This window comes from Burkholderia thailandensis E264 (assembly GCF_000012365.1).
Lineage (GTDB): Bacteria > Pseudomonadota > Gammaproteobacteria > Burkholderiales > Burkholderiaceae > Burkholderia > Burkholderia thailandensis.
In genome coordinates, this window is record NC_007650.1 from 2,063,595 (window position 1) to 2,120,349 (window position 56,755).

The 56,755-nt window shown below is 67.5% G+C and carries 52 protein-coding genes (2 of these 52 only partly in view); 26 read left to right on the top strand and 26 right to left on the bottom strand.

Going from position 1 to position 56,755, the window contains the following annotated elements; genetic code table 11:
• Window positions 1-315: the beginning of a phytanoyl-CoA dioxygenase family protein gene (locus BTH_RS08715; RefSeq protein ID WP_223297120.1), read on the bottom strand. 480 nt of this gene lie to the left of the window's left edge; 315 of the gene's 795 nt are visible here — the first part of the coding sequence; it begins with the start codon at window positions 313-315; its stop codon lies off the left edge, out of view.
• Between the two features lie 15 nt (window positions 316-330).
• Window positions 331-963 (bottom strand): 2OG-Fe(II) oxygenase, encoded by a 633-nt coding sequence (locus BTH_RS35050; protein WP_223297121.1) that lies wholly within the window; start codon window positions 961-963, stop codon window positions 331-333.
• Between the two features lie 146 nt (window positions 964-1,109).
• Between BTH_RS35050 and BTH_RS08720 the strand changes: the two genes are divergently transcribed.
• The 8 genes from BTH_RS08720 to BTH_RS08755 all read left to right on the top strand — a co-directional run bounded on the left by BTH_RS08720 (window position 1,110) and on the right by BTH_RS08755 (window position 10,750).
• Window positions 1,110-2,660 (top strand): radical SAM/SPASM domain-containing protein, encoded by a 1,551-nt coding sequence (locus BTH_RS08720; RefSeq protein WP_009897698.1) that lies wholly within the window; start codon window positions 1,110-1,112, stop codon window positions 2,658-2,660.
• Window positions 2,661-2,714: 54 nt separating this feature from the next.
• Complete coding sequence (locus BTH_RS08725; RefSeq protein ID WP_009897700.1) at window positions 2,715-3,032, top strand: hypothetical protein; 318 nt, start codon at window positions 2,715-2,717, stop codon at window positions 3,030-3,032.
• The gene (locus BTH_RS08730) at window positions 3,029-4,969 is read left to right on the top strand and encodes a RiPP maturation radical SAM C-methyltransferase (protein WP_011401366.1); all 1,941 of its coding nucleotides are present in this window, start codon (window positions 3,029-3,031) and stop codon (window positions 4,967-4,969) included. Before BTH_RS08725 ends, BTH_RS08730 begins: the two co-directional genes overlap by 4 nt.
• The gene (locus BTH_RS08735; protein ID WP_009897703.1) at window positions 4,966-6,159 is read left to right on the top strand and encodes a cupin domain-containing protein; all 1,194 of its coding nucleotides are present in this window, start codon (window positions 4,966-4,968) and stop codon (window positions 6,157-6,159) included. The genes BTH_RS08730 and BTH_RS08735 overlap by 4 nt, the downstream gene beginning before the upstream one ends.
• A complete protein-coding gene (locus BTH_RS08740; RefSeq protein WP_009897705.1) occupies window positions 6,156-6,449 on the top strand; it encodes a MoaD/ThiS family protein in 294 nt (97 codons plus the stop codon). Before BTH_RS08735 ends, BTH_RS08740 begins: the two co-directional genes overlap by 4 nt.
• A gap of 13 nt (window positions 6,450-6,462) precedes the next feature.
• Entirely contained in the window at window positions 6,463-8,394 is a 1,932-nt protein-coding gene (locus tag BTH_RS08745; RefSeq protein WP_009897707.1) for a carbamoyltransferase family protein, read from the top strand.
• A complete protein-coding gene (locus tag BTH_RS08750; protein ID WP_009897712.1) occupies window positions 8,391-9,596 on the top strand; it encodes a hypothetical protein in 1,206 nt (401 codons plus the stop codon). Before BTH_RS08745 ends, BTH_RS08750 begins: the two co-directional genes overlap by 4 nt.
• Before the next feature lie 686 nt (window positions 9,597-10,282).
• Window positions 10,283-10,750 carry a DUF3455 domain-containing protein gene (locus tag BTH_RS08755; RefSeq protein WP_009897714.1) on the top strand — a complete coding sequence of 156 codons (468 nt, stop codon included), beginning with the start codon at window positions 10,283-10,285 and terminating at the stop codon, window positions 10,748-10,750.
• A gap of 201 nt (window positions 10,751-10,951) precedes the next feature.
• Here BTH_RS08755 and egtD read toward each other — a convergent pair whose 3' ends face one another.
• From egtD to BTH_RS08770, 3 genes are all read right to left on the bottom strand, one after another.
• A complete protein-coding gene (gene egtD / locus BTH_RS08760) occupies window positions 10,952-11,926 on the bottom strand; it encodes an L-histidine N(alpha)-methyltransferase (RefSeq protein ID WP_009897715.1) in 975 nt (324 codons plus the stop codon).
• Between the two features lie 4 nt (window positions 11,927-11,930).
• The gene (gene egtB, locus BTH_RS08765) at window positions 11,931-13,166 is read right to left on the bottom strand and encodes an ergothioneine biosynthesis protein EgtB (RefSeq protein WP_009897717.1); all 1,236 of its coding nucleotides are present in this window, start codon (window positions 13,164-13,166) and stop codon (window positions 11,931-11,933) included.
• Window positions 13,167-13,332: 166 nt separating this feature from the next.
• Window positions 13,333-13,713, bottom strand: coding sequence for a DUF427 domain-containing protein (locus BTH_RS08770; protein WP_009897719.1), 381 nt, complete (start codon window positions 13,711-13,713; stop codon window positions 13,333-13,335).
• A 529-nt stretch (window positions 13,714-14,242) separates the two neighbouring features.
• Between BTH_RS08770 and alr the strand changes: the two genes are divergently transcribed.
• Window positions 14,243-15,367: an alanine racemase gene (alr, locus tag BTH_RS08780; protein ID WP_009897723.1), complete on the top strand. Its 1,125-nt coding sequence runs from the start codon at window positions 14,243-14,245 to the stop codon at window positions 15,365-15,367.
• 313 nt (window positions 15,368-15,680) lie between these two features.
• Here the strand turns inward: alr and BTH_RS08785 are convergent, their stop codons facing one another.
• The gene (locus tag BTH_RS08785) at window positions 15,681-16,475 is read right to left on the bottom strand and encodes an enoyl-CoA hydratase (protein WP_009897727.1); all 795 of its coding nucleotides are present in this window, start codon (window positions 16,473-16,475) and stop codon (window positions 15,681-15,683) included.
• 104 nt (window positions 16,476-16,579) lie between these two features.
• On the opposite strand from BTH_RS08785, the gene BTH_RS30310 reads away from it, so the two are divergent.
• Both BTH_RS30310 and BTH_RS08790 read left to right on the top strand, forming a co-directional pair.
• Complete coding sequence (locus BTH_RS30310) at window positions 16,580-16,819, top strand: hypothetical protein (RefSeq protein ID WP_154660037.1); 240 nt, start codon at window positions 16,580-16,582, stop codon at window positions 16,817-16,819.
• A 17-nt stretch (window positions 16,820-16,836) separates the two neighbouring features.
• Window positions 16,837-17,220, top strand: coding sequence for a hypothetical protein (locus BTH_RS08790; protein ID WP_009907896.1), 384 nt, complete (start codon window positions 16,837-16,839; stop codon window positions 17,218-17,220).
• Window positions 17,221-17,798: 578 nt separating this feature from the next.
• On the opposite strand, the gene BTH_RS08800 is transcribed toward BTH_RS08790, so the two are convergent.
• Window positions 17,799-19,001, bottom strand: coding sequence for a porin (locus BTH_RS08800; protein WP_009897731.1), 1,203 nt, complete (start codon window positions 18,999-19,001; stop codon window positions 17,799-17,801).
• A gap of 1,158 nt (window positions 19,002-20,159) precedes the next feature.
• Between BTH_RS08800 and BTH_RS08810 the strand changes: the two genes are divergently transcribed.
• A complete protein-coding gene (locus tag BTH_RS08810) occupies window positions 20,160-21,029 on the top strand; it encodes an MOSC domain-containing protein (protein WP_009897740.1) in 870 nt (289 codons plus the stop codon).
• Between the two features lie 171 nt (window positions 21,030-21,200).
• Here BTH_RS08810 and BTH_RS08815 read toward each other — a convergent pair whose 3' ends face one another.
• Window positions 21,201-22,715: a sensor histidine kinase gene (locus BTH_RS08815; RefSeq protein WP_009897742.1), complete on the bottom strand. Its 1,515-nt coding sequence runs from the start codon at window positions 22,713-22,715 to the stop codon at window positions 21,201-21,203.
• Window positions 22,712-23,383, bottom strand: coding sequence for a response regulator (locus BTH_RS08820; RefSeq protein ID WP_009897743.1), 672 nt, complete (start codon window positions 23,381-23,383; stop codon window positions 22,712-22,714). Before BTH_RS08820 ends, BTH_RS08815 begins: the two co-directional genes overlap by 4 nt.
• Window positions 23,384-23,513: 130 nt before the next feature.
• Between BTH_RS08820 and BTH_RS08825 the strand changes: the two genes are divergently transcribed.
• The 4 genes from BTH_RS08825 to BTH_RS08845 all read left to right on the top strand — a co-directional run bounded on the left by BTH_RS08825 (window position 23,514) and on the right by BTH_RS08845 (window position 29,009).
• A complete protein-coding gene (locus BTH_RS08825) occupies window positions 23,514-24,602 on the top strand; it encodes an ABC transporter substrate-binding protein (RefSeq protein WP_009897744.1) in 1,089 nt (362 codons plus the stop codon).
• A gap of 98 nt (window positions 24,603-24,700) precedes the next feature.
• On the top strand, window positions 24,701-26,458 hold the full coding sequence (locus BTH_RS08830) for an ABC transporter permease (protein WP_009897745.1): 1,758 nt from the start codon (window positions 24,701-24,703) through the stop codon (window positions 26,456-26,458).
• Entirely contained in the window at window positions 26,451-27,518 is a 1,068-nt protein-coding gene (locus tag BTH_RS08835) for an ABC transporter ATP-binding protein (RefSeq protein ID WP_009897747.1), read from the top strand. The genes BTH_RS08830 and BTH_RS08835 overlap by 8 nt, the downstream gene beginning before the upstream one ends.
• Before the next feature lie 399 nt (window positions 27,519-27,917).
• Window positions 27,918-29,009: a porin gene (locus tag BTH_RS08845; RefSeq protein ID WP_009897752.1), complete on the top strand. Its 1,092-nt coding sequence runs from the start codon at window positions 27,918-27,920 to the stop codon at window positions 29,007-29,009.
• Window positions 29,010-29,235: 226 nt separating this feature from the next.
• Here the strand turns inward: BTH_RS08845 and hpaI are convergent, their stop codons facing one another.
• The 7 genes from hpaI to BTH_RS08880 form a co-directional block, all read right to left on the bottom strand.
• Entirely contained in the window at window positions 29,236-30,051 is an 816-nt protein-coding gene (gene hpaI, locus BTH_RS08850) for a 4-hydroxy-2-oxoheptanedioate aldolase (RefSeq protein ID WP_009897753.1), read from the bottom strand.
• A 9-nt stretch (window positions 30,052-30,060) separates the two neighbouring features.
• The gene (gene hpaH, locus BTH_RS08855) at window positions 30,061-30,864 is read right to left on the bottom strand and encodes a 2-oxo-hept-4-ene-1,7-dioate hydratase (protein WP_009897755.1); all 804 of its coding nucleotides are present in this window, start codon (window positions 30,862-30,864) and stop codon (window positions 30,061-30,063) included.
• 22 nt (window positions 30,865-30,886) lie between these two features.
• Window positions 30,887-31,279, bottom strand: coding sequence for a 5-carboxymethyl-2-hydroxymuconate Delta-isomerase (locus BTH_RS08860; protein WP_009897757.1), 393 nt, complete (start codon window positions 31,277-31,279; stop codon window positions 30,887-30,889).
• Window positions 31,280-31,336: 57 nt separating this feature from the next.
• The gene (gene hpaD, locus BTH_RS08865) at window positions 31,337-32,185 is read right to left on the bottom strand and encodes a 3,4-dihydroxyphenylacetate 2,3-dioxygenase (protein WP_009897759.1); all 849 of its coding nucleotides are present in this window, start codon (window positions 32,183-32,185) and stop codon (window positions 31,337-31,339) included.
• A gap of 69 nt (window positions 32,186-32,254) precedes the next feature.
• Window positions 32,255-33,718 (bottom strand): 5-carboxymethyl-2-hydroxymuconate semialdehyde dehydrogenase, encoded by a 1,464-nt coding sequence (gene hpaE, locus BTH_RS08870; protein ID WP_009897760.1) that lies wholly within the window; start codon window positions 33,716-33,718, stop codon window positions 32,255-32,257.
• 23 nt (window positions 33,719-33,741) lie between these two features.
• Window positions 33,742-34,506, bottom strand: a complete 765-nt coding sequence (locus BTH_RS08875) for a fumarylacetoacetate hydrolase family protein (protein ID WP_009897762.1) — start codon at window positions 34,504-34,506, stop codon at window positions 33,742-33,744.
• Window positions 34,503-35,192, bottom strand: coding sequence for a fumarylacetoacetate hydrolase family protein (locus tag BTH_RS08880; protein ID WP_009897763.1), 690 nt, complete (start codon window positions 35,190-35,192; stop codon window positions 34,503-34,505). The genes BTH_RS08875 and BTH_RS08880 overlap by 4 nt, the downstream gene beginning before the upstream one ends.
• 165 nt (window positions 35,193-35,357) lie before the next feature.
• Between BTH_RS08880 and hpaR the strand changes: the two genes are divergently transcribed.
• A complete protein-coding gene (gene hpaR, locus BTH_RS08885; protein WP_009897765.1) occupies window positions 35,358-35,795 on the top strand; it encodes a homoprotocatechuate degradation operon regulator HpaR in 438 nt (145 codons plus the stop codon).
• 22 nt (window positions 35,796-35,817) lie between these two features.
• Here hpaR and BTH_RS08890 read toward each other — a convergent pair whose 3' ends face one another.
• Window positions 35,818-37,005, bottom strand: a complete 1,188-nt coding sequence (locus BTH_RS08890; protein WP_009897766.1) for an SDR family oxidoreductase — start codon at window positions 37,003-37,005, stop codon at window positions 35,818-35,820.
• 23 nt (window positions 37,006-37,028) lie between these two features.
• Complete coding sequence (locus tag BTH_RS08895) at window positions 37,029-37,775, bottom strand: MipA/OmpV family protein (RefSeq protein WP_009897768.1); 747 nt, start codon at window positions 37,773-37,775, stop codon at window positions 37,029-37,031.
• 230 nt (window positions 37,776-38,005) lie between these two features.
• Between BTH_RS08895 and bprR the strand changes: the two genes are divergently transcribed.
• Both bprR and BTH_RS08905 read left to right on the top strand, forming a co-directional pair.
• Complete coding sequence (gene bprR, locus BTH_RS08900; protein ID WP_009897769.1) at window positions 38,006-38,728, top strand: two-component system response regulator BprR; 723 nt, start codon at window positions 38,006-38,008, stop codon at window positions 38,726-38,728.
• Entirely contained in the window at window positions 38,729-40,057 is a 1,329-nt protein-coding gene (locus BTH_RS08905) for an ATP-binding protein (RefSeq protein WP_009897771.1), read from the top strand. It begins immediately after the preceding gene.
• A 247-nt stretch (window positions 40,058-40,304) separates the two neighbouring features.
• On the opposite strand, the gene BTH_RS08910 is transcribed toward BTH_RS08905, so the two are convergent.
• The 3 genes from BTH_RS08910 to BTH_RS08920 form a co-directional block, all read right to left on the bottom strand.
• The gene (locus BTH_RS08910; protein ID WP_009897773.1) at window positions 40,305-41,708 is read right to left on the bottom strand and encodes an LLM class flavin-dependent oxidoreductase; all 1,404 of its coding nucleotides are present in this window, start codon (window positions 41,706-41,708) and stop codon (window positions 40,305-40,307) included.
• Window positions 41,709-41,785: 77 nt separating this feature from the next.
• Window positions 41,786-41,995, bottom strand: a complete 210-nt coding sequence (locus tag BTH_RS34385) for a hypothetical protein (protein ID WP_009897785.1) — start codon at window positions 41,993-41,995, stop codon at window positions 41,786-41,788.
• 4 nt (window positions 41,996-41,999) lie between these two features.
• Window positions 42,000-43,238 (bottom strand): SfnB family sulfur acquisition oxidoreductase, encoded by a 1,239-nt coding sequence (locus BTH_RS08920; RefSeq protein ID WP_009897786.1) that lies wholly within the window; start codon window positions 43,236-43,238, stop codon window positions 42,000-42,002.
• A 64-nt stretch (window positions 43,239-43,302) separates the two neighbouring features.
• On the opposite strand from BTH_RS08920, the gene BTH_RS35615 reads away from it, so the two are divergent.
• Both BTH_RS35615 and BTH_RS08925 read left to right on the top strand, forming a co-directional pair.
• The gene (locus BTH_RS35615) at window positions 43,303-43,557 is read left to right on the top strand and encodes a hypothetical protein (protein WP_080511386.1); all 255 of its coding nucleotides are present in this window, start codon (window positions 43,303-43,305) and stop codon (window positions 43,555-43,557) included.
• Between the two features lie 42 nt (window positions 43,558-43,599).
• Window positions 43,600-43,953, top strand: coding sequence for a DUF3564 domain-containing protein (locus BTH_RS08925; RefSeq protein WP_009897788.1), 354 nt, complete (start codon window positions 43,600-43,602; stop codon window positions 43,951-43,953).
• A gap of 395 nt (window positions 43,954-44,348) precedes the next feature.
• On the opposite strand, the gene BTH_RS08930 is transcribed toward BTH_RS08925, so the two are convergent.
• Both BTH_RS08930 and BTH_RS08935 read right to left on the bottom strand, forming a co-directional pair.
• Window positions 44,349-44,759, bottom strand: a complete 411-nt coding sequence (locus BTH_RS08930) for a nuclear transport factor 2 family protein (protein WP_201762868.1) — start codon at window positions 44,757-44,759, stop codon at window positions 44,349-44,351.
• 169 nt (window positions 44,760-44,928) lie between these two features.
• Window positions 44,929-45,918, bottom strand: coding sequence for an AraC family transcriptional regulator (locus BTH_RS08935; RefSeq protein ID WP_009897797.1), 990 nt, complete (start codon window positions 45,916-45,918; stop codon window positions 44,929-44,931).
• 196 nt (window positions 45,919-46,114) lie between these two features.
• On the opposite strand from BTH_RS08935, the gene BTH_RS08940 reads away from it, so the two are divergent.
• From BTH_RS08940 to BTH_RS08950, 3 genes are all read left to right on the top strand, one after another.
• On the top strand, window positions 46,115-46,576 hold the full coding sequence (locus tag BTH_RS08940; protein ID WP_009897798.1) for a (2Fe-2S)-binding protein: 462 nt from the start codon (window positions 46,115-46,117) through the stop codon (window positions 46,574-46,576).
• Between the two features lie 2 nt (window positions 46,577-46,578).
• Window positions 46,579-48,807: a xanthine dehydrogenase family protein molybdopterin-binding subunit gene (locus BTH_RS08945; protein ID WP_009897799.1), complete on the top strand. Its 2,229-nt coding sequence runs from the start codon at window positions 46,579-46,581 to the stop codon at window positions 48,805-48,807.
• Between the two features lie 554 nt (window positions 48,808-49,361).
• Window positions 49,362-49,823, top strand: a complete 462-nt coding sequence (locus tag BTH_RS08950; protein ID WP_009897800.1) for a winged helix-turn-helix domain-containing protein — start codon at window positions 49,362-49,364, stop codon at window positions 49,821-49,823.
• 43 nt (window positions 49,824-49,866) lie between these two features.
• Here the strand turns inward: BTH_RS08950 and asnB are convergent, their stop codons facing one another.
• Window positions 49,867-51,837 (bottom strand): asparagine synthase (glutamine-hydrolyzing), encoded by a 1,971-nt coding sequence (gene asnB, locus BTH_RS08955; RefSeq protein WP_009897801.1) that lies wholly within the window; start codon window positions 51,835-51,837, stop codon window positions 49,867-49,869.
• Between the two features lie 217 nt (window positions 51,838-52,054).
• Window positions 52,055-52,879: an autoinducer binding domain-containing protein gene (locus tag BTH_RS08960; RefSeq protein WP_009897802.1), complete on the bottom strand. Its 825-nt coding sequence runs from the start codon at window positions 52,877-52,879 to the stop codon at window positions 52,055-52,057.
• 453 nt (window positions 52,880-53,332) lie between these two features.
• Between BTH_RS08960 and BTH_RS08965 the strand changes: the two genes are divergently transcribed.
• Window positions 53,333-54,223 (top strand): helix-turn-helix transcriptional regulator, encoded by an 891-nt coding sequence (locus tag BTH_RS08965; protein WP_009897803.1) that lies wholly within the window; start codon window positions 53,333-53,335, stop codon window positions 54,221-54,223.
• 352 nt (window positions 54,224-54,575) lie between these two features.
• On the opposite strand, the gene treA is transcribed toward BTH_RS08965, so the two are convergent.
• Window positions 54,576-56,264, bottom strand: coding sequence for an alpha,alpha-trehalase TreA (gene treA, locus BTH_RS08975; protein WP_009897811.1), 1,689 nt, complete (start codon window positions 56,262-56,264; stop codon window positions 54,576-54,578).
• A gap of 326 nt (window positions 56,265-56,590) precedes the next feature.
• On the opposite strand from treA, the gene BTH_RS08980 reads away from it, so the two are divergent.
• Window positions 56,591-56,755, top strand: partial view of an MFS transporter gene (locus tag BTH_RS08980; RefSeq protein WP_009897814.1) — the 5' portion only. The gene runs 1,233 nt beyond the window's last position; 165 of the gene's 1,398 nt are visible here — the first part of the coding sequence; it begins with the start codon at window positions 56,591-56,593; its stop codon lies off the right edge, out of view.

A 56,755-nucleotide genomic window follows, 5' to 3' on the forward strand; every position in this document is an offset into this window, starting at 1 on the left:
GTCGCCCAGCTGGCGGCGCCAAATCGCAAGCACCAAAGGATGGCAGAGCAGTTCGCTGAAAATTGCGTCCTTGATTAGCAGGTGGAGGATGCGCTGGTGACCCGACGGTTGCAGGTTACGATGCCGTTCAAGACGTTGTAGCTTGGTCAGGATGCCCCGGACGCGATAGGTGAACTCGCGTGGCAACAGCGACTCGATGACACAAAAACCGGTCTCGCGCACCTGCTCCAGTACGTTGTCGATGACCTCTGCCGACGGGGCGTCAAAGCTGCCGGGATGACCCGCGCCCAATGCACCTGCTTTGCGTCTTGACATTTTCTTCCACCATTCTTATTTCAGCCGCGGTCCAGCAATCCATGCAACCAACACACGGCGCACTCCGGCCACCACCGGTGTCACGCGGTGTTCGACAAAAGATGGCAAGCAGATGATGCTTCCTCGGTGACGCGGCGCGACCGCAATCGAGGAACCGAAGACCTCCAGATCGCCGCCTTCGTATTCGTGCGGCTCGCTCAATTGGACAATAACAGTGAGCTTGCGGGGCGCCTCTTCCGACTCATGGCTGTAGTCGTTATGCCAGTGAAAGTGGCCAAAGCCCGCGTGGTACTCGACATAGTGCGGCATTCGTGTAATGCCTGAAACCGTCAGGTGGTAATGTCGACGAGTCGCGTCGAGCGCGGCATCCCACACCAGGCGATAAACATGCAGTGTGCGCTTCTCGCATGGAATCATGCGCACGACTCCGACGCGGTGGTCGACGAGGACGTCCTGCCCCACAACCGTCGGGCACTCAGGCGGGAAAGAACGTCCCAACTCGCATAAGCGTTCGCAGCGTGACGCCGGGAGCGGTCTCGAGCACACCACAAAGCCCAAGTGCGCATGCGTGCCGCCATGAATCGCCACCGTACGCGCCGGGATGCGCCGTCGCATCGAGTTTGAAGGGGGAGTCCAAAAATCGTTCATGACGGCTCATCGTCTTTGTGATTGCGCATCGCAGCCATTCATCCATCCAAGCCGGCGTAAGAGACTTTACCCGGGTCACTGTTCCTTGACTTTCAGCATATATCATCCATTATTAGGCTCGTTGCCCATATCGAGGGGAATGCGCCATGCGGTCGATATCCGCTGGCGACGAGCATATCGTCGCCCGTATTCCGGTCAGCATGCTACGACTTGAGCGACGCCTGGCGCCGTTCAATAGTTACGCGCCCCCCGATCCAAACGGCTTGGCTCCCTCCATCATCGAAGGAAAGCGCGAGCTAGATCGACTGACGCTCAACGAACTGAGCGGCGTGTCGGACGCTTGTCGACGGGCGGCGCCTGCGTCCCAAACCGACGATGGCCGCTATTTCATCTCGCGTAGCAGTGCGTTGCCTTTGCCTCCGATCCTTTCCCATCGCGCGCTCGGCGGCGTCCATCTTTGGATCGGCGTCGAGGAGGGCATCGCCATCGTGCTCGACGACAATGAGCATGCGTTGTTTCTGCAGTTGCGCGACGGCACCACGCTATCGCAACTCGCGGACACCCTTCGGCAAAGCACGCCCGAGCGGGACGGATGGGCCGTCATTTACGCGCTGATCGGGCGGCTTGCCGTTTCGGGCTTCATTCGTGGCATCGACGGGTATACCGACCGGTGGCTCCCCAGTCCCGGCCGCTTTATGCGGCTCCATTTGACGCAGCGCTGCAACCTGACTTGCGTGCACTGCTACGCGGATTCGAGCCCGTACGTGACGTCCGAGGGCGAGATCTCCGTGGACCGCTGGAGCCGGCTCATCGATGAGTTTGCCGACGCCGGCGGCGAGCGGGTGTTGTTCACCGGCGGCGAGGCCCTTATCTACAAGGGCTGCGACCTGCTGATCCGGAAGGCTCACGAACGCGCGCTCGACGTCACGCTTTTTTCGAACGGCCTGCTCATCGATCGATACCTCGATCTCATTCGAGCATGCGTGGACCAGGTGCAAATCAGCATCGACGGCCCCGATGCACAGACCAACGACGCGATCCGGGGGCCGGGCAGCTTCGCACGTGCCAAGCAAGCGGTGGACACCCTAATCGCGGCGGGCGTGCGCGTGCGCATCAGTATGGTCGTGATGGCAAGCAACCTTGCCGCGATGCAACGCGATTTCGTTCGTTTTGCCTCTCAGTGGCCGCGTGGCGCGGTCGAGTTCCGGCTCGGCTACGGCGTCGCCCACCACGGGCGCGGCGAGGAACTCGGAGATCCGTTAGGAATCGATGATGTCCGTCCCGTCGTCGACGCATTGCTCGAAGCTGTCGAGGGCGACGGCGGCCCGCGCATCGCCCGCAGCACGAAAGGCTGCGGCTATGCCGAGCAGATCGTCGTTGCGCACGACGGCACGGTGCATCCTTGTCACCTACTGGACGGCGCGGTCACGCACATCGACAAGCAGTCCATCCCAGACCTTATTCAACTGCTGCAGCAAACGTCCCACGATTACGACGTGGATCATACGGTGGGCTGCAATCGCTGCGATATCCGCAACCTTTGTGGTGGAACCTGCCGCATCCTAAACGGCAAGACTACCGGCAACCGCCGCATCGCAAACTGCACTGCCTCGGACAAGCTGCACCGACTGCACAATTTGGTCGAAACGTTCTCACAGACACAAACGCCCCAGGCGCTTGCGCACGAATGGGAATAGGATCGACGCATTTCCCCGAGGTCTTTCCAAGCCAATAACCAAGGAGAAATCGCAATGGCAACCAGAAAGACGGCAGGTGGCGCGGCCAAGAAGACCGCAGCCAAGAAAGTGGCGAGCAAAACCGCGGCCAAGAAATCCGCGGCGAAGGCCGCAGCGGCGCCGCAGGGACATATGTTGTCCGTGCACCTGGATGCCGGTTTGGGTGAGCTGCCGGGAAAGGTCAAGCTGCCCTCAGGCACGGTTAAACCGGGCAAAGATGACGGTATCGTGATCGACGTGCAGAAGCTGGCCAAGCAACTCATCCGAGACCAGCGTTCGCGCCTGGTTTCCAGCATGGGTTGCATCTCGAACCCTGGAGGCCCCGGCTGTTGACTGCGGCTTCGGGAGGCGGCGCTTCCCCCGAGCGGCCATCACGCAAAGTCCTGCTCATATCGCCACCTTGGCGACTGGGCAATTGGCCGTCGCTCGCGCTCGGCACGCTCAAGTCGCACCTGCGTCGACACGGCATCGATGTCGACACGCGTCATTTGCACTTTGATGTGGCCGTGCGCCTTGGCTGGTCGCGTTATCAGGAGATCGCTTCCGGCTGGGAGCTCGGGGAAGCGTTGTACTTTGCATTGGATGCCCCTGACGAGGCCGATGCCATCCTGGCGCGAAGTGCGAAGGCTATGCGTGCGAATGGTCAGGCGTTGCACGCTGCGTGGGCCGAGCGTCCGTTGCTCGACGAGGTCGAGATGGCCACGCTCGGCGCCTTGGGCAATTTGGATTTGCGGCGCTACGATCTCGTCGGGTTTTCCGTGGGCGCCTTGCAGCTCGCCGCTTCGGTTTTCCTAGGACACTTGTTCAAGTGTCGTGCGCCGCACCTGAGAGTGATATTCGGTGGTGGCAGCGTGCTCGGAGAGCCGGGGCTGCGCTTGCTACAGCAGTTGCCCTGGCTCGACGCAGTCGTGGACGGGGAAGGTGAGCTGGCGATGGCTGCGCTTTCGTCGATACCAAATTGGGATGACGCGGAGCTTGAAGCCGTGCCCAATCTTTATTACCGGCGCGCAGACGGCTCTGTCGCACGCACCGTCACTCGCGTGCTGGCCACGCTCGACGATACGTTGCCCCCCGACATGGGCGAGTTCTACTCAGCCGCGCGCGCGGCGGGCTTCCCGGCCGCGGAGCTGATCTTGCCGGTGGAGGCCTCGCGGGGCTGCCATTGGGAGCACCGTAAGACCGACGGCCAGCTTCGCGGATGCACGTTCTGCGGCTTGTATCGCAATTCTCCGAATTACCGCGAGCGGCACCTTGATACCGTGATGGCGCACATCCGCGATGGTGTTCATCGTTCGCGCACTCTGGCGCTTGGCTTTGTGGATGCCTACTTGCCAAGCGCCTACGCGAAGGCGCTGCTGCGCCGCCTCGCGTCCGAGCCTTTGGACGTGACGCTCTTTTGTGAAATGCGCTGCGACCTTGATGCGGAAACTGCAGCCTTGCTCGCCGCAGCCGGCGCGCGCCACGTTCAGTTGGGCGTAGAAGCCTTCGATACAAAACTGCTCTCGCAGATGGCCAAAGGCGTCCGGATGATCGACAACGTCTCCTCGATCAAGGTCTGCGAGGAATTCGGTGTGCCCTACCAGTACAATCTCATTACCTATTTTCCGGGCGCCGACAGGCGTGCGGTGGACCGTATGGCGAACTTGCTGCCCGCTCTCGCCGGTTTCAAACCGCCGTCACTGGCGCGCTTCTATCTCGATCGCAGCAGCCGCATCTTCGCCGACTGGCAGCGAGATGAGCTTGCCGCTCGCAACGTCGACCATTCGCCTCTGCCCTTCCTGCCATCGGCGCTCGCGGCAGCGCGAATCACTCAGGTGGTGCCCTTCGATACGCTCGATAGGGATGCTCTATGCGAAGAGTGGGCCGCCGTCGAACGCGAAGTCACGCGTTGGCGCACGCGGCATCAGCAGGCGCAGGCCGAAGGCGTGGTACAACTACTGAGCTGGCGCGACGCCGGCAGCGCCCTGATTGTGTCGGACGAACGCGGGGACGAACCGCTCGCGATCGAACTCGAAGGCGTTGCACGCGAAGTCCTTTTGGCTTGCGACCGGCTCGTACGCAAGCGCGATTTGTGCGAGCGTGTGCGTGGACTCGACGAGTCTACGTTGCATACGGTGCTTCAGCGCCTAAACGATCAAAAGCTCGTGGTACAAGAGGGGGCCTGGGTTATTGCGCTTCCGGTGCGTGCGCGCCTTCCGAACGGCGCAGCGCGCGAGCGGGCCGCTAGCGGTATGCGGCAGGCGAAAACCATCCACATCGCGCCCGTATGAGCGAACTGACGTTGGCGGCGCTGCTATCGCCGATCACGGTGGACGCGTTCATGGAACGTTATTGGGGACGCAAACCGCTGATCGTGCGGCGCCAAGCGCCGCACCTGTATGCGTGCTTGCCCGACAGCGAGGAATTCGCTTTTCTGCTTCATTCGCTGACAGATCCGGAACGCGGCTGGTTCAGCATTGTCAACGGCGTTGCGCGCCCACCGTCGGACAGTCTGCTGACACAGGAGGGATTACTTAATCTGTCCGAGGTCTACGCGGCATATCGCGACGGCAACAGCCTTCTGATGAACCAGGTCCAACGACGCCATCGAGAAACCGCTATGTTGTGTCGGCGCATCGAGTCTGCACTCAGCGCACACGGTATTGCGCTTGCGCGCCATATCGGCGCGAACGGCTACCTTTCGCCTCCGTCGTCGCAAGGCTTCAATATTCACTATGATCCGCACGACGTGCTCATCCTGCAGATTGAGGGCCGCAAGCATTGGCGCCTCTATGGACGCCATGTAGCTTGGCCGACGCAGCCACCCGCCACGCCGATACCGCCCGAGGAAGCGGGCTCGCCCCGGCGCGAGTTCGTATTGTCGCCGGGCGAGCTCGTCTACATTCCACGAGGCGTTCTGCACGACGCCAACACGACTGACTCGCGCTCACTGCACCTGACGCTTAGTATCGAGACATTGACGTGGACCGATCTGCTCATCGAAGCCATGTCCGACAACCCCGCGTTCCGCCGCAATCTGCCGGTCTGTCCGCCCTTTGGCAAGCGCATCGGCGACGAAGCCCGCGCCGAGTTGACTCGGTTGACTGCCTCCCTCAACAACCCGCGCGCGCTACGACGCGCCCTGGCGGCCATGTCAGGGCGCCTGCTCGGCAACTTAGACCCACTGCCGAACGGCGGCTTTGCGGAGGTCGACGGGCTCCACCTGATCGAGCCGAAGACGTGGCTGAGCCTTGCGCCCGGCACCTTCGGCCACGTCGAAGTAAACGGCGACGAGGCTATTCTGCATCTGCCGGGCAGCGCATTGCGTGCCGCACGTGAGATGGCCAAAGCCTTTTACTACCTTTTGCGCGCGCGACGCGTGCGAGCCTGCGACCTGCCGGTGTCGGCCAGCGAGGCGGACAAGCTCACCTTCGTACGCAAACTGGTTCAAATGGGCTTTCTTGTCAAGGCATCGGAATGAAGACCACCCCACTCCCCAACGTGACCGTGAAAATCGCCGACGCGTTGCGCACACGCACGTTAGGCGCATCCCAAGTGCATACGCAGGCTTGCTCCGTGCGGCAGGCATTGAACAAGCTGGCTGAATCGGATCCAGAGCTCGCGCGCCGACTCTTCTCCTCGGACGGGACTCTGCGCCGAACGGTCGTCGTTTGCGTTGATGGACAAGACATCCGGTTGCGGCAAGGGCTGGATACCGCGCTTGGGGACAACGCCGAGGTGGTGCTGGTGGCGGCCATCTCCGGCGGATGAGCGCATCATTGCCATGACCGGCGCCTGGGTCTTGGGCTTGGCCGCCTCGCAGCACAACGGCGCGGCTTGCCTGATGCGCGGCGACAAGATCGTCGTCGCGATCGCAGAGGAACGTCTATCGCGCGTGAAGCGTCAAGGTATCGCCGGCGCACGGGCGTCGCTGGCCTTCGACTACTGTTTGTCGGCTGCGGGCATCTCGGCACGGTCGCTGGATCGGGTGGTGCTGTGCACGCAGACCTCGCGCCACTTACCAGAGCACGACGTGCGGAGCAATCCCCAACTGGCTTCTTTGGCCCATGACGGGAGGATTCGATTTATCTCGCACCACGTGGGGCACGCACTGAGCGCATTGCGGTGGGCCGGAGCCCCCGACGCGGCGGTGCTCGTTGTGGACGGCTTGGGGTCGCCAGTGCAGGACCTGCCAGCCGACGAACGGGAATTGGCCGCGCCGACGTTGTCAGGTCCGGGCGAGACGCTGTCGATGTATCACGCGCATGGTTGGCGCCTGAAAGTGATCGACAAGTCGTTCGCGGAATGCGACCGGTGGCTGGCCGTCGACGGTAAGACCGCACCACGCTATGCGTCCCTCGGCGGAATGTACGCTGCGGTATCGCAGCACGTGTTCAACGACGCGCTAGAAGCCGGGAAGGTGATGGGGTTAGCTTCGCACGGCGAACCGCGCATCCCTGCGACGGAGTTCCTGCACATTCGGCAAAACGGTCAGATCGAGTTCGGCGATGTGCTCGCTCGGCGCTTCGCTGCGCGAAGCCGTGCAGACCGCATCACTTCGGCGCACAAAACACTGGCCGCGTCGGCACAGGCCGCACTGGAGGAAGCGTTGCTGGCTGTCGCCAAGCGCCTCAGGACACTGACCGGAGAGCCAAGGCTTTGTCTCGCGGGCGGCATCGCACTCAACGCCATCGCGAACGAGTGCCTGTTGCGGCAATCGGGCTTTGACCAAATCTGCGTGATCCCGGCTGCCGACGATAGCGGCACCGCCATCGGCGCGGCGATGGCCGGCCTCTTGGAACTTGGCTCGCACATCTCCACCCAAGCCATGCGCGACGACGGCCTCGGTCGCTGCTATGATAATTTAGAGATCCAAAGTGCATTTGAGTCCGTCCCCGGGTTGCGCTGCATTGTTCCGCGATGTGTCGCAACGCACGCTGCCGAGCGCATCGCTCAGGGCCAAATTGGCGGCTGGGTGCAGGGCGGGGCCGAGTTTGGCCCGCGTGCGCTTGGACATCGCAGTATTATCGCCGACCCGCGAAGTCAATACACCAAGCGTCGACTGGATAAGCGCATCAAACTGCGCGAGGCGTTTCGCCCTTACGCCCCAGTGGTGCTGCATGCCAAAGCGGCGCGCTGGTTCGATGTCGGGCGCGACGATGAAAGTCCATTCATGCTGCGAATCATGCCAGTCCGCGAAGCATGCCGTGACGCAGTGCCGGCAGTCGTGCACGTGGACGGCACGGCTCGTATCCAAACCGTTCGAGCGGCCGACGGGTTGTTCTTTCGCGTTGTGAAGGCATTCGACAGGTTCACGGGCGTACCCATGCTGCTGAACACGTCATTCAACGCGCGTGGCGAACCAATAGTCGAGACGCCACAGCAAGCGCTTTGGAGTCTCATTGGCATGGGGCTGGACTTTTGTGCGATAGGTCCCTTCCTGTTCGAACCGAGCGAAGATCGTCGCCAACTACTCCGCGCGCGAATCGTGTTGTTCGATGCCAAAGATCGCGAGTCGCCAACCGTGCGCAAGCGCCTCGCCATGCAAGGCGATCCACTGCTCGCCCCCTTGCTCGACCTAGTGGACAGACGTTGCACCGCCGCCGAGATTGGAGAGCGTTTATCAGCAAGCCTTGGCCGCAGCATCCCGCGCGCCCGGCTGATCGCTTTGATCTGCCGGCTCGCCAGCCTACAACTCGTAGGCCTCACGCGATGAAACCGAGCCTCATCGAGCGATTGATAGGCGTCGCGCAGCGCCTCGAGCGACGCTCGCGCACAATGCCAAGTGGTTCGGCGGCCTTTGCCCGCTGCACCGCTGAGACCATCGCCGAGGAGGCACTGCCGCACGTCGCGCTCGGCCCACTCTTGCGAGAGTGCCTCTCGAAGGGGCCGCTGCCGATACAACGGCGCATCGACGAAGGATTCGGTCAGCCAGCGCTAACGCTCTACCGCACTCGCCGCTTTACGGTGGATTTGCTGTTCTGGCAAGAGGCGAGCACCGGGATACACCAGCACGAATTCGCGGGTGCGTTCTCGGTGTTGTGCGGATCAAGCCTGCACACTCGGTTCACGTTCGAGCACCGGAGTGATTTGGACCGCTCAATGAGACTTGGGGCCCTTGCGCTGCAATCAACCGAGTTACTGCGTGAAGGCGATGTGCGCGAAATAGTGCCTGGTCGGCGGTTGATCCATTCACTGTTTCATCTCGACACACCGAGCGTCACCCTGGCGATACGATCGCTGCCATCGGCAAGGCGAAGTCCCGAATACGAATACCTGCCTCCCGGCCTCGCGTTCGATCCCCGCGCCCGCAGCGAAGCGCAGCTGATGCATAAGCGCCTGCTGGCGCTATGTCAGCGCTTCGAGCGGGCTCAGTTGGAACGAAATCTACGGGAGCTGATTGTAACCACCGACCTGTATGGCGCATTTCTGCTGTTGGGCCAAGCGCGAGGAGCGCTGATCGACGACGAGCGCGCATACCGCCGCGTCGTCTCTTCAGCCCGCTCCGTACACGGTGGGGGTACCGTCAACGCGTTGGTGCCGGCGATCGAGGAACAGTGGCGTCGACAAGCCATTTTGTCGCTCCGACGTACGGTAGTGGATTCCGAACAGAGACTCTTCCTAGCGCTAGTGCTGAATTTGCCGGAACGAGCCGCCATCCTCTCGCTCTTGGACGCGCTGGATAGCAATCAGTCAGCAATCGAGCGCATTCTTCGCGTAGTCCGCGACCTCAGCGCATATGATTGGATGGGTTTGCGCTACGATGCGACAGTGGAAAGGATGCTGCGAGACGTATTGGAGGGCCGCCCCCCTTCTGCAATACTCGGTCAGCTTCGCCGGTTGGACAATCCGGCACCTGTAGAATGCTCTTGGATGTCAATGCGTGCCTCGCCCGTTTTACGACCGCTTTTCTTATAGGTTACCTAACCACTAGCGGCCCACGCATAAGTGTTCGCTTCGGGCGTTTGGCAACTACCTTCGGGTTGTCGCACCTTTTGTGACTTCGCTCACGGCCGCTTCAGATTTGCACGAATCGAGTGGCTACCCGTTACAGCCGGCCTAAACTCACCAACGCGGATCCGTGAATGTCGGCAACGGCCGGGCGCCGCCGCCCCATGCGAACGATCGTTGTACCCCGGACGCAGCCGTTGAGCTCAAACATGGACAAGCGGCCGCTTCGGGTCGGTTCGAGCCGCTCGCGGACCGCTGGGACAAGCCAGCCGGGATCGGCCACCATTTGTCATTCAGCGGCCGGGAAAACCTGCCGTCTGAGCGGCCGCACCACACCGGCACCTAACGGGCAAGCTACGTGTACGACTCGCGCCATCGTCAGCGTTCGCCCATCGACATTGCCACGTCAGCTCACTACCTTGCTATTTCAGACCGAACGTCTAGCGAACGTCCGCAACTGACTTCGATGAAAGTGAACTGCCGGCCGAACTCGGAAGGCGGCATGACAGCTTGACGGATGACCGGTTCCAAGTCTGCTGTTTTTCTAGCCAATCACCGCCACCGCGCAGAAAAACGTCGAGTCCATTCGTCATTCCGTCCGAGACGCAACGTGCCTGGTTGACCGGAAAAAGCGAAACCGCATCGCACGCCGAATGACGACGACACTGCTGACATTGGCGACGATGACCGCCCATGCCGCCCGTCCTCGAACGCCGCTCATCCCCGAAGACGCCGCTCAAGCCCAAACCACCACCGGCATCCAGATCCACGCCTGCGAATACGACAGCAGCCACCGTCAGGCGCGAACCTTCCAGCACACCGAAGCCACGCTCTACGACGCCGCCGGCGCCGCCATAATCAAGCACCGCGCCGGCCCTTCATGGAAAGCGCAAGACGGCAGCCGCATCGTCGGCGAGAAGATCGCCGACGCGCCGAGCCCGAACGCGGACAACACTACCCGGTTGCCGCTGTCGACGCACGCGAGCGCGAGCGGCTCGCTCGCGTCCGTGCGCTGCGTGCGGCGTCTCGATACGAAAGGCGGCACCGCACGCGCAACGCCGTGCACGACCGAGCCTCAACTCGGCAGTTCGCCGTATTACGCGCGAGATGTCTTCTGGTAGCAACGCAAACGAGCCCGCGAGCAAACGTCCCCCGCTTCGCGCCCCGTCGACATCGCTGCACGCGCGCCGCCAAAGCACATGCGATTGGCGCGCGTGCGCTCACGACGCACGTACGACCAAAGCGCGCTCGATCGACACCGCCGCATGCCCCCCGCCCGCCTGCGCGCCGCCGGACCGCCGCGCAATCCGCCACCTGCCGCGTCACCCGCGACTCTCGAGCCAATGCACGCTGAACAGCCGCGCATCGTCGATCCACACGGTCCCCGGCGTGAACCCCGCCGCCTGCGCGAGCGCGCGAAATCCGTCGACCGTGAACTTGTGCGAGTTCTCCGTATGCAGCGTCTCGCCCGCGTCGAACCGGAACGCATAGCCCGCCAAGCGCACCGTTTGCGCGCGCCGGCTCACGAGGTGCATCTCGATGCGCTGTTGATCGACGTCGTAGAACGCGCGATGCGCCCACGCGTCGAGCGCGAAATCCGCACCGAGCTCGGCGTTCGCGCGCTTGAGCAGATTCAGGTTGAACGCGGCCGTCACGCCCGCTGCATCGTTGTATGCGCGATGCAGGATCGATACGTCCTTCACGAGATCGACGCCGATCAGCAGCCCGCCCCCCTTCAGCAGCGAAGCCGCGTGCCGCAGGAACGCCGAAGCCTCGTCCGGCGAGAAATTGCCGATCGTCGAGCCGAGAAAGCAGCCGACCCGCCGCCCCGCCACGCACTCGATCGCACGCAATTGCTCGGACTGCAGATAATCGGCGACGACAGGCTGCACGTCGAGCCACGGGTAAGCGTCGCGCAACGCGGCGGCCGACTGAGCGAGATGCTCGGCCGAGATGTCGACGGGCAGATAGCGCGCGGGTGGCCCCGACGCCGCGCACGCGTCGAGCAGCACGCGGATCTTCGATAGCGACCCCGCGCCGAATTCGATCAGGTTCGCGTCGCGGCCGATCTGCGCGGCGATCTCGTGCGCATGGCGCTTCAGGATCGCAAGCTCGGTGCGCGTCGGATAGTACTCGGGCAGCTCGCAGATGCGATCGAACAACGCGGAGCCGGCGGCGTCGTAGAAGTATTTCGGCGCGATGCTGCGCGGCGCGCGGCGCAACCCCGCGAGCAGGTCGCGGCCGAACGCGCTGTCGCGCTTCGTTTCGTTCGCCACGCCCGCGGCGGCTTCACTCATCCGTTCAGATATCTCTCGCAAGACGCACTCCCGTGAATTGCCAGCGCGCGGCCGGCGGAAAGAAGTTGCGATACGTCGCGCGCGCGTGCCCGGGCGGCGTCGCGACGCTGCCGCCGCGCAGCACCTGCTGCCCGACCATGAACTTGCCGTTGTATTCGGCCGCGACGCCCGCCATCGGTCGAAAACCCGGATACGGGCCGTACGACGAGCGCGTCCATTGCCACACGCAGCCCGTCATCTGCACGATGTCCGGCGCGTCGAACGCCGCCTCCCATTCGGCCTCCGTCGGCAGCCGCGCGCGCGCCCATTCGGCGTAGGCAGCCGCTTCGTAGAAACTCACGTGCGACACGGGCGCGTCGAGCATCAGCGGCTGCAGGCCGCCGAAGCCGAACTCGCGCCAGCCGAGCCCTTCGCCGCCGTCGGACGCGATCCAGTAGAGGGGCGCCTTCCATTCTTCGCGCTGAACGATGGCCCATCCGTCCGACAGCCAGAACTCCGGGCGCGCGTAGCCGCCGTCGTCGATGAACGCCGCGTATTCGCCGTTCGTCACGAGCCGCTCCGCGATCTGGTACGGATGCAGCATCGTCCGATGGCGCGGCCGTTCGTTGTCGAACGAGAAGCCGCGGCCGTCGTGGCCGATCTCGACGATGCCGCTCGGCCCCGACAGCCAGCGCATCGCGCCGTTCGCGCGCCGCGCATCGGCCGGCGGCGTCGCATCGTCGCTTCGATACGCAGGCAGCAGCGGATTCAGCGAGAACGCATGCAGGATATCCGTCAGGATCAGTTCCTGATGCTGCTGCTCGTGATGCAGGCCAAGCGTGATCTCCGGCTCGATCGCGATCAGCGTCGGCAGATCGGACGTGCGCAGCAGGTCGAGCAGCGCGTCGTCGACGTGACGCCGATAGCGATGCACGTCGCCCAGCGACGGACGCGACAGCATCCCGCGCTGCGCTCGCGCATGGCGCGGGCCGAGCGCTTCGTAATACGAATTGAAGAGATACGGATAGCGCGAATCGAACAGCTTGTAGCCACGCGCATGCCGCGCGAGGATCACGGTCTCGAAGAACCATGTCGTGTGCGCGAGATGCCACTTCGTCGGACTCGCGTCCGGCATCGATTGCAGCGCCTGGTCCTCCGCCGACAACGGCTTCGCGAGCTCGACGCTGTATCGGCGCACGTCCGTGAAGCCGCGCGCCAGGTCCGACGCGAGCCCGAGCGTCGACTCTTCGTTCTTCGTCATGTGCACCGTCCCGACTGAATGGCTCGCCCGCGCGCCGTGCGACGCCCGCGAACCCATGCAACAAAGAATAGGACACGCGCGCGGCATCGCGACCGCAATCGCGATGCCGCGCGCGCGAGCACCGCTTTCGCGGCGCGCCCCGTTGGTGTGATGAATGGCTTCGGCGTCAGCCGATCGTGATCGAATCGACGCGGTCGGGATAGAACGCGAGATGGCCGGCGATCCGCTTGAGCGCGTCGTGCGGCGTCTCGTACGACCAGATCGCATTGACGCCGCGCGCGCCCGCCCCCTTGATGCTGTAGTAGGACGCATCGCCCTTGTACGGGCAGTGGCTCTCGTGCGTCGTGCGCTCGAGCTGCGCGAGATCGACGTCCTTGCGCGGCACGTACTGCACCGGCGGATACGACGCTTCGCGCAGCGTGAGCGCGTCGCGCGTGTCGGCGAGCGTTTGACCGGCCGCCTTGACGACGACGCGCTCGCCCGTCGCTTCGATCGTGATCGGATGGTCCGGGCCAGGAATCTTGACGGTGTGACTTGACTGGGTCATGAAAGCGCCTCCGGTTGCGAAACACGTCGGATGTCGGCGACATCGTACGCCGCGGCGGCGCCGCAGGCGACGCGCGAGCCGCGAATTCTGAAGTTCGAGCGAACGAACAATCCCCGTTGCAAACGCCGTTAATTGCAGGAAGTTCGGCAATCGAAAGCGACGCGCATGCGTGGGCCACCGTCGCGTGCGCGCAGATTCCGCGCCCGCTCTTGAGAGAGAGATGCGGCGTTGACGATGCGCGTCGCCCTTTACGTAGACCATCGCGCGCGGCGAGGTTCCCCGATCTGCCGCCGCATGCAACGAACCGCTCGCTCGCGCGGCCGCGCGCCAACCTTTCCGCCGCGCCCATCAGTTTTTACTGAAATTGCGACAAATACATTAAATAAAACCATCGCTTCGCACATACCATAGCTGCCGACACTGGCCATGACGTTTCGCACGGCGGATATCCACCGAACGAGCGCCATCGATTTACCCGCGCGGCGCGCCGCACATGCGCGCGCGCCGCCTTGACTTCGCAGAGAGATTCATGCCCCGCCCCATCGTCGCCCGCATCCACCCCGACGCCATCGCGCACAATCTTGCAATCGTCCGGCAAAAAGCGCCGAACTCGCGCGTCTGGTCGGTCGTCAAGGCGAACGCTTACGGCCACGGCATCGAGCGCGTCTATCCGGCGCTCGCCGACGCGGACGGCATCGCGCTGCTCGACCTCGATGAAGCGGTGCGCGTGCGCGCGCTCGGCTGGACGAAGCCCGTGCTGCTGCTCGAAGGCATCTTCGATGCGGCGGACATCGAGATCGCGGATCGCCATCGGCTGACCGTCGCCGTGCACGGCGACGAGCAATTGAAGCTGCTGACGTCGGCGAAAACGACGCGCCCGATCGACATCCAGTTAAAGATGAACTCCGGGATGAACCGGCTCGGCTATCGGCCGAGCGCGTTCCGCGATGCGTGGGAACGCGCGGCCGCCGCGCCGTCGATCGGCCGCATCGCGCTGATGATGCACTTCGCGAACGCCGACGACGGCGAGATCGACTGGCAAATGAGCGTGTTCGACGCCGCGACGGACGGCCTGCCCGGCGAGCGCACGCTGTCGAACTCGGCCGCCGTGCTGTGGCATCCGCGCGCGCACCGCGACTGGGTGCGGCCCGGCACGATCCTGTACGGCGCGTCGCCGACGGGCGCGACCCGCCATGTCGCCGACGTGCCGCTGCGGGCCGCGATGACGCTCACGAGCCGGATCATCGGCGTGCAAACGCTGTCGCCGGGCGAGACGGTCGGCTACGGGCGCCGCTTCGCGGCCGAGCGCGAGATGCGCATCGGCGTCGTCGCGTGCGGATATGCGGACGGCTACCCGCGCCACGCGCCGAGCGGCACGCCGATCGCGGTCGACGGCGTGCTCACGCGGGTGGTCGGGCGCGTGTCGATGGACATGCTGACCGTCGATCTCACGCCGTGCCCGCACGCGGGCGTCGGCTCGACTGTCGAGCTGTGGGGCAAGCAGGTGCGCGTCGACGACGTCGCCGAAGCCGCCGGCACGATCGGCTACGAGCTGATGTGCGCGCTCGCGCGGCGCGTGCCGGTCGTCGTCGATCCGCATCCCGCCGCCGAGACGCACGCGCAGCCCGCGCGGACCGGGAGCTACGGGCGCTGAGCGAAGCGCGGACCGATTCAGGCCGGCCGGCGAAAGCCGGCGCGCGGCGCGAGCGGGTTCGTCACGCCGCGCGCATCGGCAGCCTCGCGTTCGATACCGCGAGAAGGATGCGCGCGTTCGAGGCGCCAGCGGGCGCATCGGCGCATCGGCGCATCGGCGCGGCGGCGCGGCGGCGCGGCAACGCATGATCGACGCCGGCGAGCCGGCGCTTGCGCGCATCGGACGGGCAGCGCATCGGATCGCACGAACCCGTTGCGCCGCACGCGACGCCCGTGGACGGCCGCCCCGCGCCGTCCGCTCACGCGCTCGCCGTTCACGTTCGCCAGCGCGGCGCCCGCTTGTCGAGAAACGCGTCGATGCCCTCGCATGCGTCGGCGTCCATCATGTTGCGCGCCATCACGTCGGACGCATACGCGTAGGCGTCGTCGAGCGGCATCTGCCGCTGCCGGTCGAACATCGCCTTGCCGTAGCGCACTGCGGCGGGGCTCTTCGACACGATCGCCGCGACCGTGCGCGCAACGGCCGCGTCGAGCGCGTCCTGCGGCACCGCCTCGTTGACGAGGCCCCAGTCGACGGCCGTCGCCGCGTCGATGAAGCGCCCGGTGACGAGCATGTCGAACGCGCGCTTCGCGGACACGTTGCGCGACAGCGCGACTGCGGGCGTCGAGCAGAACAGCCCGACGTTGATGCCCGACACCGCAAAGCGCGCCGTATCGGCGGCGATCGCGAGATCGCACGACGCGACGAGCTGGCAGCCCGCCGCCGTCGCGATGCCGTGCACGCGCGCGACGACGGGCACGGGCAGCGCGCGGATCGCCTGCATCACGCGGCTGCAGCGGCCGAACAGACCGCGGTAGTACGCGAGATCCGGCGTGGCGCGCATCTCGCGCAGATCGTGGCCCGCGCAGAACGCGCGGCCCTCCGCGGCGAGCACGACGCAGCGCACGCGCGGATCGTCGGCGAGCGCCGCGAGCTCGCGCTGCAACGCGTCGAGCAGCGCCTCGGACAACGCGTTGAACTGCGACGGCCGGTTCAGGCGCAGCGTCGCGACGCCGTCGTGATCGTCGCGCAACAGCGGCGGCGGCGATGCGTGGCTGGATCGTTCCATGTCTTCCTCCTCGAATGGGGATGCGGATCGGCCGGTGCGGGCGGCGGCGTCGCCCGGCGCGTATCGGACAAAGGTATACGGTATCTCGGCCGGAGCAAACCGCATTGCGTCAAGCAACGCGCGCAAGCCGATCCGGCGATGCGGCGAAAAACCGACACCCGGCGCCGAAGATCGCCGAAGCAGTGGACATCACCGGAAAAGGCTGTATATTCGTACAGCTCGCGCTGTCGGCGATCCATGCGAGAATCGCGTGCCGCCGCACCGGCCGACGGGCCGCAACCGCATCGGCAACGCGGCTGGGGTCGATCGGCGCCGCGCGACGGGCCACGGAGATGACAGAGTGAAACGAGTTGGATGCGGGTTGCTGTTGTTGGCTTTCACTTCCTTGACGTTCGCGGGCGAACGCTACGTCGAGATCTGGAATCCGCCCGAAGCCCGCATCGGCTCGACCACCGGTTCCGCCAGCGGCGCGCGCCGCGATCCGGCTGCCCGCAAGCCGTCGGCCGCTGCCGCGACGAAGCGCAGGCGCGCCGCGCCGCGCGTCGTCGAGGCGCGAATGCATCATCCGCCCACCGCCGTGAAGATCGCGCCGAAACCGCGCGCGATCGACGACGGCGCGCCGCGTCCCGCGCCCGGGCCCGCTTCGCCGTCGCCCGCCACCCCCGACATCCCCCGCCTGTTCACGCCGGACGGCAACGTGCTGCGCGTCGGCACGCGCGGCTACCGCGTCGACATCTCGCGCTGATCCGCGCATCGAGCGCGATCGGGCACCGGCGCGAAGCCGGGCATTCGCGTTTTCGGGAACATCGGAGCGGCACGATCGTGGCGATGCTCGCAACCGGACAATGCGGCCCGCCGAAGGTGCAATCGATGGCGGCCCGTTCCGTCATGCGACGCGCGCGAAACGCCGTGCCGCGCGAACCGCCGAATCGACGCAAGGCCCGCGCGGCGCGAACGCGCCGACCGGCGCTCGACGCGCATCGCGCGCGTTGAGCCATCGCCGCACGACGCCGGGCCGACTGAACCGCGCATGACGCCGCACGCGATGCGCGCGCCCGCGAATGCTCGCACCGCGCGCCATACGCGCGCCCCCGCCCCTTGTCGCGCGAGCGCGTCGACGACGGTGGGACGTCGAATCGCGATCGCCGCCGCGGGCGACGCCTTCCCTTTTGCCGTCACCGCCCGCCACGCCGCAGCACGCGCGCGGACGGACGACGCACGCGCGCACACGTTACATGCATGCGCATAAAAAAACAGCCGGCCCGAAGGCCGGCTGCTCGTTCGACTTCGCGCGCGACGCGCACGTCGCGCGAAAGGCCGCGCTCAGAAGCGATGGATCAGACCGACGCCGACGCCCACCTGGCTGCGCGACGACGACGGCGACGTGTTGAAGCCGTCGCCGATCGACGCGGTCGCGTCGATGATCTTGCCGCCCGCGAGCGTCTTGCCGTTCGCACGCTGGTACGCCTCGACCGCGTAAAGGCCCGTGCGCTTCGACAGGCTGTAATACTGCGACAGCGTGAACTGGTGGTACTGCGCCGCGCTCGTGATGCCGTTCGATTGCGTCGCGCGCGTGTACGCGTAGCCGCCCGCGAAGTCCCACTGAGCGGACGGCTTGAAGTGCAGCACCGCACCCGCCGTGTTGAAGATCGCGGTGTTGCGGAACGCCGAGTTGACGCCCGGAATGTACTGCACGTTCGAGTACGACACCGAGATGTCCCACGCGGACGAGAACTGGTAGCCGGCCGTGACCGCGACGCGCTGCTGCGCCTGCGCGGTCTTGTAGCCGTTGTTGATCGCCGACACGGCCGTCTGCGCGCCGCCGTTGGACGTCGTCGAATTCGCGCCCCAGTCGCCGCCGCCCGACGTCGAGTTGTTCACGCGCTGGAACGCCGCCGCGATGCCGAGCGGACCGTTCATGTACTGGATGCCCGCGCTCCACGTGGAGCCGGCGTTCACGCTGCCCGGCTGGCCGCCGAACGCATACGAGCCGCCGAACGTGAAGCCGTAGAACTTCGGCGACATGTAGACGAGCGAGTTGTTCGTGCGGTAGCTGGTGTCGAGCGAGTCGATGTCGCCCGGGTGCGCGCCGAAGTAACCGGTGAGCCAGGTCGTCGGGCTGTACGGCGACAGCAGCGTGTAGTACGCGGTGTATTGACGGCCGGCCGTCAGCGTACCGTACGTCGGATTGGTCAGGCCGACCCACGCCTGCCGCGTGAAGATGCCGCCCGCGAACTGCGACGTGCCGTTGGCCGTGCTGAAACCCGATTCGAGCTGGAAGATCGCCTTCGAGCCGCCGCCGAGGTCCTCGCTGCCCTTCAGGCCGAAGCGGCTGCCCGCCCACACGCCCGTCGACATCTTCACCGCCGAGCGGCCGCCCGTCGTTGAGCCGAGCGACGTGCTGCTGCTCTGATACGCGATGCCGTTATCGACGATACCGTAAAGCGTCACGCTGCTCTGAGCGTGCGCGGTGGCGACAGCCGCCAATCCGGCGGCCGTCATCGCGACCGCTGTGCGCTTTTTCATTGATTCTCCGTCCTCAAGAAATTTTTGTGTGGTGTGTCACGCGGCATGGTCTGTCCATGCGGGCGCCATTCTCACCGATTCGTCCGTGTTGCAGAACGAAGAATAAAGATCCGTCGGCTTCGCGCAACGCGGGAATTCACTAACTAGTTAGTTTTAATGCTGCAAGGATAAGGGTTTCGCGGGTGTGCGAGCGGATAACTGGAACCGGTTCCCTCTAACCCGGGATTTACCCGAATTTACATTCACACAGTCCTTCCAGACGGCTTCCAGATAGCTTTCGTGTGACGATTCCGAGCCGCGGACATTTCGGGCCCGCAGGCGCGAAGATCCGATTTTTCAAGGACTTGGATGCACGGCGCGCAGTTGGGCCGCGAGTGCCCAGCGGGCGTCGGCGTCATGCTCGGCTCGGGTTCGGCATTGAACCGCCGCTTTCAAACGTCGCACGAAGCATGAATGGATCGGCTTCGAACCGGTTGTCGGCGCTTGCCTTCCTGCCCGGCCCTGCTCGCGAAGCGCGGCCGAGCGATTCTCCGTCTGCGTCGACTCGAGACGCATCACGTCGAAGCCGTCGCGCGGCATCGCGCCGATGCACGTCTGCCGGACGTCGAGGCGCGCCTCTTCCGCACCTCTTCATTTCGCCCCGCCGTTCGCACGACGCTCGCACGATGTTCGCACGACGCTCGCACGATGCTCGCACGAAACGGCCGCAAGCCTCGCTCGAGTTATCCGCGCGATGCGCGTGCTATGCTCATGTAATGCGTATGTGATGTGCGTTCAATGCGCGTCGAAGCGACAGTCACGCCGACAGCCATTCGCGCGGCCGAATGGCGTGCGCTCCCGGCTCCCCCCCGCCCGCGCGCGGCCCGCAGCGGATCGCGTCGCCATCGAGCGCGCATTCGCCGCGATCCGCTCGATGCACCCGCGCCCGATAGCGGAAAGACGGCCCGCGGCGATGACGGCGAGCGGCCGCGCGAACGCGAAATCGATTGCGCATCGGCGGGCGCCGCGCCGGTCGGCCCGATGCCGACGGGACGTCGCCCTGGTGTCGGCCTAGTGGGCGCGCTCGGACGCAGGCGGTTGCGGGCGCGGACAATCTGGCAAAATCACGGTTCCGCCGCCGTTTTCCTAATCCGTACCGATCCCGGGCCCAAGCGCGCCATGCCAGTCATCAGCGAACTTTTCGTCTATCCGATCAAGTCCTGTGCGGGCATTGCGACGGTTCGCGCGCAGTTGCTCGTCACCGGCCTCGAATACGACCGCAACTGGATGGTCACCGATCCGGCGGGCGCGATGATCACGCAGCGCACGCATCCGCGGCTCGCGCTCGTGCGCACGGCGATCGGCGAACGCGAGCTCGTCGTCAACGCGCCGGGGATGCCCGAGCTGCGCACGCCGCTCGCGGCGACGGCGCTCGCGGGCGCCGAGCCGCTCGCCGCCACCGTCTGGCGCGACACCGTGAGCGCGCTCGACGCGGGCGCACACGCGGCGCGCTGGTTCAGCGATTTCCTCGGCTCGCCCGCGCGGCTCGCGCGCTTCGCGCCCGATGCGCGGCGCGTGGTCGGCGCGAAGTGGACGGGTGCGTTCACGTCGTACGCGCAATTCGCCGACGGCTTTCCGATCCTCGTCGTCGGCCAGTCGTCGCTCGACGACCTGAACGCGCGGCTGCGCCGCAAGGGCGCGAGCGCGGTGCCGATGAACCGCTTCCGCCCGAACGTCGTGCTCGCGGGCCTCGACGCCTACGAGGAGGACTACGTCGATTACCTCGACGTGCAGACGGACAACGGCGGCGTGCGCCTGAGCCTCGTCAAGCTATGCACGCGCTGCCCGGTGCCGACGATCGACCAGCGCACGGGCGCGCCGGACCCGGCGTGGCCGAACGAGCCGACCGACACGATGAGCGCCTATCGCGGCAGCCAGCAGTTCGGCGGCGCGCTGACGTTCGGCAAGAACGCGATCGTCGTGAACGGCGAAGGCGCGTTTCTGGAAGTCGGGCAATCGGCCGACGCGGAGATCGCGTTCCGCGATTGACCCGCGCAGGTCGCGCGCGGACGTGCGAGATGCGGCACGCACTAGCCCGCCCTAGCCCCCGCGCGGCGCGATGCAAGCCGCCGTTCACGCGCCGCCGCCGTCACGCTCGCCCGAGCCGGCGCGCGACCGACGGCCAAGGGCCCTCACGCCCCGGCCCTGACGCCCCGGCGCTCACGCCGCCAGGGCCGGCAGCGTGACGCGCACGACGAGCCCGCGGCCGCGCGCCGCCCGTTGTTCGGCCGAGCGCCCCTCGATGCGCTCATCGCTCTCGCTTCCCTCGCCGGTTTCGTTGCCCGCATCGCCCGCGCCAACGCCCTCGCTCGCTGCACCGCTCTCGCCCGCCGCATCCCCCAACTCGACCGCGCCGCGATGCACGCGCGCGATCTCGCGCACGATCGACAGCCCGAGCCCCGTCCCCTCGATCGCGAGCGTCGCCTGGCTGCGGTAGAAGCGCTCGAACACCGCATCGCGTTCTTCGGGCGCGATCCCCGGCCCGTCGTCGATCACCTCCAGCCGCGCGACATCGCCTTCGCGCGCGACGCGCACCGTGATCACCGCGCCGTCGCCCGCGTAGCGGATCGCGTTGTCGATCAAATTGCCCACGAGCTCGCCAAGCAGATCCGCGCGCCCCATCACGTCGACGCTCGCGTGCGCCTCGAAACCGAGATCGATGCCGCGCGCGCGGGCGACGCCCGACCAGTCGAGCGTCACGCTGCGCGCGAGCTTCGCGAGCGCGACCGGCTTGCACTCGATCGCCGGCACGACGTCCGATTCGAGCCGCGACAACGACAGCAATTGCTGGACGATCTTCGCCGCCTGCCGCACCGCGCCGTTCACGCGCCGCAGATGCACGTTCACGCGCTCGCGCTCGGCGGGCCGCAGCGCGAGCTCGACGCCCGCCTGCGCGGCCGCGAGCGGCGTCTTCAGTTGATGCGCGGCGTCCGCAAAGAAGCGTCGCCGCGCGACCTGCATGCGCTGCGTGCGCGCGACATACTGGTTGATCGATTCGACGAGCGGCGCGACCTCGCTCGGCAGCCCGATCGTCTCGAGCGGCGTCGGGTCGTCCTCCGCGCGCGCGGCGACCTTCGCCGACAGCCGGTTCAGCGGCCGCAGCCCGCGCCCGACGCCGAGCCACACGATGCCGAGCGCGAGCACGACGAGCAGGCCCTCCTGCAGCAGCGAGCCGACGAGGATCTCGCGCGCGAGCGCCTGCCGCGCCTCGATCGTCTCGCCGACCATTACCCACACGACGCGCGTCTGCGCGCTCGGCACGTCGTGCACGGGCAGCCGCAGCGCGGCCATGCGCAACGGCTCGCCGCGGTACACGGCGTCGTAGAACGACGTCGCATAGAGCGGTGCGCTCGCGCGCGCGCCCGGCATCGGCAGATCGCGGTAGCCGGTGATCGCGCGGCCGTCGTCGCCGCGGATCAGGTAGTAGATCTTGCCGCCGTCGTTCGACTCGAACATCTCGAGCGCGAGATACGGCAGGTCGACCTCGACCTCGCCGCCGACGAGCCGCACGCCCTCGCGAATCGACTTCAGCGACGACGCGAGCGTGCGATCGAACGCGACGTGCGCGGCGTTCATCGCGCGCTGGTACGTGAGCCACGAATCGAGCGCGAGCAGCCCGAGGAACGGCAACAGCAGCCACAGCGCGACCTGCGCGCGCAGATTGAGCCGCGTCACGACGGCTGCGCCTCGAGCAGATAGCCGAGCCCGCGCAGCGTGACGATCGCGACGCCGCTGCCCTCGAGCTTCTTGCGCAGCCGGTGCACGTAGATCTCGATCGCGTCGGCGTTCACCGATTCGTCGAGCCCGAAGATCTTCTCCGACAACGTCTCCTTGTTGATCGCGCGGCCGTTGCGCAGGATCAGCACCTCGAGCACCGAGCGTTCGCGCGGCGTCAACGCGAGCGCGTCATTGTTCAGACGAAAACTCCGGTCGACGCTGTCGAACTCGAGCGGCCCGCATTCGACGCGCACGTGATCGTGCCCGAGGCTGCGCCGGATCAGCGCGCGTGCGCGCGCCTCGAGCTCGGTCAGCTCGAACGGCTTCGCGAGGTAGTCGTCCGCGCCGAGATCGAGCCCGCGCACGCGGTCCTCCACCGAGCCGTGCGCGGTCAGGATCAGCACGGGCACCGGGTTGCGCCGCGCGCGCAGCCGCCGCAGCACTTCGAGACCGTCGAGCTTCGGCAACCCCAGGTCGAGAATCACGAGCGCGTAGTCCTGCGTGTGCAGCACGTGGTCGGCGGCCTCGCCGTCCGCCATGTGGTCGACCGCGAAACGCGCGGAGGAAAGCGCATCGGCGAGCGACTGCGCGAGGATCGGGTTGTCTTCGACGAGCAGCACACGCATCAGCAAAACCTCGGGAAATCCATAATCAAAAGAAAGCGATTGTGACAAAAAATGAAAGCGCGATGAAAGTGCGCGCCGCGTACCATCCGCGTCACTCGAACCGAACAAGACGCAACAACTGGAGGAAGACATGCATCACGCACCGGCCGGCATCGCCGCCGTTCTTTTCGCCGCCGCAAGCACTGTCTGCGCGCAGGTCCCGGCAGGCTATCCGGGTAACTACCAACACGTGATCGACGCCGCGAAGCAGGAAGGCAAGCTGGTCGTCTACGCGACGACCGACACGTCGCTCGTGCGCCCGCTCATCAAGGATTTCGAAAGCCTGTACGGCGTGAAGATCGAATACAACGACATGAACAGCACCGAGCTTTACAACCGCTACGTGAGCGAAAGCGCCGCGAAAAGCGCGAGCGCCGACGTGCTGTGGAACTCGGCGATGGATCTGCAGGTGAAGCTCGTCAACGACGGGCTGACGGCCGCGTACGATTCGCCGGAGACGCCGCACGTGCCGCAATGGGCGCAGTACCAGAAGCAGGCGTACGGCACGACCTACGAGCCGCTCGCGATCGTCTACAACAAGCGGCTGATTCCCGGGAACGACGTGCCGAAGACGCGCGCCGACCTGATCAAGCTGCTGCAGTCGCAGCCCGAGAAGTTCAAGGGCAAGGTGACGACCTACGACATCGAGAAGTCCGGCGTCGGCTTCAACTATCTGACGCAGGACGCGCACGTGAACGACAAGGTCACGTGGGAGCTCGTGCGCGCGATCGGCGCGACGAGCCCGAAGCTGCAGTCGAGCACGGGCGCGATGATGGAGCGGATCTCGTCGGGCGAGAACCTCATCGGCTACAACATCCTCGGCTCGTATGCGTACGCGAAGGCGAAGAAGGACAAGTCGATCGGCTACGTGCTGCCGAAGGACTACACGCTCGTCGTGAGCCGGCTCGTGACGATCTCGAAGCAGGCGCGGCATCCGAACGCGGCGAAGCTGTGGGTCGACTATCTGCTTTCGAAGCGCGGCCAGACGCTGATCGCGAACCAGGCGAACCTGTACTCGATCCGCGCGGACGTATCGGGCGAAACGTCGATGACGAGCCTCGAGAAGGAGCTCGGCGATTCGCTCAAGCCGATCCAGATCGGCTCGGGCCTGCTCGTCTATCTCGACCAGTCGAAGCGCCTCGCGTTCCTCAAGCAATGGCAGCAGGCGCTCAAGCGCTGAGCCCGCGCGCGTGACGCTCGCGCGGCGCCCGCCGCGCGAGCCCCTTCCCTTCGCTTTCCTTCTCATTGACGCGGCCCGCGGGCCGCAAGGGCGAACTCATGCTTACAACCAGCACCGGACGATCCGCGCCCGCGCTCGGCGGCGACGCACAGGGCGCGCAGTCGGCGGGCGGACTCCGGCCGCTCGCGGGCATGCTGCGCTGGATCGTCATCGCCGTCCTGACGATCGCCGTCGCGCTGCCGATCGCGTTCATCGTCTTTCAAAGCCTGTTGTCCGCGCCGTTCTTCGACGCGAACAGGACGCTCGGCGTCGAGGGCTTTCGCTTCATCTTCAGCGATCCCGATTTCTGGTCCGCCGTGAAGAACTCGTTCGTCATCGCGGGCGGGATGCTGTTCATCTCGATTCCGCTCGGCGGCATCCTCGCGTTCCTGATGGTGCGCACCGATCTGCCCGGCCGCCGCTGGCTCGAGCCGCTCGTGCTCACGCCCGTGTTCGTGTCGCCGATGGTGCTCGCGTTCGGCTACGTCGTCGCGGCGGGCCCGGTCGGCTTCTACTCGGTGTGGTTCAAGGATCTGTTCGGCGTCGCGTCCGTGCCGTGGAACGTCTACTCGATCCTCGCGATCACGATCATCGTCGGCCTCACGCATGTGCCGCACGTGTATCTGTACGCGTCGGCCGCGCTGCGCAACCTCGGCTCGGACGTCGAGGAAGCCGCGCGCGTCGCGGGCGCGCGGCCGTTTCGCGTCGCGCTCGACGTGAGCCTGCCGATGACGCTGCCCGCACTGCTCTTCTCGGGCGTGCTCGTGTTCTTCCTCGGTTTCGAGGTGTTCGGGCTGCCGCTCGTGCTCGGCGACCCCGAAGGCCACCTCGTGCTCGCGACGTACCTGTACAAGCTGACGAACAAGCTCGGCGTGCCGTCGTATCACCTGATGGCGGCCGTCGCCGTGTGCATCATCGCGATCACGTTCCCGCTCGTGCTGCTGCAGCGCCATCTGCTGAAATCGGCGAACCGCTACGTGACCGTCAAGGGCAAGGCGGGCCGCGCGACCGTGCTGCCGCTGCGCGCGTGGCGCTGGGTCGCGCTCGCGATCGTCGCCGCGTGGCTCGCGCTCACCGTGATCGTGCCGATCTCCGGCATCGTGCTGCGCGCGTTCGTCACGAACTGGGGCGAAGGCGTGCCGCTCGCCGAAGTGCTGACCGTCGCGAACTTCGTCGAGCTGTTCGAGCAGGACAACCTCGTGCGCGCGATCGCCAACACGCTCGGCATCGGCGTGATCGGCGGCGCGCTCGCGATCGGCTTCTATTCGCTCGTCGCGTTCGCGGGCCACCGCCGCCACGACTGGGTCGCGCGCATGCTCGACTACATCGTGCTGCTGCCGCGCGCGGTGCCGGGCCTGCTCGCCGGTCTCGCGTTCCTGTGGATCTTCCTGTTCGTGCCGGGCCTGCGCGAGCTGAAGAACTCGATGTGGAGCATCTGGATCGCGTACACGGTCGTGTGGCTCGCATACGGGATGCGTTTGATCCAGAGCGCGCTGCTGCAGGTCGGCCCCGAACTGGAAGAAGCGGGCCGCAGCGTCGGCGCGACGCGCGCGCGCGTGTCGCTCGACGTGACGCTGCCGCTCGTGCGCTTCGGCCTGCTGGCCGCCTGGCTCTTGATCTTCATGATCTTCGAGCGCGAATACTCGACAGCCGTCTACCTGCTGTCGCCCGGCACCGAGGTGATCGGCGCGCTGCTCGTGTCGCTTTGGGCGACGGGCGCGGTCGACCAGGTCGCCGCGCTGTCCGTCATCAACATCGCAATGGTCGGCGCGGGACTCGCCGTCGCGTTGCGCTTCGGAGTGAAACTGCATGGATAAGCTCATCGTCGACGATCTGCATCTGAGCTACGGCGCGAACCCGATCCTCAAGGGCGTGTCGTTCGAATTGAACGCGGGCGAGGTCGTGTGCCTGCTCGGCGCGTCGGGCAGCGGCAAGACGACGCTGCTGCGCGCGGTCGCGGGGCTCGAGACGCCGTCGAGCGGCCGCATCCGGCTCGACGAACGCACGTTCTTCGACGGCGCGAGCCGCGTCGACCTGCCCGTCGAGGCGCGCTCGCTCGGCCTCGTGTTCCAGTCGTACGCGTTGTGGCCGCACCGCACGGTCGCCGAGAACGTCGGCTACGGGCTCAAGCTGCGCCGCGTCGCGTCGCCCGAGATCAAGCGCCGCGTGCAGACCGCGCTCGACCAGCTCGGCCTCGGCCACCTCGCCGGACGCTATCCGCATCAACTGTCGGGCGGCCAGCAGCAGCGCGTCGCGATCGCGCGCGCGCTCGTCTACAACCCGCCCGTGATCCTGCTCGACGAGCCGCTGTCGAACCTCGACGCGAAGCTGCGCGAGGAAGCGCGCGCGTGGCTGCGCGAGCTGATCGTGTCGCTCGGCTTGTCCGCGCTGTGCGTCACGCACGATCAGGCCGAGGCGATGGCGATGTCGGACCGCATCCTGCTGCTGCGCGACGGCCGCATCGAGCAGGAAGGCGCGCCCGCCGAGCTGTACGGCGCGCCGCGCACGCTGTACACGGCCGAGTTCATGGGCAGCAACAACCGGATCGACGCGCGCGTCGACGCGGTCGACGGCGAGCGCGTGACGCTCGCGGGCGACGGCTGGCGGCTCGCGGCGCGCGCGCGCGCCGCGCTGCGGCACGGCGAGGACGCGCACGCGGTGATTCGCGTCGAGCGCGTGCAGGTTGCGGACGGCCCCGGCGAGAACCGGCTGCCCGCCGAGCTCGTCACGTCGATGTATCTCGGCGATCGCTGGGAGTACCTGTTCCATTGCGGCGAGTTGCGACTGCGCGCGTTCGGCACGGTGCCGCGCGCGGCGGGCCGGCACTGGCTCGAGTTCCCGGCGAACGATTGCTGGGCGTTCGCGAAGGCCGGCTGACCGAGACCGCGCGAGAGCAACGGCGGCGCGTGTCCGGACGACGCGGCGACGCCGGTTCGCGCGGTGCCGGCGCGATGCGGCGCGCGACGCCGCTCGCGAAGGCGAGAGCGAAGGCGAGAGCGATGGCGATGGCGATGGCGATGGCGATGGCGAACGATACGCACGCGCCCATGCCTTCGCGCGAATCCGCCGCGCATGCGCCGTCGTTCGCCGCCCCGGACCGCGAAGCATGAACCCGCTCGCCAGCGCCCGCCCCCGGCCGCCCCGACGACATCCCCTGTAGCACCCCGCAGCAAGCCCGCGCCGGCATCCGCCGGCGCCCCCGGCGCGCGCCCGACGCCTGACGGCTGCGTACGCGCGCCACGTAAAACAACCATCACTCAATTGGAGACACCGAAGATGAAAAAGCACCGCCGCATCGCCGGCACGACTGCGATCTCAGCGGGCCTCGCCACGTGCGCGAGCCTTGCATCCGGCCACGCGCTCGCGCAATCGAGCGTCACGCTGTACGGGATCATGGACGCGGGCATCGAATACGTGAACCATGCGGCGCCCGACGGCGGCGGCGCGTTCCGGATGAAGTCGGGCAACAAGAACACGTCGCGCTGGGGCTTGCGCGGCGTCGAGGATCTCGGCGGCGGCCTGAAGGCCGTGTTCCGGCTCGAAAGCGGGATCGACCTCGCGAACGGCGCGTTCGACGACGGCCCCGACTCGATCTTCGCGCGCCGCGCGACGGTGGGCCTCGCGGGCAAGTGGGGCGAGCTCACGCTCGGGCGCAACTTCACGGTCACGTACGACTACATGCTGCCGTTCGACCCGATGGGCTACTCGCAAAACTACTCGTGGGCGACTTCGTCGACGGCCACGGGCGGCCGCAAGGACGGCCTCTTCACCCGTTCGTCGAACGCGGTCCGTTACGACGGCGCGTACGGCGGCTTGCGCTTCGGCGCGATGTACGGCTTCGGCAACGTGCCGGGCAGCATGAAGACGAGCTCGAAATACGACTTCGCGCTCGGCTACAAGAACGGCCCGTTCGCCGCGGTCGTCACGTTCGATCGCCAGAACGGCGCGGCCGACAGCGTGACGCCCGCGGACCCGGTCAACTATGTGCAGGGCATTCACGCAGGCGTCAGCTACGACTTCGGCCATCTGAAGACGATGGCGGGCTACCGCAACTACCGCCGCACGTATCACACGGCGGCGGCGACGCAACTGAGCGACACGTACTGGCTCGGCGGCTCGTACAACTTCACGCCGGCGTTCTCGCTGACGGGCGCGGTCTATCACGAGAACATCAAGGGCGCCACCGACGCCGATCCGACGCTCGTGTCGCTGCGCGCGCAATACGCGCTATCGAAGCGCACGATGCTGTACGCGGCGGGCGGCTTCGCGATCGCGAAACATGGTCAGAACGTCAGCGTGTCGCGCGACTCGATCGGCTATGCGAGCACGCAGGTCGGCGTGACCGTCGGGATGCAGCAGCGGTTCTGATCGGACGGCGCGGTGCGTCGCGTCGCAGAATCGCGCGCGACGCACCGTGCTGTCGCGAAGCGCGGCGGGCTCACCGCGCATTCAAGCGCCGCAGACGCTCCGCGGCCATGCGCCGGAATCCGCGGATGCGCCTTCATTCGTCATTCACTACTCATTACTCGCACGACGACAGCCGCCGAAGGCGCCGCGCAAGCCGAACATGCCTGCACGCCATGCCCGCTGCGCGTCAATACGTCGCATCGCCCCCGCTCGCGCCCGCCCTCCCGCCGCCGGCCGCCGGCTTGAACTGCGCGGCAAGGCGCTCGGCGCCGCGCGCGAGCAGCGTCGTGTCGACGCCAACCGCGACGAACGTCGCGCCCGCGTCGAGATAACGCCGCGCGGCCGCCGGATCGGCCGACAGGATGCCCGCCGCCTTGCCCGCGGCGACGATCGCGGCGATCGCGCGGTCGATCGCCGCCTGCACGTCAGGATGCGCGGGCTCGCCCAGGTGCCCGAGATCGGCCGCGAGATCGGCGGGCCCGATGAACACGCCGTCGACGCCGTCGACGCGCGCGATCGCGTCGATCGCATCGAGCCCCGCGCGCGTCTCCACTTGCACGAGCACCGCGATCCGCTCGTTCGCGCGCCGCAGGTAATCGTCGACGCGATTCCAGCGCGACGCGCGCGCGAGCGCGCTGCCGACGCCGCGCACGCCGTGCGGCGGATAGCGCGTCGCCGCCACCGCCGCGCGCGCCTCGCCGGCGCTCTGCACCATCGGCACGAGCAGCGTCTGCGCGCCGAGATCGAGCACCTGCTTGACGGCCACCGCGTCGTTCCACGGCACGCGCACGACGGGATGCGACGGATACGCGGCGATCGCCTGCAACTGCGCGAGGATCGTCGGCACCGTGTTCGGCGCGTGCTCGCCGTCGATCAGCAGCCAGTCGAAGCCCGCGCCCGCGACGACCTCCGCCGCATAAGGATTCGCGAGCCCGAGCCACAGCCCGATCTGCGCCTGCCCGCGCGCGAGCGCGGCCTTGAACGTATTCTCAGGAATGCGCATCGTTGACCGTCATTCGAAGTGGCAATGAATCGCGCCGAGCGGGCCGTAATCGACGTTGAACGTGTCGCCGCTCTTCGCCGCGCACGGCCGCGTGAACGAGCCGCCGAGAATGATCTCGCCCGCGTCGAGCGACACGTCGAAGCGCGCGAGCCGGTTCGCGAGCCACGCGACGCCGTTCGCCGGATGATTCAGCACGCCCGCCGCGACGCCCGTCTCCTCGACGACGCCATTGCGCGACATGATCGCCGCGACCCAGCGCAAATCGACGTCCATCGGCCGCACGGGCCGCCCGCCGAGCACGACGCCCGCGTTCGCCGCGTTGTCGGCGATCGTGTCGAACACCTTGCGCGGGCGCTTCGTGTCCGGATCGATCGACTGGCTGCGCGCATCGATGATCTCGAGCGCGGGCACCACGTAGTCGACCGCGTCGTACACGTCGAACACCGTGCAGTCCGGCCCCCTGAGCGGCTTGCCGAGCACGAACGCAAGCTCGACCTCGACGCGCGGCACGATGAAGCGGTGCGTCGGAATCGTCGCGCCGTCCTCGAAGAACATGTCGTCGAGCAGCGCGCCGAAGTCGGGCTCGTCGATCTGCGACGAATACTGCATCGCCTTCGACGTGAGGCCGATCTTGTGCCCTTTCATCACGCGGCCCTCGGCGAGCTTCATGTCGACCCACGTGCGCTGGATCGCGTACGCGTCGTCGATCGTGATCTCCGGGTAGTCGAGCGAGATCTGGCGGATCTGCTTGCGCTCGCGCTCCGCGGTGTGCAGCCGGCGGGCGAGCAACTGGATGGTGGCGGAATCTAGCATGGTCGTCGTTGTCGGGGTGGGGTCACGCGCCGCGCCTGTAGCGCGCGTGAATGTTGTTGTGCTTGTACGAGCCCGTCTCGCTGAACTCGGCGAGCTCCATCGAGAGCGCGAGATAGCGCCGTTCGTAGAGCGCCGCGAAATGCGCCTTGATCGCGTCGAATAGCGCGTCGCACGCGGCCTTCTTCGTCGCGTCGTCGCGGCCCGAGCCGATCTTCAGCGTCACGTGCACGAACGCGTCGTCGGCTGTGCCGTCCGCGACGCAGTAATCCTGCAGCTCGATCGCGCGCGAGCGGATGCCGCCCGTCGGGAACACGCCGCCCTGCGCGATCAGCGTCTCGTTGATCGTTTTGAGCAGCACGGGAATCCGCGCGTCGTCACGAATGTTCGCGGTGTATTCGACGATGATGTGAGGCATGTGGCTCTCCGTTGTTCCGAGGATTGCGCGGGCGTTCGAAGCGAACCGCCGCGCGGCTCACGGCAGCGGGAAGATCGCGTTGATCTGCCCCGTGCCCGAGCTCGCGAAGTAGTCGGTCACGATCTCGACCGGCTTGTCGTAGCGGTCCCAGCCGAGCAGGCCGAGCAGCATCGCGGTGTCGTGCATGCCGCCTTCGCCGTGGCAGTGCTCGTTGTACTCGGGCAGCATCTTGCAGAACGTCGCGAAATCGCCCTGCTTCCACAGCTCGACCACGCGCAGGTCGACCTGCCTGTAAAACTCGCGGCTGATCATGTGGATCGCCTCTTCGGGGCTGCCGTTGTCGTTGAAGCGGTGCGACAGCGAGCCGCTCGCGAAAAACGCGACGTTCGCGTCGCTCGCCTCGATCGCGTGCCTGAGCGCCTCGCCGAAGCGCCGGCTCTCGTCGAGCGAGTGCCACATGCACCAGCCGGCGATCGACACGACCTTGAAGTGCTGATCGGCGTTCATGTAGCGCATCGGCACGAGCGTGCCGTACTCGAGCTCGAGGCTGTCGATCTCGTGCGCGCGCGTGCCGATCCCGCGCTCGTTCGCGCTCGCCGCGATCAGATGGCCGAGCGCCGGATTGCCCGGGTATTCGTAGCGCATGTCGCGGATGAAATGCGGCAGTTCGTTGCTCGTGTAGACGCCCGCGAAATGCCCGTTGCAGTTCACGTGATAGCCCGCGTTGACGAGCCAGTGCGTATCGGCGACGACGATCGTGTCGACGCCGAGCGCGCGGCAGCGCTCGCCGATCGCCTGATGGCCGCGGATCGCCTCCGCGCGGCAGCCGTGATGCCGGCCCGGCAATTCGGACAGATACATCGACGGCACGTGCGTGATCTTCGCGGCGAGTGACAGCTTTCCCATCATGAGTCTCCTGCCGCGTCGCCGGCCGACAGCCCCGGCGCGCGGCGTATCGTTCGTGTTCGGCGGGCCTCACACGCCCCAGCGGGGAATGTGATGGCCACCCATCGAGATGCACACGTTCTTGATCTCGGCGAACACCTCGAAGCTGTATTCGCCGCCTTCGCGGCCGGTGCCCGATTCCTTCACGCCGCCGAACGGCTGGCGCAGGTCACGCACGTTGTGGCTGTTGACGAACACCATGCCCGCCTCGATCCCGCGCGCGAGCCGGTGCGCGCGGCGGACGTCCTGCGTCCACAGGTACGACGCGAGGCCGTACGACGTGTCGTTCGCGAGACGCAGCCCGTCCTCCTCGCCGTCGAATGGAATCAGGCACGCCACCGGCCCGAAGATCTCCTCCTGCGCGATCCGCATCCGGTTGTCGACGTCGGCGAACGCGGTCGGCCGCACGAAGTTGCCGTTCGCGAGATGCGCGGGAAGATTCGCCGGCTTGTCCGGGCCGCCCGCCACGAGCCGCGCGCCCTCCTCGATGCCGAGCCGGATGTAGCCCGTCACCTTCTCCCAATGCGCGCGCGTGATCATCGAGCCTACCTGCGTGCTCTCGTCGGCCGGATCGCCGACGATCAGGTTGTTCGCGCGGCGCGCGAACTCGGCGACGAACTTGTCGTAGATCGTCCGCTGCACGAAGATCCGCGAGCCCGCGGTGCAGCGCTCGCCGTTGATCGAGAAGATCGTGAAGAGCGACGCGTCGAGCGCTCGGTCGAAATCCGCATCGTCGAAGATCAGCACGGGCGACTTGCCGCCCAGCTCCATCGAATATTTCTTCAGGCCCGCGCGCTCCATGATCCGCTTGCCCGTCACGGTGCCGCCCGTAAACGACACCGCGCGCACGTCCGGATGCCGCACGAGCGCGTCGCCCGCCGTCGCGCCGTAGCCCTGCACGACGTTCAGCACGCCCGCCGGAATGCCCGCCTCGAGCGCGAGGCGGCCGAGCTGGTCGGCCGTGAGCGGCGAGAGTTCGGACATCTTCAGCACCGCAGTGTTGCCGAGCGCGAGACACGGCGCGGTCTTCCACGTCGCGGTCATGAACGGCACGTTCCACGGCGACACGAGCGCGCACACGCCGACCGGCTGGTACAGCGTGTAGTTCAGCATCTGGTCGTCGACCGGATAGCTGCGGCCGTTCATCTGCGTGCACACTTCGGCGAAGAAATGGAAGTTCTCCGACGCGCGCGGAATCAACTGCTTCTTCGTCTGCGAGATCGGCAGACCGGTGTCCTGCGTCTCCAGATCGGCGAGCGCCGGCACGTTGCGCTCGATCAGCTCGCCGAGCTTGCGCATCAGCTTCGCGCGCTCCTTCGCCGGCGTGTTCGCCCATTTCGGAAACGCGTCCTTCGCGGCGCGCACCGCCGCGTCGATTTCCTGCGCGCCGCCCGACGCGACCTCGGCGATCGGCTCGCCCGTCGCCGGATTGAACGTCGTGAACGTTTCCCGGCTGTCGACTTCGCGCCCGCCGATCCAGTGCTTGATGCCCATGCGTCTCTCCTTGTGCGGCGGCGTCAGCCGGCGCGATAGTAATCCGCTTCGCCGACGATCGTGTTGACGAGCCGGCCGATCCCCTCGATCTCGGTCACGACCTCGTCGCCCGGCTTCGTGTCGGCGAGCCCTTCGGGTGTGCCGGTCAGGATCAGGTCACCCGGCGAGAGGGTCATGAATCCGCTGATGTATTCGATCAGCGACGCGACGTCGAAGATCATGTCGCGCGTGTTGCCGCGCTGCGTCTCGACGCCGTTGACCGTCGTGCGCAGCGCGAGATTCGACGCGTCGCCGATCTCGTCGCGGCTCACGAGCCACGGGCCGAGCGGCGTGCACGTGTCGCGGTTCTTCACGCGCAGGTTCGGTCGGTAAAAATTCTCCAGATAATCGCGGATCGCGTAATCGTTGCCGATCGTGTAGCCGAGCACGTGGTCGAGCGCCCGCGCGCGCGTGACGCGCCGCGCCTCGCGGCCGATCACGACCGCGAGCTCGCACTCGTAATGCATGTGCGTCGCGTCGGCGGGCCGCACCGTCTGCGCGCGGTGGCCGACGAACGTGTTCGGCCCTTTCAGGAAGATGAGCGGCTCGGCGGGCGCGCTGAACGCGAGCTCCTTCGCGTGATCGGCATAGTTCAGGCCGAGAGCGAACGCCGTGCGCGGCGCGACGGGCGGCAGCCACGAGACTTCCGTCTCGGCGAGCACACGCCCGGTATCGAGCCGCACGAGAGCGTCGCCCGCCGGTTCGGCCGCATGCAGCGCGCCGTTGAACACTACGCGTGCGGTCTTCATCGCGCGCCCTCCGCAATCAGCGTGTGACGCAGCGTGCCGATGCCCGGCGCGTCGATCTCGATCGTGCTGCCCGCCGCCGCGCGCGGCGCATTCGGCCCGACGCCGACGAGCAGCACGTCGCCGGCGTCGAACGACATGAACGCCGAGACATCGGCGATCAGCCGCGCGACCGGACGGATCAGGTTCGCGGTGCTCGCCTCGTAGCGACGCTCGCCGTCGACGCGCACCGTCACCGGGAGCGCGTCGGGATCGCCGATGCTTGCGCGCGCAACGATCGCCGGCCCGAGCGGGCAAAAGCCGTCGCGGCACTTGAAGCGCACCGCCGGCCGGTAATAATCAGGATGCGGAATCGACACGTCGCTTGCAAGCGTAAAACCTTTAACAAAATCAAACGCCTGTTCGGCCGACACGCGCGTCGCGCGACGGGCGAACACGACGCCGAGCGACGCGCCGATCTCGAGCGCGTCGACACCGGCCGGCACGACGACGGCCGCGCCGTCGCCCGCATGCGTGTTCGCGGGCTTCACGTACAGCACGGGCGCCTGCGGCGGCTGGCGATACGGCGGCGCGTGCACCGCGTCGCCCAGCGCCGCAAGCGCGCCGCGATCGTTGAGCAGCGCGCCGTAGACGGTGCCGATCGGCACCGTCGCGACGGGCGCGCCGTGTTCGGCGAGAGACAGCTCCATGCGACTCATCCTCCGCCGCGTCATGCGGCCAGGTCAATTACTTAACATATTAACTACAGCACGCGAAAAGAACAACCGCGATAACCCTGATAACCCTGATAAGGCGGTCCCCGGTGATTTTCGCCCTGCTAAGATGAGCGGATCAACTGCTCTTCCAGGAACCTCATGAATCGTACGTTCGATCACCGCAATCTGGCCATGCTGCTGCTCGAGGCCCGCGAAACGTTGATGGGCCGGTTCCGGCCGATCCTGAAGGAATTTTCGCTGACGGAACAGCAATGGCGGATCATTCGCGTACTGGACGGCGAACCGTCTCATGAGCTCGAAGCCGGACAGATCGCGAAGCGTTGCAGCATCCTGAGCCCGAGCCTCACGGGCGTGCTGGAGAGAATGGAGCGCGACGGCCTGATCCGCCGCACGCGCGCGCAGGAGGATCAACGCAGGCTGATCGTCAGCCTGACGCCGCAGAGCCGTCAACTCGTCGCGCAAATCAGTCCGCGCATTGACGAGCAGTATCGGCTCATCGAGCAGCGCTTCGGCGCGGATGCGCTCGGTGAGGTGTACGCGGCGCTCGACAAGCTGATCGAAGTCGGCGGCTCGTGACGCGCGGCCGCCGCGCGCGCATTCAGCGGGCCGCCGTCCTCGGCATTTGCGCGAGCACGTCGACGCCGCGCGACGTGCGCATGCACTCGTTCACGTAATCGACGAACGGCAGCGGCTCGAAGTCGATCTCGCGGCGCACGCGCGCATTGTCGAACACGTGGTCGAGCTCGGCGAACACCGCGTAAGACTGCAACGCGCGCCGGATCACGCGCTCGCGCGCGGCGTCGCGGCGGCCGAGCACGTCGCGCGCGATCGCCCCGAAATCGGCGGACGAGCACGTCGCGTAGCGCGGCTCGTCGTCGAGGCCCACCGCCTCGTCCATCGCGCGCACGATCTGCGTGACGGTCGGCGCTTCGTCGCCCGCCGATACGTGGTACGTATCGTGCGCGAGCGACGGCTTGAGCGCGAGCAGCATCAGCGCGCGCGCGCAATCGTCGACGGCGATCACGTCCACGCGCGTCATCGGCCGCGCGGTGAAGCGGCGCGCCGCGTGAACGATCCGGAACATCCAGAACGTGCTCGCCGACGGCTGCGTGCCGAGCAGCGTGTGCCCGACGACGCACGACGGCCGCACGACGACGAGCGGCAGGCCGAGCGCGCGCAGCTGCGTTTCCGCGTCGCGCTTGCCGCGCGTATAGGGCGCGAGATCGACCGCGCGGCCGCGCGGCGGCGCGTCGTCCTCGCGAATCACGCCGCGGGCCCGAATTCCGCACGCGAACGCCGCGCCGACGTGCACGAAGCGCTGCAGCCGCCGGCTGCCCGCGAAGCGGCGCGCAAAGTGCAGCGTCGCGTCGACGTTCGTCTCGTTGACGACGCTTGCGTCGGCGAGCGACGCGACGCCCGCGCAATGGATCACGTGCGATGCGAGCGCGATGCGCGCCGCGTCCGCATCGGCGAGCGCGCCGTCGAGCTCGCCCGCGATCACGTTCGCCTCGGTCAGCCGCTCGGCCCAGTACGGCGCGAGCCCGCTCTTGAGCGCCGCCGCGCGCAGCCGCACGAGCGCGTGCGCGCGGTCGCACGCGCGCACGATGCACACGACGCGATCGAGCAGCCCGGCGTTCACGAGCGACACGAGCACCGCGCCGCCGATGAAGCCGGTCGCTCCGGTGAGCACGATCCGGTCGGCGTGCGCAGCCGCGGCGGGCGCGCTCGCGGGCGACACGAGGCCGGCCCGCCAGGTGAGCGAAAGCGCGGTTTTCCAGATCAGCACGATGGGCACCTCCTTCTTCAGAATCAGAAACGATAGGTCAGCGAAGACAGCCCGAAATAGTTGGCCTTCTGCTGCACGATCGGACTGTTCCCGTAGCGGCCGAGCAGACGCGTGAGCCCAAGCGTCGTGTCCACCGACCAGTGCTTCGAGAACTTGTAGGTCCATGCGACCGACATCGACGCGCTGTCGATGCCGCCCTTCGTCGAATACGGCGCGAAGCGGGTCGCGGCCGCCTGCGCGTCGGTGACGCCGTAGAACGTCTGCGTGTAGCGGCCGGACGCCGCGTGCACCGAGCCCGTCACGACGACTTCGTGACGCCCGGCGCTGTACACGGGCACCGCGAGGTCGACGTGTCCGGACACGCCGCGCGACGTATGCGTGACGGGCGTGTCGACAGTCACGCTCAGCATGCTGCCGCCGTACAGCGCGACGCCCGCCTGCACGGCGACGACCACCGAGCCCGGCACGTTGCCCATCCCCTTCAGGTAGTTCGAGCCCGGCCGGTCGAAGCGGTTCTCGTCCGCGCGGCCGTCGCTGTAGCCCACCGCCGCCGCGACGAACGCGTTGCCCGGCAGCTTCAGCCGGTAGCCGACGCCGCCGAGCGCGCCGATGAAGATGCCGTTGTCGAACTCGGCGGAAAACGACGGCGCGACGACGCCGCGATACTGGTTGCTGCCGGCATAGCGCGGCACGAAGCCGCCGCCGATCGACAGCGTGTAGACGTTTTCCGCATGCGCGAGCGCTGCGGACATGAAGCCCGCGATCGGCACGCAATACCGAAGGGCGTGAATGGATGAGCGCACAATATCGAGATAGAGTCGGGGAGTCCGCAGTCTAGGTTCGTGCGCCCGGCGAATCTGTCCCGAATGTTTCGGGAATATGTGCGGATTTGTGTCCGATTGTCCGTGATTGTTGCGGCCGCCCCCGGCATGCGGCACGTGCGGCTAGAATGCGCGTGCCCTGCCCGCGCTCGCGCGTGCAGAACCATTCCGAGGAGACCATGAACGAAGTGCCGCTCAAATACCGGGTGCTGCTGATCGAAGACGACGACCGCCTCGCGCAACTGATCCGCGAGTATCTCGACAGCTACGAATTCTCGGTGACCGTGGTCCGGCGCGGTGACCTCGCCGTCGGGGCCGTGCGCGAGCATCAGCCCGCGCTCGTGATTCTCGACCTGATGCTGCCGCATCTCGACGGCATGGAAGTCTGCCGCCGGATTCGCGGGTTCTCGAACGTGCCGGTGCTGATCCTGACCGCGCGCTCGGACGTCTACGATCAAGTGGCCGGCCTCGAGACAGGCGCCGACGACTACGTGACGAAGCCGATCGAGCCGCGCGTGCTCGTCGCGCGCGCCCGCGCGCTGCTGCGCCGCGTGCAGCCGGGCGCGCCCGTCGATTCGCCCGCGAGCGAGGCGCTCGTGTTCGGCGAGCTGACGATCTCGCCGCCGAACCGCACGGTCACCTGGCGAGGCGAGCCCGTCGACCTGAAGACGGCCGAGTTCAACCTGCTGTTGATCCTCGCGCGCTCGGCAGGCACCGTGCTGAGCCGCGACGACATCCTCAAGCAGTTGCGCGGCATCGAGTTCGACGGCCTCGACCGCTCGGTCGACTCGGGCATCTCGAAGCTGCGGCGCCGGTTCGAGGATGCGTCGTCCGAGCCGCACAAGATCAAGACGATCTGGGGCCGCGGCTATCTGTTCAGCCCGTCCGCGTGGGACGATTGAATGCTGCGCTCGCTCATCAGGCTGTATCTGGTCGTGGTCGTCTGCGCCGCCGCGGCGATCGTCTTCATCAACACGTCGTTCACGCGCTTCTTCTACGAGCGGGTGTCGAGCGCCGCGCGCGAGACGCTCAGCACGTACGCGTTCGTGCTGAACGACTATCTCGAACGCCATCCGGGCGCGTCGCGACAAGGCGCGCTGCGCGAGCTCGCAAAGCACGGCAACGAGGGCTTCGGCTTCATGTCGATCGACGACGCGCGCAAGCTGCTGAGCGCCGAGCAGCGGCGCGATCTCGATCGCGGCGAGATCGCGATCAGCTACGACGGCAAGGATTACTTCATGCCGCTCGTCGACGGCTCCGTGCTGCATGCGCGCCCGGACGAGCCGCCTAGCCTCGACATCCAGATCTACGCGTACCTGACCGTCGCGCTCGCGACGCTGCTCGCCGTCGCGCTGTGGATTCACTATCACTGGCGCGACCTGCGCAAGCTCGAGGCGGCCGCGCGTGCGTTCGGCAACGGCCGGCTGTCGACGCGCGCCGAGCTGTCGCGCAAATCGAACGTCTACGAGCTGTCGCAGCAATTCAACGACATGGCAAAACGGATCGAGGCATCGATCCAGCAGCAGCGCGAGATGATGCACGGCATCTCGCACGAGCTGAAGACGCCGCTCGCGCGTCTCGAGTTCGGCCTTGCGCTGCTCGCGTCGCCGGATGGCGCCGAGCGCATGCAGGAGCGGCAGGAGGCGCTGCGCCGCGACGTGCGCGAGCTCGACGAGCTCGTGACCGAGCTGCTGACGATCGGCCGGCTCGAACAGGGCGAGCGGCACCTCGTGCTGATGCAGGTGATGGTGGCGGAGCTGATCGACAGCGTCGCCGCGAGCGTCGCGCACGACATCGCCGATCGCCGGCTCACGCTCGACGTGTCGACGCTCGGCGCGCCCGCGTGCCACGTGTGCGACGCGAAGCTCGTCGCACGCGCGCTGCTGAACCTGATCCGCAACGGCATGCGCTACGCGTCGACGACGATCTCGCTGCGGGCGTCGCTCGGCGATGCGGGCGCGCTCGTGCTGACTGTCGACGATGACGGCCCCGGCGTTCCGGCGACCGACCGCGACCGCGTGTTCGAGCCGTTCCACCGGCTCGATTCGAGCCGCGACCGGCTGACGGGCGGCTTCGGCCTGGGCCTCACGATCGTGCGGCGCGTCGCGCTCGCGCATGGCGGCGACGTGCGGCTCGACGACGCGCCGCTCGGCGGCGCGCGCTTCGTGATCACGCTGCCCGCGCACGACGCGCCCGCCCGCGAGCCCAAGGCGCTGAACGCGGCGGCGTGAGGCAACGCGGGCGCTTGCCGGCTTCGGCCGCTTCGGCGGCCTCTGCGGCCTCTGCGGCCTCTGCGATTCCTGCTGTCTCGGCGGATTCGGCGATGGGCACGGACACGCGCGCCGCACAGCGCACGCCGGCGCGCCGTCGAGCCTCGAATCGACGTTCGGCACGGCGCGCCCGCGCCGCCGCATCGAATCGCCGCCGAACGGCGGCGCCGCCGAACGGCGGCGCCGCCGCCTTTTCGCCTTTTCGCCTTCACGCCCCCGTCGCGATCCGCTCGGCCGCCGCGTGCTCGCCGCCGGCGCGATAGCGCGCGGCCGGATGCGGCGCGGCGAGCCGCGGCCCCGCGCGATGCAGCTTCTCGCGCAGCGTGCCCGGCGCGTAGTCGGTCTGATAGGCGCCGCGCCGCTGCAGCTCCGGCACGACGTGCTCGACGACGTCGACGAACGTCTCCGGCGTCACCGCGTACGCAAGGTTGAAGCCGTCGACGCCGGTTTCGGCGACCCACGATTGCAGATCGTTGGCGATCTCGCGCGCGTCGCCCACCGACACCGGCCCGAGCCCGCCGATCCCGCCCCAGCGCGCGATCTCGCGCACGGTCCACTTGCGCGTCGGGTCCGCGCTCGACAGCGCCTCGACGGCCGACTGAATCGCATTGCTCTCGACGTGCTCGAGCGGTGCGTCGAGATCGTATTTCGACAGATCGATCCCGGTCCAGCCGGACATCAGCGCGAGCGCGCCCTCGTCGCTCGCGTAGCGGCGATAGTCGGCGTGCTTCGCGTGCGCGTCGGCCGACGTGCGGCCCGTGATCACCGTGTGCAGGTTGAAGATCAGCACGTCGTGCGGATCTCGGCCGAAGCGCTTCACGCGCTCGCGGATGTCGGCGACGAACGCCTTCAGGATCGTGCGCGACGGCGCCGCGACGAAGATGCACTCCGCGTGCTGCGCGGCGAAATCCTTGCCGCGCCGGGATGCGCCCGCCTGATAGAGCACCGGCGTACGCTGCGGCGACGGCTCGCACAGATGAATGCCCGGTACGTCGTAGTAGCGGCCGCGATGGCCGACCGGATGCACCTTCGAAGGCTCGGCGAACACATGGCGCGCGGCGTCGCGCACGATCGCGCCGTCCTCCCACGAGCCTTCCCACAGCTTGTAGCAGACCTCGAGATATTCGTCGGCGATCGCGTAGCGCTCGTCGTGATTCGCCTGCTGCGGCAGTCCGAGGTTGCGCGCGGCGCTGTCGAGGTACGACGTCACGACGTTCCAGCCGACGCGCCCGCCCGTCAGATGATCGAGCGTCGACATGCGCCGCGCGAACGGATACGGATGCTCGTACGACAGCGAGCACGTCACGCCGAAGCCGAGATGCCGCGTCACGGCCGCCATCGCGGACACGAGCAGGATCGGATCGTTGACGGGCACCTGCGCGCCCTGCCGGATCGCCGCTTCGCCGCTGCCCTGATAGACGTCGTAGATGCCGAGCACGTCCGCGATGAACAGGCCGTCGAACTTGCCGCGCTCGAGCAGTTGCGCGAGCCCGGTCCAGTAGCTCAACTCGCGATAGCGCCACGACTCGTCGCGCGGATGCGCCCAGAGCCCCGGCGACTGATGGCCGACGCAGTTCATGTCGAAGGCGTTGAAACGGATCTGTCGAGTCATGGTGAGGCGTTCTCTCGATTCGGTCGATGCGTGCGGCCGCGCGCAACGCGCAGCGACGATGCGACGATGCGCGGCGGCTATCGCGTCATGACCCGCCGCGGCGCGGCGGCGGCGTGTCGTTCAGCGAATAGTCGGCGACACGCGCTGTATTTCCCGCGCGCCGGATCGTCCGGCGCGCGCGTGCGTTGTGCGAGCGGCGATCGCGCGGGGGTTGCGTCGAGCGCGGCGGCGTCGCTCGAAACCGGTCGCGCCGCATGCGAGCCGGCCGGCCGCGTGATCGCGTTCATCGGTTCAGTTCCATGCGTGGCGCGCGGGCGCGACGCCGTTCAGATAGTAGTTGCCGACGAGGTGATACTTCCAGCGCACCGGATCGTGCAGCGTGTGCGTGCGCGCGTTGCGCCAGTGGCGGTCGAGCCCGTGCTCGGCGAGCGTCGCCTGCGTGCCGGCGAGCTCGAACAGCTTCTCGCTCGCGAGCAGCGCGATCTCGGTAGTCAGCACCTTCGCCTCGCCCACCGCGACCGATGCGCGCGCAACGTCGTCCTCCGACATGTCGCGCTGCCCGGCGAGTTCGTCGAGCGCGCGCGCCGCGCGCTCGAGCAGCGCATCGGCCGCGTGCAGCCGGATCACGAGGCGGCCCGTCTCGCGGATCGTCAGCGGATCGTCCGCCGCGCGCTCGACGCCGCTGTCGATCCACGGCCGCGAGCGCTCGCGCACGAAGCGCAGCGTGTCGTCGAGCGCCGCGCGCGCGATGCCCGCGTCGATCGCCGCCTGGAGGATCTGCGACAGCGGACCGTTCAGCGTCGGCAGATCCGACACGCGGTGCGCGGCGAACACGTGCGACGCCGGCACACGCACGTTGTCGAGCCGCACCGTGCCGCTCGCGGTCGTCCGCTGGCCGAAGCCCGACCAGTCGTCGATCACCGCGAGCCCCGGCGTGCCCTTCGGAATGTATGCGAGCCAGCTCTTGCGTTCGTCGTCGATGCCGAGCACCGGCACGTAATGCGCGAACAGCGCGCCCGTCGAGTAGAACTTCGTGCCGTCGACGCGATAGCCGTCGCCCTCGCGAATCACTTTCGTCTTCAGGTCGAGCACGCTCTTCGTGCCCCGCTCCGAGAAGCCGTTGCCGAACCGCTTGCCCTTCAGGATCTCGCCGAAGAACAGGCGCTTCTGCTCGTCGGTGCCCGTGAGCGCGATCACGTCGACGAGGCCGAAGTGGTTCTGCGGCAACTGGCCGAGCGACGGGTCGGCGGCCGCGACGAGCTTCACGACCTCGGTCAGCGTCACGTGCGACACGCCGGCGCCGCCGTACGCCTTCGGCACCGTGATCGCCCAGAGGCCCGATTGCGAGAACCAGTCGATTTCTTCGTAGGGCAGCCGGCGCTCGCGATCGCGATCGGCCGCGCCTTGCGCGAGCCGCGCGGCGAGCGTGCGCGCGGCGTCGATCGCCTCGGCGTCGCTCGCGATTAGATGCGCGTCTCGCGCGGGCTCGCCACGCGCGGGCTGGACGGTCGTCTCATCGATCGTGGACATGCGTGTCTCCGTTCAAGAACAAGGGACCAATCTATCAACGGGGCCTGCCGCGACCAACCGATCGATTCGGGAAACGTTATTCCGGACCCCGGAAAATGCGCATCGCGCGCGGCAAATCGACGCGTGCGATGACGCATTGCAATCGGAACAACATGACACGCGCATGCACGCATCGCTCATGAAAACACCTGATTGCGCAGACGGGTCCGCACACGGCACGCTATGCGCAACCGTTTCGCGCGCGTCGCCCAGTGCCGGGCGATGCGATCCGCGTCAATCTTTTCGCGACGCCGCTTGCGTTCCGCGTCAATCAATCTAGACTGAGAAAGCTCACCGGCTAACCTTCGAAAGGAGACGAAGCATGCGCCTCACCATTCGAATCAACGGCAGCGGTTCCTCTGCGCAGCAGTTCGCGGTCCTGTGGCTCGACACCGACGAGCAACTGTGGTCGCGCGAAGCGCATCAGGGCATCGATCTGCCGGCGTGGGGCAAGGTGAAGGACGTCGAAGGCGCGGTTGCGTTGTGTTCGGCCGACAGCGGCGAAGCGCTGTGCCGGCTGCAAGGATTGTCGTTCACGAACGTACAGCGTTCGTCCGACGAAGAGCACGGCGACGCGGTCCTCGGCGGCAAGAACCCGCAAGGCGCGTGGCGCCTGCAAGCGGTCGATTCGGCGTCGATCCAGCCCGAGCATCGGGAATTCACCGTCGTGCGCTGAACATGGCGCACGTGCGGCCGAACCGCACGCAACGCCGGGCGGGACGGCTCGCACGCGCAGCCGGTTTTCGAATCGGCGCGTCGATCGGCGGCGGACCTTCGAACCCCCACGACACATCACGTCAACCACACGGCGTTCGCGAAACAGGCGAACGCCGTTTTGTATCGTCGGCTCAATGGCCGGCGCTCTCATGTTCGGCGTTCGTGCGCCGCGCGCGGCGATCCGCGATTCGTCCCGCGCGCCGCCGTCAGGCGGACGTTTGATTTTTGCGACGCGCGTCGCACACGCGCCCACGCGTCACCGTGCCGGTTGAATACGTTGCGCGCGCCAGCACGGGCGCATGCAATGCGATCGCGCGCCCACGCGATCCGCCGCGCCGCATTCCATCCGTTCGCTCATTCGATCCGTTCGACGAGATGCGAGCGATCGTAGGGCGCGGCATACGGCTCGGGCCAGAACTCGACGATGCGCGCGATCTTCCCGTTCGCCACGGTGAAGAACGAAATCGCCCGCGCGCGCTGGACGCCGTCCGTGACCGACACGTCCGACACGGCCTCGCACGCGTCGCCGATCACGCGGCCGATCGTAAACGTCCACGGCCCGTGCGCCGGATACTCGCCATTGAGCAGCGCGAAGTTTCGGGCTCCGCGAATGCGCTCGTTCGATTGCGGCCACTCGAGCACGAAGTCGTCCGCGAGCACGGCCGCGACCGCGTGAAAATCGTTCGTGCCCATCAAGCGCCAGAACTCGCGCACCACGCCGGCAGCCGTTTCGAGGTTCGGATTCATTTCGATGTCCGTATTCATATTCACCGCCGCATTCTCGCGAGCGCCGCCGCTTCGCTCGTGCGCGCACGCATGCATGCACGCATGCACATGTGTCGCGCAATTCGCATGAGACGTGCGTCCCTCGCCGCGCATGCCGACTCAAGACCGACGTCTCACGCCGCGCGTCGGCCGCGGATCGCCGCGCGCATCACTCCTGGACGCTCGCGCCGTTGCGCCGCCTCAACTGCACGACGTCGCGCAACGGCGGTGCGCCGAACAGCCGGCTGTATTCGCGGCTGAACTGCGACGGGCTGTCGTACCCGACCCTGAGCGCAACCGAGCCGACGTCGCCGTGCTGGCCGAGCAGCAGCCGGCGCGCCTCGTGCAGCCGCAACTGTTTCTGATACTGGAGCGGGCTCAGCGTCGTCACGTGCTTGAAGTGATGATGCAGCGACGACACGCTCATGTTCACCTGCTGCGCGAGCGTCTCTACCCGGAGCGGCTCCGCGTAGTGATCGCGAAGCCATTCGATCGCGCGCGCGATCCGGTACGTCTGGCTGCCCGCGACCGCGATGTGCCGCAGCCGCGCGCCCTGCCCGCTCGTCAACAGCCGGTACAGCAGCTCCTTTTCGATCAGCGGCGCGAGGATCGGAATATCGGCTGGAGTATCGAGCAATCGCACGAGCCGCAGCGCCGCGTCGAAGAGCGGCTCGGACAGCGCGCCGACGACGATCCCCTCGCCCGTCGGCACCGCGTCCGGCGGCGGCATCCGCATCTCGGCCGCGAGTTCGGCGATGCGCTGCACGTCGAGCGCGATCTTCACGCACAGATACGGCGCATCGGCCGACGCGCGCGTGACCTGCGACAGCATCGGCAGATCGACCGACGTGACGAGGCACTGCTGATGATCGTATTCGTACGCCTGCCCGGCGACCGTCACCCGCTTCGCGCCCTGCGCGGCGAACACGAACGCGGCGCGCGTGACGCTGCAGCCGAGGTCGACGGGCGACGAGCAGCGAAAGAACGACAGCGCGGGAATCGCGCTCGGGTGCGCGCCGTCGGCGGGCGCGAAGCGGCCGATCAGCGCGGCGAGCTCGCGGCGCGCGGCCTCGCGCGGCGCGAGTGGCGGCAGCCGCGCGTCGGGCCGGGGCGACGCCGCGTGCGCGGCCGATTCGGGTGGGGTATAGCGCTGATCCATCGGCAATGAGCGAGCGTCGGTGTCGTGATCGTAGCAGGCGCGGATACGGGCGACGCGGCGGCCGCCCGTGGCCCTCGGGATTTGCAGGATTGTTCAATATTTTTGCAGGATTGTGTAAACGCAGCGGCGGTCCGTCCCTCACACTGCCGGCTATCACCCGGCGCCAAGTCCGGGCATTCCCCCACGGAGATTGTCCATGTCTACCTCGTTTGTGCTGAACGGCAAGAACCTGACGCTGGACGCCGATCCCGCGATGCCGCTCCTCTGGGCGATCCGCGAGGACGCGGGCCTGCACGGCACGAAGTTCGGCTGCGGCGCGGCGCAGTGCGGCGCGTGCACCGTGCATCTCGAAGGCCAGGCGGTGCGCTCGTGCGTGCTGCCGCTCGCGGCCGTCGCCGGCAAGCGCGTGACGACGATCGAAGGGCTCGCCAGCAAGCCCGCGAAGGCCGTCCAGGCCGCATGGATCAAGCTGCAGGTGCCGCAGTGCGGCTACTGCCAGTCCGGCCAGATCATGTCGGCGACCGCGCTCCTCGAACAGAACCCGGCGCCCACCGACGCCGACATCGACGCCGCGATGAACGGCAACATCTGCCGTTGCGCGACCTACACCCGAATCCGCGCCGCGATTCACGAAGCGGCCGCCACCCTGAAGGCCTGACGATGACGACCGACCTCGATCTCCCGAATGCGGCGCGCGCGTCCCGCCGCACGTTCCTGAAGGCCGCCGGCGCCGCCGCGGCCGTCGGCCTCACGATCGGCTTCGAATGGCGCGACGCGAGCCGCCCGGCGCTCGCCGCGACCGCCCCCGCGGCCGACGCGGGCTCAGCCGGCGCGTTCGCGCCGAACGCATTCCTGCGCGTCGCGCCGGACAACAGCGTGACCGTGATCGCGAAGCACGTCGAGATGGGCCAGGGCGCGTACACCGGCATCGCGACGATCGTCGCCGAGGAGCTGGATGCGAACTGGCGCGACGTGCGCGTCGAGAGCGCGCCCGCCGACGCATCGCGTTACGCGAACCTGCAGTTCGGCAAGCTGCAGGGCACGGGCGGCAGCTCGGCGATGGCGAACTCGTGGACGCAGTTGCGCGAGGCGGGCGCGAAGGCTCGCGCGATGCTCGTGTCGGCGGCCGCCGCGCAATGGAACGTGCCCGCCGCTGAACTGACGACCGGCGACGGCATCGTGCGACATGCGGCGAGCGGGCGCGAGGCGACCTACGGCTCGCTCGCCGCGGCCGCAGCCGCGCTGCCCGTGCCGGACAAGGTCACGCTGAAGTCGCCGCGCGACTTCCGCCTGATCGGCAAGCCGGTGCCGCGCGTCGACGCGCTCGCGAAATCCAACGGCACCGCGCAGTTCACGATCGACGTGACGATGCCCGGCATGCTCGTCGCGCTGCTGCAGCGCCCGCCCGTGTTCGGCGGCAAGGTGAAGTCGTTCGACGCGGCCGCGGCGAAGGCGGTGCCAGGCGTCGTGTCGGTCGTGCAGGTCGAGCGCGGCGTCGCGGTCGTCGCGAAGGGATTCTGGGCCGCGAAGCAGGGCCGCGACGCGCTGAAGGTCGAATGGGACGATTCGGGCGCGGAGAAGCGCAGCTCCGACGCGATCATGCGCGAGTACCGGCAGCTCGCCGAGCGGCCGGGCGCATCCGCGCGCCGCGACGGCGACGTCGACCACGCGCTCGCCGGCGCGGCGCGGCGGATCTCCGCGTCGTACGAGTTTCCGTACCTCGCGCACGCGCCGATGGAGCCGCTCGACGCGGTCGTGAAGCTCACGGCCGACAGCTGCGAGATCTGGGCGGGCGACCAGTTCCAGACGATCGACCAGGGCAACGCGGCGCGCGTCGCGGGGCTCGATCCGTCGAAGGTCAAGATCCACACGCTGTATGCGGGCGGCAGCTTCGGCCGGCGCGCGAACGCGTGGTCGGACTACGTCGTCGAGGCCGTGTCGATCGCGAAGGCGCTCGGCGCGAACGGCACGCCCGTCAAGCTGCAATGGACGCGCGAGGACGACATCCACGGCGGCCTCTACCGGCCGATGTACTTCCACAAGCTCGACGCGGCGCTCACGAAGGACGGCAAGCTCGTCGGCTGGCGGCACCGCATCGTCGGCCAGTCGATCCTCGCCGGCACGCCGTTCGAGCCGGTGATGGTGAAGAACGGGATCGACCAGACGTCGGTCGAGGGCGCGGCGAACCTGCCGTATGCGGTGCCGAACGTGTCGGTCGAGCTCACGACGACGCAGTCCGCCGTGCCGGTGCTGTGGTGGCGCGTCGTCGGCAGCTCGCACACCGCGTATGCGGTCGAGGCGTTCGTCGACGAGGCCGCCCACGCGGCGGGCAAGGACCCGTACCTGTTCCGCCGCGACCTGCTCGCGCACGCGCCGCGCCTGAGGGCCGTGCTCGAGCTCGCCGCAGAAAAGGCGGGCTGGGAACCGGGCAAGCCGCTGCCGAAGGGCCGCGGGCGCGGGATCGCGGTTGCCGAGGCGTTCAAGAGCTACGTCGCGCAGGTCGCGGAGGTGTCGGTCGACGAGCATGGCGGCGTGAAGGTCGAGCGCGTCGTCTGCGCGGTCGACTGCGGGACCGCGATCAATCCGGACATCGTCGCCGCGCAGATGGAGGGCGGCATCGGCTTCGGGCTCGGCGCGGTGCTGCACGGCGCGATCACGCTGAAGGACGGCAAGGTCGAGCAGAACAACTTCGACGGCTACCGTGTGCTGCGGATCGCCGAGATGCCGAAGGTCGAGGTGCACATCGTGCCGTCGGGCGAGGCGCCGACGGGGGTCGGCGAGCCCGGCGTCGCGCCGATCGGCCCGGCCGTCGCGAACGCGATCTTCGCGGCGACGGGCAAGCGGCACTACGCGCTGCCGTTCCCGGCCGCCGGAGAAACGACGGCTTGACGGGCGGACTGGTGCGGCCGGCGCGCGTCGTCGGCCGCCGTCCGCCATGCTTGCCGGCCCGCGCGAAACCGGCGAAGCGCCTCGCCAGACGGGGCGTCCCGGACAGGGCGTCCGGAACCCGTCGCCCTCCACGCGCCGCGGCGGACAAGCCCGTCCCAACGGGACGGGCCGAACCGGCCCCCCGCACGGATCGTTCCCGCCGCCCCTCGCATCCCGCAGAAGGAAGCGCGTCGCGCCCGCCTTCGCCGCGGCGGCCGAACCCGTCCGTTCGCCCGCCCCAATTCCTCCCCTCGCACGTTACGTCGCCGGTCGCCCGGACGTAACACGAACGCCCGTGCTACGTAACACACCTTCAACCGGTTTCAGATTGTTACAGATCAGGCGCTGCCACAAGCGATTGCCGCTCGCGAGAAAACGCTTTCGATTCATGCACTTGAACCATAAAAAAGACCTTTCGCAACGTTTGCCTGCTGCATCGCGCCAACCTGGCCCGACACTTGCAGTAATGCTCGTCGTGTCGTTCGCCCATCCATCTGCGAATCGCGAGGATCATCATGGATTGCAAGTATCTGTACATCGACAACATCAAAATCAACTTTGTCCGCCGCGTCATCGAGATCGATGGCGAAGCGATCAGCCTGACCCCGCGCGAGTTCGACGTCGTCGAATTCCTGCTCGACAACATGAACAAGGTCGTGTCGCGCCAGGCGATCCAGGAAGCCGTGTGGGGCCGCGAGCTCGCGGTGTCCTCGCGCACGCTCGACACGCACGTGTCGCGCATCCGCTCGAAGCTCGGCCTCGATTTCGACAAGAACATGCGGATCATTCCGATCTACTCGATCGGCTACCGGCTCGTGCTGTTCGGCGCGGCGACGACGCGCGTCGAGCAGCACGACGAGCAGCACGCAGTGCACGCCGACGCGCCTCGCCTCGCCGCCGATGCGGCCGTGCCGGCCGCGCCGCTCGCGCGCCCGTCCGCCGCGCCGCACGTCGAGCGCTTCGCCGAATACCACTGAGCGGCCCGCGCCGCCGCGCAAACGGGTTCGTGCGCGCGGCGGCCTACTCGGCGCGCTGCCGCTCGAGCCACGCCTGGAACATCAGCACCGTCCAGAGCGGATGCTGCCAGTTCATCCGGCCCGACTGGTGCTGCCGCCACAGCCGCTCGACGCGCGTCGCGTCGAGATAGCCTTCGTCGCGCAGGCGCGCGGGGCGCAGCAGCTCCGCCGCCCAGTCGCTCAGCTCGCCGCGCAGCCACGCGCCGACGGGCGCGCAGAAGCCCTGCTTCGGCCGGTCGATCAGCGGCCGCGGCACGTAGCGGTACAGCAGCTTGCGCAGCAGCCACTTGTCCTGCCCGTCCGGGATGCGCAGCGCCTCGGGCAGCCGCCACGCGAACTCGACGACGCGATGATCGAGAAACGGCATCCGCGTCTCGAGGCTCACCGCCATCGCCGCGCGATCGACCTTCGTCAGGATGTCGGTCGGCAGATACGTGAGCGTGTCGACGGCCATCGCCTGCTCGGCGAACGACAGCCCGGCGGGCCAAGCGCCCGGCGTGTCGATCAGCGTCTGCGGCTCGTGCCCCGCGAGCGTGAAGCGCTCCGGATGGTGGACCGACGACATCAGCAGCCGATACAGCGATGCGCGGCTGTCCGCCGTCATCACGTTCGCGAGCTTGTGCAGGCGATCGCCGACGCGCGGCGACGCGTCGCGCTGCGCGGCCGCGCTCCACGCGCCCTGCACGAGCGCGGCGATCTGATCGGCATGGTCGGGCCGCAGCGCGTGCAGCGCGGCCGCGATCCGCATCCGCACCGCGGCCGGCACGCGGCGCAGCCGCCCCCATAAGCGCGGCGTCAGGAAATAGCGCGTGTAGCCGCCGAACAGTTCGTCACCGCCGTCGCCCGACAGGCTCACCTTCACGTGGCGGCGCGTGAGCTCGGAGACGAGCAGCGTCGGAATCTGCGACGAATCGGCGAACGGCTCGTCGTAGACGCTCGGCATGCGCGGGACCGTCGCGAGCACGTCGGACGGCTTCACGTAGAGCTCGGTGTGCGACGTGCCGAGATGCCGCGCAACCGCCTTCGCATAGCCAGCCTCGTCGTAGCCCGCCTCGTGGAAGCCGATCGTAAACGTCTGCACCGGCTGCGCGGTCTGCGTCTGCATCAGCGCGACGATCACCGACGAATCGACGCCCCCCGACAGGAACGCGCCAAGCGGCACGTCGGCGACCGACTGCTCGGCGATCGCATCGCGCAACACGTGATCGAGCTGCGCGACGGCGGCGTTCGCGTCGCCGTCGAACGGATTCGCGCGGCCCGCCGCGATCACGCGGTCGAGCGACCAGTAGCGGCGCGGCGCGGGCTCGTCGCCCAAGCCCTCGTGCTGCACGTAGGTGCCGGGCGGCAGCTTGCGGATGCCTTCGTAGATCGTGTACGGCGCGGGCACGCTCGCGTGGCGCAGATACAAACACAGCGCGTTGCGGTCGATCGGATGCGCGCCGAAGCCCGGAAAGCGCCGCAGCGCCTTCAGCTCGGAGCCGAACACGAACGAGCCGCCGATGCGGCCGTAATAGAGCGGCTTCTCGCCGATGCGATCGCGCGCGAGCGTGAGCACGCGCGATTCGCGGTTCCACAGCGCGAGCGCGAACATTCCGACCGCCTTTTGCAGCGCGCGATCGATGCCCCACGCGGAGAACGCCGCGAGCAACACTTCGCTATCCGAATGACCTCGCCACTCGGGCGCGCGATGCTCGCGCTCGAGCTCGCGGCGCAACTCGCGAAAGTTGTAGATCTCGCCGTTGAACGTCATCGCGTAGCGACCGCACGCGGACGGCATCGGCTGATGTCCATGCTCGGACAAATCGACGATCGACAGGCGCCGATGGCCGAGCGCGACGCCCGCATCGGGATCGATCCACAAACCGGTATCGTCCGGGCCGCGATGCGCGAGACTGTCCGTCATTCGCGCGAGGGTCGCCCGGGCCGTCTCCGGTGCGCATGCGACAGGGCCAACGAAGCCGCTGATTCCGCACATGACGAATTTCTCGTTCGAATGGTGAAAGGGTATGGCCTGACGGACGGCCGGCGCCCGTCGGTTGGGCGCATATTACGAAGAAAATATTCGTCAATTATTCCGGCTTGCAGCGGTCATTTTTTTACAGTGAAAAATTAATTCGCTCGTAAGCGGTTTTGTATACGATGCGCCGGTCTGTTGCGCCGCGTCATCCAACTTGCATGCGATGCGCGCATCGTCAGCCGCGCAAGCGTCGCGCCGCGAGATACGCGAGCTGCGCACGGTTGCGCGCATTGAAGCGCTTCTCGAGCATGCGGATCTGCGCGCCGACGCGATGCAGCGACGTGCCGAGCGCGTTCGCGATTTCCTGATCGGACAGGCCGTGCACGAGCCGCTCGAGCACCGCCGCTTCGTCGCGCTCGAGCACGATCGCGCGCGCGCCGCCGACGCGCGCATCGAGATGCGGCTGCGCGGCGCGATGCACGTCGAGGCTCAATGCGAGCGCGCAGCCGATCACGCGATCGTCGAGCGAACCGTCGTGCGCCTCCGACGCGAGGCTCACCGCGACGCGCAAATCGAGATGCGGCACCGGCCAGCAGAAGATCACGCCGCTGTGCATTGCATGCGCACGCAACGAATTCACGAGCGCATGCATGCGCCGCTCGCCCGTGCGGCGCGCATGCGCGTCGAGCTCGTCGAGCCGCCACGCGATCGGCGTGACGCCTTGCCGCCATTCGGCGAAGCGCGGATCGACTTCGAACAGCCGGCCCTCGACGTACGCGCGCAAGAACGACACGGGCGCGAAATCGCGCAGCAGATACGCGGCGAGCATCTGCTGGCCGATCAGCTCGAACGCGCCGTAGCAGAGCGTCGTGAAGCCGGCCGCGCGCAAGCGCGCGTCGCAGTGCGCGACGTCGAACGCCGCGCGGCGCGGCCCATCCGGCGATGCGGCGAACGACGAAACGGGAGGATGCGCGTCGTGCTGTGCGAATCCGCCACGCGATGCGGCGAGCTCGGCATGCGAGAACCATTCGATGCGCGGAGCGCTGTCAGCAATTGTCATGGAGGGGAAAGCCGGCTTCTTGTGTTCGCGATGCTGTTGCGCAGGAACCCCGACAAGCAAGTGGTCTTTGATCCGCGCTTTCGTGTGGCTGCCGAGCGCGGTTAGTATTACAAGATATTACGCGCAAGCGCGCGGCTTTGTACAATGCCTACGCTCGCGATTCGGGCGCGACGCGCGACGTCTCGGTGCCGGATGCGAACGCGCGTTTGCAACATGCGCGTCGGCGACATGCGCGTTTGCAACATGCGCGCGAATGCCGCTGTCGACGATGCACGCGGCGGAACGCACCCGCACCGCAGACGCCGCAAGCGCGAACGCGCACGTCACCGGTCACTCGCGCCGCGAGCAGGAAGGCCGCGTACGCGTCCGTCACGAGCGCGCACGTTGCGATCGCACACCGCGTCCGTCCGTTCGATCGAGCGGCGCCGGACCTACGCCGCGAGGTTTTTCGTTATGTCGGACATTGCAGTGCAGGAAGAGGCCGCCGTCGCGGCAGTCGCGCGCCCCGTATCGCGCGCGACTCCGTGCGGCGCGACGGGCGACGCACGGACGATCGACGTCGTCTGGTGCGGCCACGCGCGGCGCGCGGCCGATGCGAAGCCGCGCTTCGCGCCGCGCCTGGGCATCGCGGAGATGCTCGCGAGCGCGCGCGGCACCGCCGAATGCGGCCGCATCGCGACGAGCCTGCTGCGGCTGATGGGCTTCGCGACATTCGCCTATTTCGCGCTCGAGTTCACGCGCGACGACGCCGAATGCCTGTACCTGCACGAAGCGTTCACGCCCGCCGCGTATCGCGGCGATTACGTGCGCCGCCGCCATCACGACGTCGATCCGCGGATGCTCGGCACGCGCGCGTCGAGCATGCCCGTCGTCTGGGACCTGCGGCAGCTCGCGCGCGATCACGCGGCGCGCGGCTCGGACGCGCTCGACGGCTTCCTGCGCGTGATGCACGACGACGACATGTGCAGCGGCGTGATGTATTCGATGCCCGTGCCGGGCACGCGCGTGCATGCGTTCGCGAGCTTCACCGCACCGCGCCGCTCGCGCGACTGGATTTCGTCGGCGACGCTCGAGCAGGTGCTGGCGCTCGGCTTGTCGGTGCACCGGTTCGCGGCGCCGCAGTTGATCGCGTCGGCGCGCGAGCGCGCGGCCGAGCGCCTCACGCCGTTCGAGCGCGAACTGCTCGTCGGCATTGCCGAAGGCGCATCCGACAAGGAGATCGGCCGGCGGCTCGACACCAGCGCGCACAACGTCGATTACCATCTGCGCAAGCTGCGCAAACGCTTCGGCGTCGCGAACCGGATTCAGTTGACTTATTTCGCGTCGTCGCGCGGGCTGATCTGATGCGCGCGATTGTGCTCGATTGAGCGCGGCGCGCAGCCGCGCGCAATCGCGCTCGAAAGAAGGCCGCTGCCGCGAGTCGGGTCGATGACAACGGCGACAGCAACGACAGCAACGAACAACGGGCGACGCCCCCCGAACGGCGAACGCGAAGCGCCGGCATTCGGCGGGCGACAAGCGAAACGCGCGGCGGGCGGCGCCTGCATGACCGTGACGCGCTCGGCGAAGCGCGCCCGGCCGACGGTCGCGGGCCGCGACCCGGCATCGCTTCGCCGATGATCGTTGCACACGCAACCCATGGATGCGGCGCAAGCGACTCGCCGAAGCCCGCGCCCCCCGCGCGTCACGTCGCGCGTCAGCCGCCGTACAGGTCGAGCAGCTTGAGCGTCACGCCGTTGGTCCAGCCGAAGCCGTCCTGTAGCGGATACTCGCCGCCGCCTCCGCCCCCCGTGCCCGCGCCTTCGACGATGTACTTCTCGACAAGCTTGCCCTGCGCCGCGTACACGCCCTTCACGTCGGCGAGGAAGCGCGTGCCGATCTCGTCGGCGAGCGACTTCTCGCCGTAGTGCCGCAGCCCGATGAGCGCGATCCAGTGCAGCGGAGCCCAGCCGTTAGGCGCATCCCATTGTTGCGCCGTATCGTAAGTCGTCGTCGCGAGCCCGCCCGGCTTGAGCAGCGTCTTCCGCACGTTCTTCGCGGTCTGCTTTGCGCGCTCCGGCCACGCAACGCCCGCGAACAGCGGATACAGCGCCGCCGCCGACAGGTTGTCGCGCGGCTTGCCGAGCTTCCAGTCGTAGTCGCCGTAATAGCCGTTGCGGTTCCACAGATAGCGGTTGATCGCAACCGCGCGCTTGCCGGCGCGGCCGGCGAACTCGGCGACGCACGCGAAATCGCGCGTCACCGCGCAGCCCTTCACGATCGTCGTCTCGAGGTTGAACATCAGGCTGTTCAGGTCGACGGGCACGATCGCGGTGGTGCGGATCGTCGCGAGCGTGCGGCCGTCGCCGAACCAGCGCGAGCTGAAGTCCCAGCCGCTCTCGGCCGCCGCGCGCAGGTCGCGCCACACTTGCGGCGCCGGCCGGCCGCTCGCCTGCTGCGCGGTCTTCACGTCCTCGAGGTACGACTCGTCGCGCGGCGTGTCGCTCGCGTCCCAGTAGCGGTTCAGCACCGAGCCGTCCGGCATCGCGACGACGTTGCGCGCCGCCTGGCCGCGCGGCGTCGTGCGCTCGCCCTGCATCCAGTATGCGTACTCCTTGCGCAGCGCGGGCAGGTACTTCTGATAGACGCCATTGCCCTCGACCTTCGCCGCGAGCGTCACCATGTACGCGAAGAACGGCGGCTGCGAGCGGCTCACGTAATAGCTGCGGTTGCCGTTCGGCACATGGCCGACGGTGTCGATCAGGTACGCGAAGTTCTCGAGCATGTCGTCGACGAGATCCTCGCGGCCCGACTCCTGCAAGCCGAGCATCGTGAAGTACGTGTCCCAGTAGTAGCCCTCGCGGAAGCGCCCGCCCGGCACCACGTACGGTTTAGGCAGCGCAATCAGCGAGCTGTACGGCTGCGCGGCCGTCGTCGTGCGCGTGAGCTTCGGCCACAGCCAGTCGATGTGCTCGCGCAGCGTCTGGTTCGGCGGCGGCGTCACCGACTGGTCCGACGGCGGTGTGAAGTACTGCGCGACGAACGCCTTCAGCGAGAAACCCGGCTGCCCCTTCTGCTGCTCGTACAGCCGGACGATCGTCGCGGGATCGGTGTTCGGCGTCGAATCGACGAAGGTCTTCTGGTCTTCGAAGATCTGCGCGGTTTGCACCGCAACAAAGAGATCGCCGTAGAGCTGGCTCGGCGGCGGCGGGATCGACGCGGCGCTCGGCGCGGACGCGGCGCTCGACACGGCCGCGGATGCGTGCGACGAGTCGGCACGGGCGAGCGTCGCATTCGTGCAGCCGATGCCGGCCGCGGCGACGAGCGCGAGCCACGCGGGTGCGCTCAGCAGGCGGCGATAGAACGGATTTTCAACATGAAGCGGGCGATGCCGCGGCGTGACCATATCTCCTCCTCCCCTTTTCGAGATGAACGGCAATATGGTCTCCTGGTCGCGCGGGCCCGGCGCGTCGCGGCGTTGCTCTGTTGTATGCCGCGGCGGGCAGATTCGCACGAAATCCAGCGCTCAGGCAAGCGGTTCTTCGCACATAACGCGCAAATTGCCGTGCGCCGCGCGCGGCGCGGGCCGGTTTCGCCGCGCTCGCCCGCCGCGTCGAATCCCGATCGCCCGCCGCGCGCGAAACGGCGACGCGCGGCGGCAGCACGTCGTTGCGCGCGCAAGCATGCTGCAACAATCGATGCAATAATGGCATCTTTACACGCGTCGTTGCCATGCCGTCCGCCATCTACGCTTTCATCGCACCGCTGATCGTCGCTTGCGCGTTGTTCATGGAGAGCGTGGATGCCAACATCATCGTCACGGCGCTGCCCGCGATGGCGCGCGACTTCGGGCAGAACCCCGTCACGCTGAACATCGCGATCACGAGCTACGTCGTC

What these genes read in the sequence shown, in the direction of transcription:
- BTH_RS08755 (WP_009897714.1), top strand. Translation starts at nt 10,283, where the DNA reads ATGACGACGACACTGCTGACATTGGCGACGATGACCGCCCATGCCGCC.
- BTH_RS34385 (WP_009897785.1), bottom strand. Translation starts at nt 41,995, where the DNA reads ATGAACGCGATCACGCGGCCGGCCGGCTCGCATGCGGCGCGACCGGTT.
- BTH_RS08960 (WP_009897802.1), bottom strand. Translation starts at nt 52,879, where the DNA reads ATGACAATTGCTGACAGCGCTCCGCGCATCGAATGGTTCTCGCATGCC.
- asnB (WP_009897801.1), bottom strand. Translation starts at nt 51,837, where the DNA reads ATGTGCGGAATCAGCGGCTTCGTTGGCCCTGTCGCATGCGCACCGGAG.
- BTH_RS08735 (WP_009897703.1), top strand. Translation starts at nt 4,966, where the DNA reads ATGAGCGAACTGACGTTGGCGGCGCTGCTATCGCCGATCACGGTGGAC.
- BTH_RS08905 (WP_009897771.1), top strand. Translation starts at nt 38,729, where the DNA reads ATGCTGCGCTCGCTCATCAGGCTGTATCTGGTCGTGGTCGTCTGCGCC.
- BTH_RS08940 (WP_009897798.1), top strand. Translation starts at nt 46,115, where the DNA reads ATGTCTACCTCGTTTGTGCTGAACGGCAAGAACCTGACGCTGGACGCC.
- hpaI (WP_009897753.1), bottom strand. Translation starts at nt 30,051, where the DNA reads ATGCGCATTCCTGAGAATACGTTCAAGGCCGCGCTCGCGCGCGGGCAG.
- BTH_RS08925 (WP_009897788.1), top strand. Translation starts at nt 43,600, where the DNA reads ATGCGCCTCACCATTCGAATCAACGGCAGCGGTTCCTCTGCGCAGCAG.
- BTH_RS08860 (WP_009897757.1), bottom strand. Translation starts at nt 31,279, where the DNA reads ATGCCTCACATCATCGTCGAATACACCGCGAACATTCGTGACGACGCG.
- hpaH (WP_009897755.1), bottom strand. Translation starts at nt 30,864, where the DNA reads ATGCTAGATTCCGCCACCATCCAGTTGCTCGCCCGCCGGCTGCACACC.
- alr (WP_009897723.1), top strand. Translation starts at nt 14,243, where the DNA reads ATGCCCCGCCCCATCGTCGCCCGCATCCACCCCGACGCCATCGCGCAC.
- BTH_RS08920 (WP_009897786.1), bottom strand. Translation starts at nt 43,238, where the DNA reads ATGTCCACGATCGATGAGACGACCGTCCAGCCCGCGCGTGGCGAGCCC.
- BTH_RS08910 (WP_009897773.1), bottom strand. Translation starts at nt 41,708, where the DNA reads ATGACTCGACAGATCCGTTTCAACGCCTTCGACATGAACTGCGTCGGC.
- BTH_RS08950 (WP_009897800.1), top strand. Translation starts at nt 49,362, where the DNA reads ATGGATTGCAAGTATCTGTACATCGACAACATCAAAATCAACTTTGTC.
- hpaR (WP_009897765.1), top strand. Translation starts at nt 35,358, where the DNA reads ATGAATCGTACGTTCGATCACCGCAATCTGGCCATGCTGCTGCTCGAG.
- BTH_RS08845 (WP_009897752.1), top strand. Translation starts at nt 27,918, where the DNA reads ATGAAAAAGCACCGCCGCATCGCCGGCACGACTGCGATCTCAGCGGGC.
- egtD (WP_009897715.1), bottom strand. Translation starts at nt 11,926, where the DNA reads ATGAGTGAAGCCGCCGCGGGCGTGGCGAACGAAACGAAGCGCGACAGC.
- BTH_RS08820 (WP_009897743.1), bottom strand. Translation starts at nt 23,383, where the DNA reads ATGCGTGTGCTGCTCGTCGAAGACAACCCGATCCTCGCGCAGTCGCTC.
- BTH_RS08830 (WP_009897745.1), top strand. Translation starts at nt 24,701, where the DNA reads ATGCTTACAACCAGCACCGGACGATCCGCGCCCGCGCTCGGCGGCGAC.
- BTH_RS08745 (WP_009897707.1), top strand. Translation starts at nt 6,463, where the DNA reads ATGACCGGCGCCTGGGTCTTGGGCTTGGCCGCCTCGCAGCACAACGGC.
- BTH_RS08770 (WP_009897719.1), bottom strand. Translation starts at nt 13,713, where the DNA reads ATGACCCAGTCAAGTCACACCGTCAAGATTCCTGGCCCGGACCATCCG.
- BTH_RS35050 (WP_223297121.1), bottom strand. Translation starts at nt 963, where the DNA reads ATGAACGATTTTTGGACTCCCCCTTCAAACTCGATGCGACGGCGCATC.
- BTH_RS08930 (WP_201762868.1), bottom strand. Translation starts at nt 44,759, where the DNA reads ATGAATACGGACATCGAAATGAATCCGAACCTCGAAACGGCTGCCGGC.
- BTH_RS08935 (WP_009897797.1), bottom strand. Translation starts at nt 45,918, where the DNA reads ATGGATCAGCGCTATACCCCACCCGAATCGGCCGCGCACGCGGCGTCG.
- BTH_RS08785 (WP_009897727.1), bottom strand. Translation starts at nt 16,475, where the DNA reads ATGGAACGATCCAGCCACGCATCGCCGCCGCCGCTGTTGCGCGACGAT.
- hpaE (WP_009897760.1), bottom strand. Translation starts at nt 33,718, where the DNA reads ATGGGCATCAAGCACTGGATCGGCGGGCGCGAAGTCGACAGCCGGGAA.
- BTH_RS08720 (WP_009897698.1), top strand. Translation starts at nt 1,110, where the DNA reads ATGCGGTCGATATCCGCTGGCGACGAGCATATCGTCGCCCGTATTCCG.
- BTH_RS08825 (WP_009897744.1), top strand. Translation starts at nt 23,514, where the DNA reads ATGCATCACGCACCGGCCGGCATCGCCGCCGTTCTTTTCGCCGCCGCA.
- BTH_RS08835 (WP_009897747.1), top strand. Translation starts at nt 26,451, where the DNA reads ATGGATAAGCTCATCGTCGACGATCTGCATCTGAGCTACGGCGCGAAC.
- egtB (WP_009897717.1), bottom strand. Translation starts at nt 13,166, where the DNA reads ATGACGAAGAACGAAGAGTCGACGCTCGGGCTCGCGTCGGACCTGGCG.
- BTH_RS08810 (WP_009897740.1), top strand. Translation starts at nt 20,160, where the DNA reads ATGCCAGTCATCAGCGAACTTTTCGTCTATCCGATCAAGTCCTGTGCG.
- BTH_RS08800 (WP_009897731.1), bottom strand. Translation starts at nt 19,001, where the DNA reads ATGAAAAAGCGCACAGCGGTCGCGATGACGGCCGCCGGATTGGCGGCT.
- hpaD (WP_009897759.1), bottom strand. Translation starts at nt 32,185, where the DNA reads ATGGGAAAGCTGTCACTCGCCGCGAAGATCACGCACGTGCCGTCGATG.
- BTH_RS08740 (WP_009897705.1), top strand. Translation starts at nt 6,156, where the DNA reads ATGAAGACCACCCCACTCCCCAACGTGACCGTGAAAATCGCCGACGCG.
- BTH_RS08750 (WP_009897712.1), top strand. Translation starts at nt 8,391, where the DNA reads ATGAAACCGAGCCTCATCGAGCGATTGATAGGCGTCGCGCAGCGCCTC.
- BTH_RS08880 (WP_009897763.1), bottom strand. Translation starts at nt 35,192, where the DNA reads ATGGAGCTGTCTCTCGCCGAACACGGCGCGCCCGTCGCGACGGTGCCG.
- BTH_RS08875 (WP_009897762.1), bottom strand. Translation starts at nt 34,506, where the DNA reads ATGAAGACCGCACGCGTAGTGTTCAACGGCGCGCTGCATGCGGCCGAA.
- BTH_RS08725 (WP_009897700.1), top strand. Translation starts at nt 2,715, where the DNA reads ATGGCAACCAGAAAGACGGCAGGTGGCGCGGCCAAGAAGACCGCAGCC.
- bprR (WP_009897769.1), top strand. Translation starts at nt 38,006, where the DNA reads ATGAACGAAGTGCCGCTCAAATACCGGGTGCTGCTGATCGAAGACGAC.
- BTH_RS08945 (WP_009897799.1), top strand. Translation starts at nt 46,579, where the DNA reads ATGACGACCGACCTCGATCTCCCGAATGCGGCGCGCGCGTCCCGCCGC.
- BTH_RS08965 (WP_009897803.1), top strand. Translation starts at nt 53,333, where the DNA reads ATGTCGGACATTGCAGTGCAGGAAGAGGCCGCCGTCGCGGCAGTCGCG.
- treA (WP_009897811.1), bottom strand. Translation starts at nt 56,264, where the DNA reads ATGGTCACGCCGCGGCATCGCCCGCTTCATGTTGAAAATCCGTTCTAT.